The 57,671-nt window shown below is 32.8% G+C and carries 52 protein-coding genes (1 of these 52 running past the window's edge); 26 read left to right on the top strand and 26 right to left on the bottom strand.

What is annotated here, in order from left to right; all coding sequences use genetic code 11:
• Positions 1–1,007 carry the end of a cytochrome c biogenesis protein CcsA gene (gene ccsA, locus B8T70_RS07850; RefSeq protein ID WP_086894522.1) on the top strand. 2,251 nt of this gene lie to the left of the window's left edge, so only the last 1,007 of its 3,258 coding nucleotides appear in the window; its start codon lies off the left edge, out of view; it ends in the stop codon at positions 1,005–1,007.
• 545 nt (positions 1,008–1,552) lie between these two features.
• On the opposite strand, the gene arsB is transcribed toward ccsA, so the two are convergent.
• Genes arsB through B8T70_RS07830 form a run of 4 tightly spaced genes read right to left on the bottom strand, consistent with a single transcriptional unit; the run spans position 1,553 to position 4,100 of the window.
• Entirely contained in the window at positions 1,553–2,623 is a 1,071-nt protein-coding gene (gene arsB, locus B8T70_RS07845; protein WP_086894521.1) for an ACR3 family arsenite efflux transporter, read from the bottom strand.
• Between the two features lies 1 nt (position 2,624).
• The gene (locus tag B8T70_RS07840; RefSeq protein WP_207621521.1) at positions 2,625–3,245 is read right to left on the bottom strand and encodes a low molecular weight phosphatase family protein; all 621 of its coding nucleotides are present in this window, start codon (positions 3,243–3,245) and stop codon (positions 2,625–2,627) included.
• A gap of 18 nt (positions 3,246–3,263) precedes the next feature.
• Positions 3,264–3,749, bottom strand: a complete 486-nt coding sequence (locus tag B8T70_RS07835; RefSeq protein WP_039120050.1) for a DUF6428 family protein — start codon at positions 3,747–3,749, stop codon at positions 3,264–3,266.
• A gap of 18 nt (positions 3,750–3,767) precedes the next feature.
• Positions 3,768–4,100: a helix-turn-helix transcriptional regulator gene (locus tag B8T70_RS07830; RefSeq protein WP_086894530.1), complete on the bottom strand. Its 333-nt coding sequence runs from the start codon at positions 4,098–4,100 to the stop codon at positions 3,768–3,770.
• Positions 4,101–4,362: 262 nt separating this feature from the next.
• Between B8T70_RS07830 and B8T70_RS07825 the strand changes: the two genes are divergently transcribed.
• The gene (locus B8T70_RS07825; RefSeq protein ID WP_086894520.1) at positions 4,363–5,004 is read left to right on the top strand and encodes a hypothetical protein; all 642 of its coding nucleotides are present in this window, start codon (positions 4,363–4,365) and stop codon (positions 5,002–5,004) included.
• 220 nt (positions 5,005–5,224) lie between these two features.
• Here the strand turns inward: B8T70_RS07825 and B8T70_RS07820 are convergent, their stop codons facing one another.
• The 3 genes from B8T70_RS07820 to B8T70_RS07810 all read right to left on the bottom strand — a co-directional run bounded on the left by B8T70_RS07820 (position 5,225) and on the right by B8T70_RS07810 (position 7,032).
• Positions 5,225–5,611, bottom strand: coding sequence for a DoxX family protein (locus B8T70_RS07820; RefSeq protein ID WP_039114256.1), 387 nt, complete (start codon positions 5,609–5,611; stop codon positions 5,225–5,227).
• A gap of 102 nt (positions 5,612–5,713) precedes the next feature.
• Positions 5,714–6,502 carry an anti-sigma factor domain-containing protein gene (locus B8T70_RS07815; RefSeq protein ID WP_086894519.1) on the bottom strand — a complete coding sequence of 263 codons (789 nt, stop codon included), beginning with the start codon at positions 6,500–6,502 and terminating at the stop codon, positions 5,714–5,716.
• On the bottom strand, positions 6,502–7,032 hold the full coding sequence (locus B8T70_RS07810; RefSeq protein ID WP_039114254.1) for an RNA polymerase sigma factor: 531 nt from the start codon (positions 7,030–7,032) through the stop codon (positions 6,502–6,504). The genes B8T70_RS07815 and B8T70_RS07810 overlap by 1 nt, the downstream gene beginning before the upstream one ends.
• 582 nt (positions 7,033–7,614) lie before the next feature.
• Between B8T70_RS07810 and B8T70_RS07805 the strand changes: the two genes are divergently transcribed.
• Together B8T70_RS07805 and B8T70_RS07800 are read left to right on the top strand one after the other, a co-directional pair.
• Positions 7,615–9,828, top strand: a complete 2,214-nt coding sequence (locus B8T70_RS07805) for a TonB-dependent receptor plug domain-containing protein (RefSeq protein WP_086894518.1) — start codon at positions 7,615–7,617, stop codon at positions 9,826–9,828.
• Positions 9,829–9,973: 145 nt separating this feature from the next.
• Positions 9,974–10,561, top strand: coding sequence for a glutathione peroxidase (locus tag B8T70_RS07800; protein WP_086894517.1), 588 nt, complete (start codon positions 9,974–9,976; stop codon positions 10,559–10,561).
• Between the two features lie 69 nt (positions 10,562–10,630).
• On the opposite strand, the gene B8T70_RS07795 is transcribed toward B8T70_RS07800, so the two are convergent.
• Complete coding sequence (locus tag B8T70_RS07795; protein WP_086894516.1) at positions 10,631–11,773, bottom strand: multidrug effflux MFS transporter; 1,143 nt, start codon at positions 11,771–11,773, stop codon at positions 10,631–10,633.
• Positions 11,774–11,874: 101 nt separating this feature from the next.
• Between B8T70_RS07795 and B8T70_RS07790 the strand changes: the two genes are divergently transcribed.
• The 8 genes from B8T70_RS07790 (at position 11,875) to B8T70_RS07755 (ending at position 25,535) form a co-directional block, all read left to right on the top strand.
• Positions 11,875–12,642 carry a helix-turn-helix transcriptional regulator gene (locus tag B8T70_RS07790; RefSeq protein WP_086894515.1) on the top strand — a complete coding sequence of 256 codons (768 nt, stop codon included), beginning with the start codon at positions 11,875–11,877 and terminating at the stop codon, positions 12,640–12,642.
• A gap of 398 nt (positions 12,643–13,040) precedes the next feature.
• Positions 13,041–14,024, top strand: coding sequence for an AraC family transcriptional regulator (locus B8T70_RS07785; protein WP_086894514.1), 984 nt, complete (start codon positions 13,041–13,043; stop codon positions 14,022–14,024).
• Entirely contained in the window at positions 14,024–15,028 is a 1,005-nt protein-coding gene (locus B8T70_RS07780; protein WP_039114248.1) for a helix-turn-helix domain-containing protein, read from the top strand. The genes B8T70_RS07785 and B8T70_RS07780 overlap by 1 nt, the downstream gene beginning before the upstream one ends.
• 175 nt (positions 15,029–15,203) lie before the next feature.
• On the top strand, positions 15,204–16,127 hold the full coding sequence (locus B8T70_RS07775; protein ID WP_086894513.1) for a type IX secretion system membrane protein PorP/SprF: 924 nt from the start codon (positions 15,204–15,206) through the stop codon (positions 16,125–16,127).
• Between the two features lie 30 nt (positions 16,128–16,157).
• Complete coding sequence (locus tag B8T70_RS07770) at positions 16,158–18,101, top strand: OmpA family protein (RefSeq protein ID WP_086894512.1); 1,944 nt, start codon at positions 16,158–16,160, stop codon at positions 18,099–18,101.
• 35 nt (positions 18,102–18,136) lie between these two features.
• Positions 18,137–23,764 carry a gliding motility-associated C-terminal domain-containing protein gene (locus tag B8T70_RS07765; RefSeq protein ID WP_086894511.1) on the top strand — a complete coding sequence of 1,876 codons (5,628 nt, stop codon included), beginning with the start codon at positions 18,137–18,139 and terminating at the stop codon, positions 23,762–23,764.
• A gap of 161 nt (positions 23,765–23,925) precedes the next feature.
• On the top strand, positions 23,926–24,270 hold the full coding sequence (locus tag B8T70_RS07760) for a hypothetical protein (RefSeq protein WP_039120067.1): 345 nt from the start codon (positions 23,926–23,928) through the stop codon (positions 24,268–24,270).
• 29 nt (positions 24,271–24,299) lie between these two features.
• On the top strand, positions 24,300–25,535 hold the full coding sequence (locus tag B8T70_RS07755) for a PAS domain-containing sensor histidine kinase (RefSeq protein WP_052250177.1): 1,236 nt from the start codon (positions 24,300–24,302) through the stop codon (positions 25,533–25,535).
• Positions 25,536–26,264: 729 nt separating this feature from the next.
• Here the strand turns inward: B8T70_RS07755 and pip are convergent.
• The 3 genes from pip to B8T70_RS07740 are packed head-to-tail and all read right to left on the bottom strand — an operon-like array spanning position 26,265 to position 28,880.
• The gene (gene pip / locus B8T70_RS07750; RefSeq protein ID WP_086894510.1) at positions 26,265–27,182 is read right to left on the bottom strand and encodes a prolyl aminopeptidase; all 918 of its coding nucleotides are present in this window, start codon (positions 27,180–27,182) and stop codon (positions 26,265–26,267) included.
• 7 nt (positions 27,183–27,189) lie between these two features.
• Complete coding sequence (locus B8T70_RS07745; protein WP_086894509.1) at positions 27,190–27,687, bottom strand: GNAT family N-acetyltransferase; 498 nt, start codon at positions 27,685–27,687, stop codon at positions 27,190–27,192.
• Positions 27,688–27,710: 23 nt separating this feature from the next.
• Complete coding sequence (locus B8T70_RS07740) at positions 27,711–28,880, bottom strand: thioredoxin family protein (protein WP_086894508.1); 1,170 nt, start codon at positions 28,878–28,880, stop codon at positions 27,711–27,713.
• Between the two features lie 135 nt (positions 28,881–29,015).
• On the opposite strand from B8T70_RS07740, the gene menD reads away from it, so the two are divergent.
• The 9 genes from menD to B8T70_RS07695 all read left to right on the top strand — a co-directional run bounded on the left by menD (position 29,016) and on the right by B8T70_RS07695 (position 40,755).
• Complete coding sequence (menD, locus tag B8T70_RS07735) at positions 29,016–30,677, top strand: 2-succinyl-5-enolpyruvyl-6-hydroxy-3-cyclohexene-1-carboxylic-acid synthase (RefSeq protein WP_086894507.1); 1,662 nt, start codon at positions 29,016–29,018, stop codon at positions 30,675–30,677.
• A 102-nt stretch (positions 30,678–30,779) separates the two neighbouring features.
• On the top strand, positions 30,780–31,121 hold the full coding sequence (locus B8T70_RS07730; protein WP_086894506.1) for a DUF2853 family protein: 342 nt from the start codon (positions 30,780–30,782) through the stop codon (positions 31,119–31,121).
• 1,497 nt (positions 31,122–32,618) lie between these two features.
• Positions 32,619–33,752, top strand: a complete 1,134-nt coding sequence (locus B8T70_RS07725) for a triacylglycerol lipase (protein WP_123912084.1) — start codon at positions 32,619–32,621, stop codon at positions 33,750–33,752.
• A 313-nt stretch (positions 33,753–34,065) separates the two neighbouring features.
• Positions 34,066–34,920, top strand: coding sequence for a S1 RNA-binding domain-containing protein (locus B8T70_RS07720; protein ID WP_035625111.1), 855 nt, complete (start codon positions 34,066–34,068; stop codon positions 34,918–34,920).
• Between the two features lie 729 nt (positions 34,921–35,649).
• Positions 35,650–36,483, top strand: coding sequence for a 1,4-dihydroxy-2-naphthoyl-CoA synthase (locus tag B8T70_RS07715; RefSeq protein ID WP_035681238.1), 834 nt, complete (start codon positions 35,650–35,652; stop codon positions 36,481–36,483).
• A 103-nt stretch (positions 36,484–36,586) separates the two neighbouring features.
• Positions 36,587–37,549 (top strand): 1,4-dihydroxy-2-naphthoate octaprenyltransferase, encoded by a 963-nt coding sequence (gene menA / locus B8T70_RS07710; protein ID WP_039114236.1) that lies wholly within the window; start codon positions 36,587–36,589, stop codon positions 37,547–37,549.
• Positions 37,550–37,576: 27 nt separating this feature from the next.
• Complete coding sequence (locus tag B8T70_RS07705; RefSeq protein WP_086894505.1) at positions 37,577–38,254, top strand: metal-dependent hydrolase; 678 nt, start codon at positions 37,577–37,579, stop codon at positions 38,252–38,254.
• A gap of 152 nt (positions 38,255–38,406) precedes the next feature.
• Positions 38,407–39,609: a M48 family metallopeptidase gene (locus B8T70_RS07700; protein WP_086894504.1), complete on the top strand. Its 1,203-nt coding sequence runs from the start codon at positions 38,407–38,409 to the stop codon at positions 39,607–39,609.
• 102 nt (positions 39,610–39,711) lie between these two features.
• Complete coding sequence (locus B8T70_RS07695; protein ID WP_086894503.1) at positions 39,712–40,755, top strand: o-succinylbenzoate synthase; 1,044 nt, start codon at positions 39,712–39,714, stop codon at positions 40,753–40,755.
• 126 nt (positions 40,756–40,881) lie between these two features.
• Here B8T70_RS07695 and B8T70_RS07690 read toward each other — a convergent pair whose 3' ends face one another.
• The gene (locus B8T70_RS07690; protein ID WP_086894502.1) at positions 40,882–41,439 is read right to left on the bottom strand and encodes a hypothetical protein; all 558 of its coding nucleotides are present in this window, start codon (positions 41,437–41,439) and stop codon (positions 40,882–40,884) included.
• Positions 41,440–41,460: 21 nt separating this feature from the next.
• On the bottom strand, positions 41,461–42,381 hold the full coding sequence (locus B8T70_RS07685; RefSeq protein ID WP_086894501.1) for an OmpA family protein: 921 nt from the start codon (positions 42,379–42,381) through the stop codon (positions 41,461–41,463).
• Positions 42,382–42,605: 224 nt separating this feature from the next.
• On the opposite strand from B8T70_RS07685, the gene B8T70_RS07680 reads away from it, so the two are divergent.
• Complete coding sequence (locus B8T70_RS07680) at positions 42,606–43,082, top strand: CYTH domain-containing protein (RefSeq protein WP_207621522.1); 477 nt, start codon at positions 42,606–42,608, stop codon at positions 43,080–43,082.
• A gap of 5 nt (positions 43,083–43,087) precedes the next feature.
• The gene (locus tag B8T70_RS07675) at positions 43,088–44,059 is read left to right on the top strand and encodes a YpdA family putative bacillithiol disulfide reductase (protein WP_086894529.1); all 972 of its coding nucleotides are present in this window, start codon (positions 43,088–43,090) and stop codon (positions 44,057–44,059) included.
• A 201-nt stretch (positions 44,060–44,260) separates the two neighbouring features.
• Here B8T70_RS07675 and B8T70_RS07670 read toward each other — a convergent pair whose 3' ends face one another.
• Entirely contained in the window at positions 44,261–45,832 is a 1,572-nt protein-coding gene (locus B8T70_RS07670) for a YdiU family protein (RefSeq protein ID WP_086894500.1), read from the bottom strand.
• A gap of 35 nt (positions 45,833–45,867) precedes the next feature.
• The gene (msrA, locus tag B8T70_RS07665; protein WP_086894499.1) at positions 45,868–46,398 is read right to left on the bottom strand and encodes a peptide-methionine (S)-S-oxide reductase MsrA; all 531 of its coding nucleotides are present in this window, start codon (positions 46,396–46,398) and stop codon (positions 45,868–45,870) included.
• Between the two features lie 221 nt (positions 46,399–46,619).
• Here msrA and B8T70_RS07660 point away from each other — a divergent pair, with 221 nt between their 5' ends.
• Positions 46,620–48,107, top strand: a complete 1,488-nt coding sequence (locus tag B8T70_RS07660; protein ID WP_086894498.1) for an aminotransferase class V-fold PLP-dependent enzyme — start codon at positions 46,620–46,622, stop codon at positions 48,105–48,107.
• Positions 48,108–48,335: 228 nt separating this feature from the next.
• On the opposite strand, the gene B8T70_RS07655 is transcribed toward B8T70_RS07660, so the two are convergent.
• From B8T70_RS07655 to B8T70_RS07630, 6 genes are all read right to left on the bottom strand, one after another.
• Entirely contained in the window at positions 48,336–48,785 is a 450-nt protein-coding gene (locus tag B8T70_RS07655; RefSeq protein ID WP_086894497.1) for a DinB family protein, read from the bottom strand.
• Positions 48,785–49,255, bottom strand: coding sequence for a nuclear transport factor 2 family protein (locus B8T70_RS07650; protein ID WP_086894496.1), 471 nt, complete (start codon positions 49,253–49,255; stop codon positions 48,785–48,787). Before B8T70_RS07650 ends, B8T70_RS07655 begins: the two co-directional genes overlap by 1 nt.
• Positions 49,256–49,315: 60 nt before the next feature.
• Entirely contained in the window at positions 49,316–49,924 is a 609-nt protein-coding gene (locus tag B8T70_RS07645) for a hypothetical protein (protein ID WP_242667436.1), read from the bottom strand.
• A gap of 11 nt (positions 49,925–49,935) precedes the next feature.
• The gene (locus B8T70_RS07640) at positions 49,936–50,412 is read right to left on the bottom strand and encodes a hypothetical protein (RefSeq protein WP_039114224.1); all 477 of its coding nucleotides are present in this window, start codon (positions 50,410–50,412) and stop codon (positions 49,936–49,938) included.
• Between the two features lie 6 nt (positions 50,413–50,418).
• Positions 50,419–51,096, bottom strand: a complete 678-nt coding sequence (locus B8T70_RS07635) for a peptidoglycan DD-metalloendopeptidase family protein (RefSeq protein WP_086894495.1) — start codon at positions 51,094–51,096, stop codon at positions 50,419–50,421.
• A gap of 239 nt (positions 51,097–51,335) precedes the next feature.
• Entirely contained in the window at positions 51,336–52,001 is a 666-nt protein-coding gene (locus B8T70_RS07630; protein ID WP_039120090.1) for a spermidine synthase, read from the bottom strand.
• Positions 52,002–52,063: 62 nt separating this feature from the next.
• Here B8T70_RS07630 and B8T70_RS07625 point away from each other — a divergent pair, with 62 nt between their 5' ends.
• Positions 52,064–52,615: a 1-acyl-sn-glycerol-3-phosphate acyltransferase gene (locus B8T70_RS07625; RefSeq protein WP_039120091.1), complete on the top strand. Its 552-nt coding sequence runs from the start codon at positions 52,064–52,066 to the stop codon at positions 52,613–52,615.
• Positions 52,616–52,710: 95 nt separating this feature from the next.
• On the opposite strand, the gene B8T70_RS07620 is transcribed toward B8T70_RS07625, so the two are convergent.
• The 5 genes from B8T70_RS07620 to B8T70_RS07600 form a co-directional block, all read right to left on the bottom strand.
• Positions 52,711–53,313, bottom strand: a complete 603-nt coding sequence (locus B8T70_RS07620; RefSeq protein WP_039114220.1) for a PAS domain-containing protein — start codon at positions 53,311–53,313, stop codon at positions 52,711–52,713.
• A gap of 75 nt (positions 53,314–53,388) precedes the next feature.
• Positions 53,389–53,733: a hypothetical protein gene (locus B8T70_RS07615; protein WP_086894494.1), complete on the bottom strand. Its 345-nt coding sequence runs from the start codon at positions 53,731–53,733 to the stop codon at positions 53,389–53,391.
• Between the two features lie 73 nt (positions 53,734–53,806).
• Positions 53,807–54,664 (bottom strand): hypothetical protein, encoded by an 858-nt coding sequence (locus tag B8T70_RS07610; protein ID WP_039114307.1) that lies wholly within the window; start codon positions 54,662–54,664, stop codon positions 53,807–53,809.
• A 28-nt stretch (positions 54,665–54,692) separates the two neighbouring features.
• On the bottom strand, positions 54,693–55,292 hold the full coding sequence (locus B8T70_RS07605; protein ID WP_039114218.1) for a thioredoxin fold domain-containing protein: 600 nt from the start codon (positions 55,290–55,292) through the stop codon (positions 54,693–54,695).
• A 420-nt stretch (positions 55,293–55,712) separates the two neighbouring features.
• On the bottom strand, positions 55,713–56,189 hold the full coding sequence (locus tag B8T70_RS07600; protein ID WP_086894493.1) for a helix-turn-helix transcriptional regulator: 477 nt from the start codon (positions 56,187–56,189) through the stop codon (positions 55,713–55,715).
• Positions 56,190–56,501: 312 nt separating this feature from the next.
• Between B8T70_RS07600 and B8T70_RS07595 the strand changes: the two genes are divergently transcribed.
• Entirely contained in the window at positions 56,502–57,656 is a 1,155-nt protein-coding gene (locus B8T70_RS07595; protein WP_086894492.1) for a M14 metallopeptidase family protein, read from the top strand.
• Positions 57,657–57,671 lie beyond the last annotated feature (15 nt).

The raw sequence follows: 57,671 nt of genomic DNA, 5'->3' as shown, positions 1-57,671 counted from the left end.
TTAATGGGTTCCAGAAGAAGTTTGGAAGTAAAGTACGACCAAGCGAAGAGAAAATTACATCAGAGTTATTGTATAATAAATACGATGTGTTTAAAAAGCTTCCGTATTGGTATATTACAGCTTCAATCCTGATGCTTATTTTTACAATTCTGAATATCTTCTTCGAGAAAAAGTCATTAAGAATAACAGTTAATGTTTTCCATATAATTATTGGAGCCTTATTTGGGTTACATACACTAGGATTAATAGCACGTTGGTACATTTCGGGACACGCACCATGGAGTAATGCTTACGAGTCTATCATATATGTAGCTTGGGCAACAATGTTCTTCGGGTTGGCTTTTGACAGAAAATCTAAGCTTACCGTAGCATCATCAGCATTTGTAACAGCAATGATCCTAATGGCAGCATATATGAACTGGATTGACCCAGAAATAGCCAATTTACAGCCAGTTCTTAACTCATACTGGTTAATGATACACGTAGCAGTAATTGTTGCTAGTTACGGACCATTTGCATTAGGAATGATATTAGGATTTGTATCGTTGGTATTAATATTCTTTACCAATAAGAGCAATAAAGCCAAAATGGATTTAAACATTCAGGAAATTACCTATATCAACGAAATGGCATTAACAATCGGATTGATTATGCTAACCATAGGAAACTTCCTTGGAGGACAATGGGCCAATGAAAGTTGGGGACGTTACTGGGGATGGGATCCAAAAGAAACTTGGGCATTAATTAGTATCATGATTTACGCATTTGTAATTCACGCTCGTTTTGTACCAGCCTTACGCGGAAAATGGATATTTAACCTAATGAGTATGTTTGCGTTTATCTCAATCTTATTTACATATTACGGAGTAAACTTCCACTTAGTAGGATTACATTCATACGCAAGCGGAGAAGCACATTCACTAGACTGGATTTGGTATTCATTAGCAGCAATAACCTTAATAGGAGCCGTGACATACCCAAAATACCGCAAGTATTATAAAAAATAACAGATTATTAATTCACATAAAAAGGTTCAACTGCAAAGTTGAACCTTTTTTTATTTAGCATTTTTCTTAGTAACAGTACAGCTTTGCGAACTTTGCGTAAAAGCTTGCGTTCATTGCGGTAAAAAAAACTTAGAATCTTAGCCTCTTAGCTACTTAGTATCTTTATTCCTAAAATTAGAAGCTATTTCCTGCTTCCCGATAGTTATCGGGACACTATATCTTTTTATTTTTAAAGAAAAAATAAAAAGGATGCCGTTCCCATCAGGGCTAGGACATTCGTTTTCATGATAAAACAAGCAATACATATCTGCTCAATCTGCTAAATCTGCGTGCAAAAAACAACTACAAAGAGTATAAAGTTTAAGACACAAAGCTTTGCGTGCTTTGCGATTTTATAGAATTGTACTTGTAAAAAACTTTGCGCCCTTTGCGGTAAAAAAAAACAACCGCAAAGGGCGCAGAGTTTACGCAAAGGGCGCAAAGCATTATTGTGATCAAGAGTGTACACAAACTAAGCAACCTTTGGACCTTTGCAACTTAGAACCTCAGTACCTTTTTTTAAAGAACCTTTTCCTAAACCAAAAAGCAACATTAACCAAAGCAATCAAAGCAGGAACTTCGACTAATGGACCAATTACGCCAGCAAAAGCTTGTCCGCTATTGATTCCGAAAACCCCAATGGCAACAGCAATCGCAAGTTCAAAATTGTTTCCAGTAGCTGTAAATGCAATTGCAGTAGTTTTAGAATAATCGGCACCAAAATATTTCCCTGTAAAAAAGCTAAATACAAACATTATAACAAAATAAAGAACCAGCGGAATAGCAATTCGTATAACATCCATTGGGATTTGTACAATTAATTCTCCCTTTAGGCTAAACATGATTAATATGGTAAAAAGCAAAGCAATCAATGTAATAGGGGAAATTGCAGGCACATATTTATTCTCAAACCAGGTGATACCTTTTAGCTTAATAAGAATATAACGGCTACCAATACCAAGTGCAAAAGGAATCCCTAAATAAATACCAACGCTTTCGGCAATTTGACCAATGGATATGTTTACATTAAAACCCGTATATCCAAAATAAGGAGGTAAAACAGTAATAAAAAACCAAGCATAAATGCTATAAAGCAAAACCTGAAAAATACTATTTAGCGCAATTAAACCAGCGGCATATTCACGGTTTCCATCAGCAAGATCATTCCATACAACAACCATTGCAATACATCGGGCTAAACCTATTAAGATTAAGCCAATCATATATTCAGGATAACCATTTAAGAATAATAAAGCCAAACCAAACATTAAAAAAGGACCTACAACCCAGTTAAGAAAAAGAGAAGCACCCAATACACGAGTGTTTTTAAAAACTTCACCCATGAGTTCGTATTTCACTTTTGCTAGCGGAGGATACATCATAAGTATTAAACCAATTGCTAGCGGAATATTGGTAGTTCCGCTAGAGAAAGAATTGATAAAATCTCCGCTAGACGGAACAAAATAACCAATTGAAACCCCAGCTGCCATGGCAAGAAAAATCCAAAGCGTTAAAAAACGATCAAGAAAACCTAGCTTCTTTCTTTCGATAGTAGGGGCGCAAGTATTTGCAGACATATTATTTTTTTATTAGTGAGAAAACATAAAACATTTCGGTAGCAATTTGCAAACTGCGCTCCTGATATTTCTCAAGTTGTAAAGGTGTATTATCAAATGCTTTTGGGTCTTCATAAGTAATCGGAATTCGTTTCTCGGCACCAGCAATAAATGGACAATCACCATCGGCTTGAGAACATGTCATGATAGCCACAAATTTGCTATCGGGATTGAAACTAGCGTCAAATGATTTAGAAAATCCAATAATAGGATGTTCATTCGATGCAAATTTTATGGAATAAACCGGATTTTTCCCCTCAGAAATAGCTTCGATTTTAAAACCAGATTTTTCTAATGTTTTTACTACCATTGGATACAAAGCTGTGGCTTCAGTTCCTCCCGAATAACTAATAACATTTTTTATGTCAAAATGTGCCGCTGCAGTCTGCGCCCAAACTTGAGCCAGATGACTTCTTCTTGAATTATGAGTGCAAATAAAAACAAGCCTAATTTCTTGTAGCGTATTTACTCTATCTTGTATATAAAATATTAAAGGCAGCAAAGCATTCTTTCGTTCATTGGTAATAGATTTGAAATCAAAAGAACGAATTGTGTTTTCGATTTCTGGGAATAGTATGTTCATATTTAGGAGATTATGAGATTAGCAACAACTACCGCCTGGAGTACAAGAACTAGATTGATTTGATATATCCGAAAGATGAACTTTTGGTTTTTCAGATGGAATTCCGCATTGATCTTGAGCCAAGCAAGCCGTTTGTTTGTTTAGTAAAACAAAATCTTTACCGTTAAAACCTAAATCATATTTGCCAATAGTAGTATCTTGATATTCAACTTCAATTTCAAAATCTTCGATCCCGATAGCTATCGGGACTAAAACCTTTTCCGAAAGTTCGATGATATGAACCAGTTTTTGTGGTTTTAACCTATGTTCATAATCATTGGCATCCCAAAGCTGAAAATTTACAACTGTTTCCTTGCGAACAGTCCCGCCACAATCGATAAAATTCTTGGTTATTAAACCAACTTCAGTTACGTGAAAATATTCGGGTACAAAAGTCCCATTTGGAAGCTGAAAATTAATAGCTTCAACTGTTTTTAAGATGTTTTTAATTTCTGAAAGTTTCATAATTTTTATTTTTAATATTTAACAACATTCATTATTTCTTTTCTCCAAATGCGTTTCAACATGTTGGAAAAAAACTTTAATTTTTTCAAATCCCGATTCGTTAATGCAATAGCAAATAGCGTTTCCTTCGATATTACCTTTTATTAAACCAGCATTTTTAAGCTCTTTAAGATGCTGAGAAACCGTAGGCTGCGATAGGGGTAATTCGTTTACGATATCACCGCAAATACATGCATTTACTTTAAGTAAGTATTCTATAATGGCAATTCTTGCAGGGTGACCCAATGCTTTTGCCAGAATAGCAAGTTCGTTTTGGTTGTCTGTAAAGAAATCTGTTTTAGTTGCTCCCATTGTCATATTTTTATATTGCAATATTACGATATAGATTTTAAAAAATAAATAAAATTAAGAAGAATTTATTATAATTGGTTTGTATTGATGTGTGTAGACTTAAAAAGGTGAGTATGAAAAACAGCATTCTTTAAATCGATTTTAGGCGATAATAGTAGTTATTTTGGGGGAGAAATAAATTCTGAATTAAGTATTTTTGTTACAGATTTAAAAAGATCATTCATAGACTAAAAAATATATAGATATTATTAATTCAAAAAATATGATAAGACAAATTGCCGAAAAATTATTAGGGCGTTTATTAACAAACAATGACGGATTTGATGTAGAAACAATTGAAAATGCAGAAACGAAACTAGGACAATCAATACCAGCAATATTGAAAGAGTTTTATATTACCGTAGGTAAATTGGATATTTTTATGTCTTCATTTCAGCGATTTCTAAAACCTGAAGATTTGTTTTATGAAGATGAAAAATTAGTCTTTCTAGAAGAAAACCAGAACGTATGTTATTGGGGCGTTAGTACAGCAGATACTTTAGTTTATCAAACTCAAAGTATAGATAATGCGGTATGGTATTCAGAAGAAATATTGCTTTCAGATTTTTTACAAATGATAATGTACGGACAATGCGCAGAAGGTGGCTATCCGTTTTCGGGTGCAATTTATGACATGGATCAGGATGAGTTAACAGAATTTATAGAAGAGATAACCACTAAAGATTGGCAAAAAGTTGTAGATCATAATAACTGGATTATTTATGAAAATGACAGAAAGCTAATTTGGTATTTTACAGATGATAATGGGAACTTATCAGAAGATTATCCCTTATTTGTCTCAACTCCAACTAAAGAAGACTTTTTGAAGATGGAAGAAGAGTTCGGTTTTTCAGATTTAGATTGATTTTTTTATAAGGTACTGAGGTACCAAGAGACAAAGGTTCAAAGGTTGCATAGTTTGTGTAAAAAAATTAATCGCAAAGGGCACAAGGTTTTACGTAAAGTTCGCAAAGCTATTGTGATTATTTTATGTGCAAACTATGCAACCTTTGAACCTTTGCAAATCAAAACCTTAGCTCCTTTAAAAAACCTTTGAACCTTTGTCTCTTAGTACCTTTGAACCTTTATTTCTCAGAACCTCCAAAAAAACCTTTTGGAAACATAATTGCCAGTAAAACGCAAATCAGTAAAAAGTTATATTCCATTCCGTTTCTTCCGCCACCTACAACAAACCATCCTTCTTGAAAATGAACCAGAATAATCCCCATAATAAGAACTAAAATAGTAACGATTGCAGCAAAGTTGATGTATTTATTGATAAGCAAAAGTACAGCAGCTACAATGTGCGATAGTTTTATGGACCAGGCAAGAAATACACCAAAAGGAGCAAACCCAATTTGGTTTAAATAGAGATTCCCAAAATTATTAATGCCATTGTCGAATATTCCGAAAACGCTGTGTGTAAGTAAGATAATCGCAACTGCAACTCTTAAGATTAATGTACTGTTCATAAATTGGTTTAGTTATTGGTTAGTTTAGATTTTAAAAATAATAAAAAAACGCATATTAATTTGTTTTAATATGCGTTTTAAATTTTTATAATAAGTTGGTTTTTAAACCTTTCCTAAAGTATATAATTGATCCATTGTAGGACTTGGGCTTCCGCCTTCAGGTTCGAGTGTGATTCCAAAAGCTTCGGCATAACCAGTATTTTCTACCTTGAATATTTTTTGATTGTTAGAGTCAAATTCAGTCAACAAACCAATACTAGTAGGAGTAAGTACAGGACTTAATTTTAAAGCCCAAACCTGATATACTTTTCCTTTTGGAGGTTTTGGTAATCCAGCAGCATCAATATAAGTTACTTTAGTGTCTTTATTCCAATATGCTTTGGCAAAAGATTGTGGCGCAACTGCTTGTCCGCCCAGTGTAACTCCAGTGTTTTTTATATCCCTTACAATCGATAAGTTTTTCTCGGTGATTTTGCTTTCTTGGTCTAAGAGCGCATATTCACTTTTTAATTTATCTTTTTCACTACCTACAACTTCTATTGCTTGTTTAGTTTGGGTAAGTTGCACATACTGATAAGCAAAACCTAATAAGAAGAGTACAGCCGCTACCCAACCAACATATTGAGACCAAGTAGAAGCTGGTTTCATATCGACAACTTTGCCGTGTTTAAGTTCTAGTTTAGCTTTAATTTTTTCAAAATTAGCTACCGAATGAAAAGGAGAAAAACTTGAGGATAATGCTACTATTGCTTTTTCGATTGCAATAATCTCATCATTAATTTCGTCATGTTTTTTAGCCATTGCGGCCACTTCTATGCTTTCAGACTCTGTAAGTAATCCGTAAACATAAAGCTCTAAAATTCCTGATTCTATATATTCTTTTGTTTCCATTATAATTTCAAATAAATTCGTAAGTCGTTAATACAATTTCTGTTTTGCGTTTTTATAGTTCCCAAAGGCATCGCAAGCTCTTCTGAAGCTTCTTGTTGCGTATATCCTTTAAAGAATAATAAATCAATTATTGCAATACATTTAGGTTTTAGTTTTTTTACAAACTCATGAATACCAATAGTATCTATTTTATTGACGAGTTTGTTACTGTCGTCAAGTAGATGTACGAAATTATCTGAAGAAAGGTTTTTTTGACTGTTATTGAAATTTTTTGATCGGAGTTTATCAATTGATGTATTCCTGGCAATATTAAGGATCCAGGTATAAAATCGACCTTTACTTTCGTGGTAAGAATCGATGTTTTTCCAAATTTTAACAAATACTTCCTGAAGTACATCTTCGGCTTCTTCTCTATTTTTTATAAGAACATTAATTACAGCAAATAAACTTTTGGAATACATATCGTAGAGATGTGTAAAAGCTTTTTCGTCTTTCTTATAAATTAATACTAATAACTCTTCTTGACTCATATTCTATAGATTTTGGGTGAATAAACGCATGAACTTTAGTTTATAAATGGGGAATATTGTTAAAGTTGGTATAAATATAATTCAAAAATTTAAAGAAATTGTAATTTATTTCTAACAAGAAAAGGTTCTAAATGCATGAAAAATAAAATATTACATTTTTTTATTTTTTTAAAACCAAACTCAAACCAATCTCGTATATACAAAATAATGAAGGTCTGAATGGGGGATAATTTAGACTTAAATATTTGTTTTTAATCAGGGATAGGTTTCCATTCTAATGTATTTAGGATAGTAATGGTAAATATGGGGGATAATATTTTGCCATTTTCTACAGAGCAGACGAAGGAACGAATTTGGAAACCTTTTCCTAATTAAATTGCATTCTACTTCAAAATTCCAATCACCAAAAGTTAGATTTAACCACAAAAGGCTTAAAATTGAGTTATTAATATCGTTTAAAGTTTTAAATTAAAGTTCGACTTGGCGATGAGTTATAAAAAGAATATTTTTGCCAAAAAAAATGTAAGAATAATCAATTCAAAATCTTGCATGCAAAAATAATTCAGATTATAAAATTCCCCAATGAAAAAATATTTATTAATACTCCTGATGACCTTTGGGTTAAAAAGTTACAGTCAAATTTTAAAAGGTATTGTAGTTGATGTAAATGGAAACACTATTGAAAATGCCTATATTTTTAATGCAAAATCCGAAAGTCACGCACATACTAACGAAATTGGAAATTTTAGTATCGAGAAATCTACCATTGGAGATGTTTTAAAGGTTAGTGCTTTGGGATATAAAAAGACAACTTACACAATAACTGACTCGGATATCATAATTGCGCTAGAAGACGATAGTTTTAAATTAGATGAAGTTGTAATTCAGCCTAAAGTACTAGCAATGAATGTGATTTCGAAGATAGATTTGGAGGTAACTCCAGTAAACTCTTCGCAAGAAATTTTACGTAAAGTGCCTGGATTATTTATTGGACAGCATGCTGGAGGAGGAAAAGCCGAGCAAATGTTTTTAAGAGGGTTTGATATCGATCACGGAACCGATATTGCAATTACGGTTGACGGAATGCCTGTAAATATGGTTTCGCATGCACACGGACAAGGATACTCAGACTTGCATTTTGTGATTCCCGAAACGGTAGATAAAATAGATTTTGGTAAAGGAGCATATTATGCCAATAAAGGCGATTTTGCAACAACAGGATATGTTGATTTTAAAACCAAAGACAAACTAGAAAATAGTAGTATTGGTGTTGAAGTAGGACAGTTTAATACCTTTAGAACTGTTGGTTTATTTGACTTACTAGGAAAACAAAAAAAGCAAAGCGCTTATATTGCTACCGAATATATTATAACCGATGGCCCTTTTGATTCTCCTCAAAACTTTAATAGAGTAAATTTATTAGGGAAATATTCGGCGATACTTGATGATAATAGCAAAATATCGATTTTAGCCTCACGTTTTTCGAGCAAATGGGATGCATCAGGGCAAATTCCGCAACGATTGGTAGATCAAGGGATAATTTCGAGATTTGGATCTGTAGATGATACAGAAGGAGGAAACACATCTAGAACAAACTTTAATGCTTCTATTCATAAAATAATTGACGAAAATACATTCTTAAAAGCCAATGCTTTTTATACTAATTATGAGTTTGAATTGTATTCGAATTTTACTTTTTTCTTAAATGACCCAGTAAATGGCGATCAGATTAAGCAAAAAGAAAATAGAAATATTTATGGAATGAATGCTGAATTGAACAAGAAGGTTAAAACAGATAAATTAGATTTAGGATTTCAATGGGGAGTTGGATTTCGTAGTGACGCTACAACCGATTCTGAACTTTCGCATACACTAAACAGAAGAACCGTTTTAGAACAAATTAAGTTAGGAGATATCGATGAGTCTAATCTTTTTACTTATTTAAACTCAGAGATAAACATTGGGAAATTAATTATAAACCCAGCTGTAAGAATCGATTATTTTAAGTTTAATTATCAGGATAAGTTAACGACAGATTACAAAACACAATCAGAGAATAAAGTGAGAGTTTCGCCTAAGCTTAATTTTATTTATACTCAAAACAATAATTTGCAATATTATCTTAAATCAGGAGTTGGTTTTCACTCTAACGATACCAGGGTAGTAGTGGCTAATAAAGGAACAGATATTTTACCTATTTCTGTTGGAGCAGATTTAGGAACAATCTGGAAACCATTCCCTAATTTAATCGTAAACTCGGCTTTATGGTATTTATATTTACAACAAGAGTTTGTGTATGTTGGTGATGCAGGAATTGTTGAGCCAAGTGGAAAAACCAGACGTATGGGAGCAGATTTAGGGTTGCGTTACCAATTAAACCAATGGTTGTATTTTGATTTTGATGGAAATTATACCTATGCCCGTAGTATTGATGAACCTAAGGGAGAAAACTATATTCCGTTAGCACCAGATTTTACAACAACAGGAGGATTAAGTTTTCATAAATGGAACGGGTTTTCGGGAGGAATACGTTACCGTTACTTAAAGAATCGTCCTGCCAATGAGGATAATTCTATTGTTGCCGCAGGTTATTTTGTATGTGATATGAATGTGAATTATGATTATAAAAAATTCACTTTTGGAGTTTCAATCGATAATTTATTTAATACAGCATGGAATGAAACCCAGTTTGCAACGGAATCGAGATTAAAAAATGAGCCAGAAAGTGTCGAAGAAATACATTTTACGCCAGGAACTCCCTTTTTTATGAAAGGAAGAATTATATACAAATTTTAATAAAATAATTTAATTTGTTTATTAAAGAAGCCTAACGTTTATAGCGTTAGGCTTCTTTGGTTAATTAACAATTGTTCATCATAAAATAAAGTGAAGAACGAAATCAGGTAAATCAAATTTGATTAATTTTATAAAAAATTTAATTATGAAAAATATATTGTTTCTATTCTGTGGAGTTATGTTTTTATTTAGCTGTCAGAATCAAGCACAAAATAAAAAAAATAAAAACAGTAAAAGCGAAAATATCATGGAAAAACAAACCATTTATCAGTTTAAAGTAGAAGACTTATCAGGAAATCCGTTTGATTTTGCTTCTTTAAAAGGAAAAAAGATAATGATTGTAAATACAGCTTCAAAATGTGGATTAACACCACAATACAAGGATTTAGAAGCAATTTACAAAGAATATAAAGATAAAGGTTTTGTAATTGTTGGGTTTCCTGCAAATAACTTTGCATCACAAGAACCAGGTACAAATGAAGAAATTGGTGCTTTTTGCCAACAAAATTACGGTGTTACTTTTCCTATGATGGACAAAATCTCGGTAAAAGGAGATGATATGAACGAAGTATATAAGTTCTTAACTCAAAAATCTAAAAACGGAGTGCAAGATTCAGAAGTAGAGTGGAACTTTCAGAAATACCTAATCAACGAAAAAGGAGAATTAGTAAAAGTAATCTCTCCTAAAACATTGCCAACTGATCCAGAAATTATCAATTGGATTAAAAGCTAATTAGCGTTTAAAGAATAAATAAAAAGCGATTTTCATTATTGAGAATCGCTTTTTTTTATGGGTAAAAGTCTATTTATTTAAGTGATTTAGATTCTTATTTTTAATCGCAAACAAAATAGAAAGTAAGGATAATGTGATGAGTATTAAACCAAAATTTTGAACTAATCCAGAAATAGCCAACCCAATTCCTATTAGAACATAATACATTAGCCCAAATAAAGCACCTGCAGTACCTGCAACATCTCTGTATTTAATTAGAGCCTGACTTAATATATTTGGAATTGCCAGACCATATGCTACGATAATTAGCATCATAGGTATTAAAAAGTATAAACTTTGTTGTAATAATAGAACTCCTAAACTTCCTAAAGATGCAATTATTGTCGCAATTAGAATTAGACGATCAGCAGAAATGTTATTATGAATCAGTTTTTTATTTATCATACTACCTATAAAAGAGCTTATCGCTAAGATAATCCCACTATATCCAAACTGAGTTGAATTGTATCCTAATTTTTCAAAGATAAATGGAGCAAGCGAATAATAGCTAAATAACATTATGTTAAAGGCACTAACTAAAAAGGTGTTTAACCAAATAGATTTATCATTAAGTAACTTAATCAGGGTTGTTTTGAAGTTAAGCTTGTTTACTGAATCATTTTTTGTTTCAGGAAGAAATTTAAAGGACATCAAGCTCAATATAAAAGCTAGTAGCAGGAGAATTGAAAAAACTCCAATATGTCCATATTTTTCAGCAGCTATTCCTCCAGTTATAAGCCCAATGACAGGACTAATGGAAAGTGCGATTCCCACTATCGAAAATACTTTCCCAAGTTCTTTTTTATCATAAATATCTCTGAGGATAGTTTGTGTTACTACAGAACCAACTGCTGCTCCAAAAGCCGATATTATTCTGGCAATTAGGATTATATTAAAATTGCTGGCTAATATGGCAAGAATTGACCCAATTGTGTAGATGATTAAACCAGAAAGCATAGACTTCCGCCTTCCAATTTTATCAGATAGGATGCCCCAAAATACAACTCCAAGTGCAAAAGCGATAAAATATATTGATATGGTTTGGGACGCTTCTTTATTACTAACATCAAATTGCTCGACTATACTTGGTAGCGCAGGGCTATAAATTGTCTCTACAAATTGAGGAAACATTATTAAAACAATCAATATAGTTATAGTTGGTTTCTTTTTCATTGTGGTTCAATTGTAATTATTTTTTATTTTTAGCAAAAGTATCTTTATGATTTAGTATCTTATTAACGACATTAAGACTAAAAACATCAAAATAAGGACAAATGGCATTTATTTTAAAAGACAGTTATTTTAATCCTGATGATTTAGAGGTATCAGTTATTGGTATTGCATCAGATTTTACTAATCATGATTCGGGGTTGCATCAACATGAAAAGGCACAATTTTTATATGCTCCAAGTGGTTGTATTACAGTTATTAGTGAAAACAAAAAAAGTATTTTGCCTCCCACTATGGGAGTATGGCTTCCTGCAAATTTTCCACATAGGGTCATTACTCGAAATGTTGTGGCTTATCGCTCTATATATTTTGATACCGTTTTGTTTCCGGAAGTACCTGTAGGATTAACAATTTTGAATGTAAATAATTTATTAAAAGAGATAATAGAAAAAATCTCTTTTTGGGAATGGGATATGCCTTTTGATTTGCAAAAAAATGTATTATCGGTTTTTTGGGAAGAGTTTTATAGTGCAGCAAAAGAAAACCTAACATTAATAGTTCCTCAGGATTTAAGAATTAAACCATTTGTAGAACATTGGAATCTAGGAGAATCGTTACCACCTTTTTTAAAAAAATTAGCCATAGATGCTCTTGTAAGCGAAAAAACAGTAAGTCGTATCTTTTTAAAAGAGACTGGCATGTCATATCAGGAATGGAGGCAACAATGGCGGCTTCAAAAAGCAATTGAATTATTGGCAGAAGGTAAAAATGTTGGTGAAACGGCTTATGCTCTCGAATTTTCAAGTGATAGCGCTTTTATCGAATTCTTCAAAAAATATTTAAGAGCAACACCAATGAAGTATTTTCAATAACCTTAATTTAATAATTTCGGGTATCAATAAAGTTTATTCTTCATGAATAAGAGGTGTTGTATCAGGTCATTACTTTAAGAGCTCTTGTTTTAAGGGCTCTTTTTTTATTGTAATACTTGTATGAATAATTTTTATATTTACGTAGTGCATTTAAAAAATGTCTTAATCTGATATTTTTTAAACATATTGAGCCGAAAATATTGTTTCATTTTGCAGTCTGGTTTTTTAGAAATAGAAGATAAATAACCAGATTAAGTAGTATTGACTCTATCATTGCCCCGCGATAGTTGATTAATAAAATACAATCCATTAGATTTTTCATTTAAATATGGAGGTTTTTTGAAATTAAATTAACGCAAAACCAACTTTGTTTTGTAAAAGGCTTAAGTAAAAAATTCATGAAGAAAATCACACATCATTACGGGGTAGAGTTGGACTGGGTAGAGCCCCTGGCAAATCAACTTGAAGGAAAGGTTGATGGTAATTTTATTGTGGTACCAGATCATATTCATACAGGTTATAGGTATTTTTTAAGTTGTGACTTTGGAATCTCAGCACTTTATCTGGATGTTTTGTATCATTCAGACATTCATTACAGGCAAGAGAATAAAACAGATGATTTTATTGGTGTTTATTATAATCTTACCGAAGGAGAAGCTGTTTTTGTATCAAATGGTTTATCGAGTCCTATTGGCAGGTGGAATTATAATTTAGCTTTTGTAGACAGTAGCTTATATCATGATTACTTTGTTAAATCAGGTAGTCAGGTGCTTTCGCTTTGTATTTTTATAAAAAAAGAAGTGATAAAAGGGTATTTTAAAAACAACCCTTCTATAAAAGATCATGCAGATGATATTTTTAATCCAGAGCTTAATACAATAGTTAAATTAACAAGGATGACTAATGAAAGTTATAATCTTTTGATGAATTTAAAGGCTCAGAAGCCTGAGGATGGATCTTTTGAGCTACACTTAAGAGGTACGGTACAAAATCTTCTGGCAGAATATATAGAAAAAATGATTCTGGATGAGATTGTAGTCGACACTGTCAATGAGATTGATTTGGGGAGTATCATAAAATCACAAGCCTATTTAATCGAAAACTTAAATTACACCTTTCCAAGTATCAATTTCTTGGCACAAGAGGCAAATATGTCCGAATCAAAGTATAAAAGCCTATTCAAGAAGATTACAGGAATGACTCCTAATTCTTTTTTCTTAACCAATAAACTCTTAGAAGCCAAACGACTTTTACATGAAAAACAATTAACGATAGCTCAAGTTTCACATGAATTAAATTTTACCAACAATTCTTATTTTACTGCTAAGTTCAAGGAATTATTCGGAATGTCTCCAAAGGATTTTATTAAACAACTGCAATAATGATCGAAATTAGTCACACTTATACTTTAACATCAGTATGGCAAAAACAACTTGTAAAACAACTTATTGAGCAACTTGGAGCAGAGTTAATAGATGATAAATTCTTGCAGATGCCTAAAAAAGTTGGAGATGGAGGTTTTTACTATACCGAGGTTGTTCCTGGACTATCTGTTGTAATTTGGGATTTAATATTTAAAGAAACTATTCTTATAAGAAAACTTAAATCCGATGAGGCTTTATATATAATTCATTATGATTTTAGCGATGAGATGAATCTGATTCATATTCAGGGGATAAAACATAAAATAGGATATAAAGCAAATTTAGGTTTAGGAGTATTTGATAATGCTATCGATAAGGTTTTTCAACCTGTTGTGGGAGAAAGGGTTTTTGCGATGCGATTATTGGTTGCTAAGGATTTATTAAAATTTTCGGTTGTAAACGGAGCTATAAAAGATGTTAATAAGCGTAAAATAAAAAGCGGAAAAAACACACTTTTTTTTTATGATCATATAGATAGTGAAAGCAAGGTCATTATGCACGCTATTAAAAGTAAATCCTTTCTGGATCCTGCTTTTGAAATATATTTACGAGGAGTAGCGCTTAGATTACTGGCAACATTTATCGATCGGTATTCTAATCTTGCACCCATGCTTCATCATATACCAGAAAGAGAGGCGGAAATTTTGAATACTACCAAAGATTATTTGTTGGATAATTTATATACAGGGTTTGTTGGAGTTGAATTTTTGGCTGATATGGCAGGAATGTCAGTTTCAAAATATATGTCTTTGTTTAAAAAAATGTTTATTAGTCCCCCGAATAATTTCTTTGTAAGAGAAAAAATGATTCTAGCCAGTGAACTTCTTAAAAGTGGCAAGTTTGATTCATTGCTGGATATTTCTCAAGAACTAAATTATACCAAGCTAAGTTATTTTACTTCAAAATATGCTCAGCAATTTGGAAGAAAGCCTTCTGAAGATTTTGTTAAAGCCTCTTATTAAATCTTTTTATTCGACTCTGTTTTACTACTTCTTTTTATTTAATAAATAATTCGCATTTATTTGGTATTTAGATGCTTGTTGTTTGCTTAATATTCAAAGTATGTCTTATTCTGTTACTTTTTAAACATATTGTGTCAAAAAGTTTGTGTCATTTTGCATTCTAAATTATTTAGTAATGGGAAATAAAAGAATAAGGCTAATACTAGTAGCACTATTGGTATATAGTGCTGCTTGGGCGCAGCAAGATTCGCAATACACACAATACATGTACAATACAACAAGTATAAATCCTGCTTATGCGGGTTCACGTGGCGTAATGAGTATTTTTGGTTTGCATAGGAATCAGTGGGTTGGGTTAGATGGCGCTCCGCTTACCAATGTCCTATCTTTTAATACGCCTATTAACAATAGTAATGTTGGTTTAGGAATATCGGTTATCAATGATCAAATAGGACCAATGACTGAGAATGACATTGCGGCCGATTTCTCTTATACAATCAATACTTCGGTTAACTATAAATTATCTTTTGGGTTAAAAGCTACGGCAGGTTTACTTAATGTCGATTACACCAAACTAAATATTTATGATCCTTTAGATCCCAATTTTCAAGATAATATCGATAATAAGTTTTCTCCAAATATTGGAGCAGGAGTTTATTTACACTCAGATAAATTTTATGTTGGATTATCGATTCCTAAAATATTAGAGAATAGTTATTTTGATAAAAGTGCTTATAGTTATGTTGCCAAAGAGCGCATAAACTATTATTTAATGGCAGGATATGTTTTCGATTTAGACTACAATTTAAAATTCAAACCCTCCTTATTGACAAAAATGGTTGATGGAGCTCCTTTACAAGTAGATATATCGGCTAATTTTTTATTCGATGATAAATTCACCGCTGGAGTTGCTTATCGCTGGAGTGCAGCTTTAAGTGCAATGGTAGGTTTTCAGGTATCTGATGGTTTGTTGATTGGCTATGCTTATGATGCCGAAACAACCAGGTTGGCAAATTACAACTCAGGTTCACATGAGATTTTTCTACGGTTTGAGCTTTTTAAAAATTATACCAGAATCGTTTCTCCTCGATTCTTTTAAGATCCAATTTATTACAAAATAGAACTACATATGAAACTAAAATTACTATTTATATTTCTGTTCAGTATCAGTATCAGTATTGCTTTTGCTCAAAAGAGAGAAGTTAAAACAGCAGATAAAAACTATGATCAATTTGCTTATATCGATGCTATAAAGGTTTACGAAAATATAGCCGGAAAAGGATATAAATCGACGGACTTATTTCAGAAATTAGGAAATGCATATTATTTCAATGGTGAATTGGCCAAAGCCGAAAAATGGTACACAGCACTTTTTGATTTAAAAGAAACCGTACCAACAAAGTATTACTATCGTTATGCACAAAGTTTAAAAGCGATAGGAGATTATAAAAAAGCTGATGCAATACTGGATCAATTCAGCCTGAAATCTGGTCAGGATAGCAGAGCTCAATTGTATAATAAGCAAAAGGACTTTCTGGAAGTGATTAAGAAAAACTCAGGGAGATATACTGTAGAGAATGCAGGAATCAACTCGGAATACTCGGATTATGGAACTAGTTTTCTAGGTAATCAACTGGTTTTTACTTCGGCAAGAGATACAATGGGATTTATAAAGCGCAGAGATAAATGGACAAATCAATCGTTTACCAATTTATATACTGCAATTATTGATGATAATGGACATCTAAGTACTCCGAAACGATTTTCGGAAGTAATAACCACTCATGTAAACGAGTCAACTCCGGTATTTACCAAAGATGGGAAAACGATGTATTTTACCCGAAATAATTTCTTGGACGGGAAGAATCAAAAAAGCAAAGACAAAACGATTCTTTTAAAAATATACAGAGCAGTTTTAAAAGATAATAAATGGATTAATGTTGTCGAATTACCTTTTAACTCCAATGAATATAGTGTAGCACATCCTGCGCTTAGTCCAGATGAGAAAACACTTTACTTTGCTTCGAATATGCCCGAAACCAAAGGAGATTCGGATATATTTAAAGTAGCAATTAATGCTGATGGAAGTTTTGGAACCCCAGAAAATTTAGGAGATAAAATTAATACTGAAGGAAAAGAAACATTCCCTTTTATTTCGGAGGCAAATGAATTGTATTTTGCTTCAAATGGGCATCCTGGATTAGGCGGACTGGATATTTTTGTATCACCATTAGAAAAAAACAATACCTACCAAAGAGTATTTAATATTGGGGCACCAGTAAATAGCAGTAATGATGATTTTGCTTTTTGGATTAATTCACAATCCAAACAGGGATTTTTCTCGACAAATAGAGAAGGCACTCTGGGTTATGATGATATCTTCAAACTAAAAGAGAAACTTCCCTTAACCTATAATTGTGACCAAGAACTTGTAGGTATTATTACCGATGATGTTGCAGGAACGCCTTTGGCTAATGTACAAGTACAATTATTCGACTCGAAATTTAATTTATTAAAAGAGGTTTATTCCAATGATAAAGGAGTATATACTCATGAAGTTGTATGCGAAGAAAATTATTATGTACGTGTTTTACAGAAAGACTACGAAACAAAAGAAGTTAATGTTACGACTTCTCAAATTACAGGAAAAACACAACAAGATTTTGCTTTAAGTAAAAATGTAAAAACAATTACTACTGGAGATGATTTAGCAAAAGTTTTTGGGATCTCTAATATTCATTTCGAATTGGATAAATCAAATATTAATCCAATTGCAGAGCATGATCTAGCCAAGATTATAGCTGTTATGAATGAATACCCAATGATGAAAGTTGACATTCGTTCTCATACAGACAGCCGCGCAAGTATAGCTTACAACCAAAAGCTATCAGAAAAAAGAGCACAGGCTACGATGAAATACATGATTAAAAATGGGATTGATAAAAGCCGATTAACGGCAAAAGGATATGGAGAATCACAATTGATAAATGGTTGTAATGATGGCGTATCGTGTACAGAAGAGCAACATCTAGCCAATAGGCGTAGTGAGTTTATTATAAATATGGGTAAATAGAAATTATTTAGTTCAAAGAATTACAATATAAAAATATGAAGAATATAAAATTACTAATATTGCTTTTGGGTTTTCTGCCATTAGTAGGAGGAGCTCAAGTACTTGATTTTACGACAGTGAGTACACCAGCCTTTTGTGTAAACGATGGTTCGATTACAGTAACGGCGACTAATGCAGTTGGAAGAGTACAATATGAACTGGTAGATTATAAAGTAACCCGATCAGTAATTGGTACTCCCCAAGATGATCCTGTTTTTTTAAATTTGGCACCAGGTACTTATACTGTAGGAGTATATGATGACAACAATGCATCGACTCCAATAACCAAAGAGGTTATTGTACCAGATTATGGATCAGGAAGGACATTAACAATAAATAATATTTATTCTAACCGATTGGCTTATTGTGCTACGGATACAAATCCTGGGTCAAGATTAACAGTTGTTCCCAATGGAGGTGCTGTTCCTTATACAATAACAATATTAGATACTAATGATGTAATAGTAAGAGAAGAAATTTCATATAGTAGTTATAATTTTCAAGGTATGCCTGCTGGTACTTATAAAATAAGAGTAAAAGACAATTGCGGGACAATTGTAAACAGTAATAGTCCTTATGTTATTGCCCCAAATATTGTTTATAATTTTACTGTTACTACGCCTACATACTGGTATTGGGACAATAATGTTAAAGTTGCTCATGGTGGTGCAGGAACAATATGTGACCCTGTTACCGATGCTTATTATGATTTTAGTTATTCTGGTGGGATTCCTGTAATTACAGGTAATGATGTGTTTCCTATTTCGCAAGCACCAGGAATGACAAGAATGTATGCTGTAGAATATGATGGTGTAAAAACGCCTTATATGACTTATAATGAGCTTATAGCTTATAAGCAACCTTTGCCATTGGATATAAATGCGTGGAAATCTATGACTTTATGGGTTTCTATTTGCGGAATAGAAAAATCGACTATTTATAACCTGCCATCTCGTAAAAATGAATTTTTGCCTAAGCTTATCGCAAATGCGGGATTAACATTTTACTTAGCCGATGATAAAGCAAGTACGCTTTGTACCCCAACAGGTTTAGTCACATTATCAAGATTATCATTACTTTCGGGTTTTTGTGATCCACTTACTTTAACCATTACTGAAAAAAATGGAGTAGTACCTCCAAAACAATACACTATAACAGCAGCAAACCAAAATGATTTTGAAGCACAGTTAGCGATAGGAAATACTTATACTTTTAAACTTACAGATATTAATGGAAGTGAATTAAACAGACTTTCTTTTGTAAACGTAACAAGAGGGCAATGGATAAACATGAATTCAAGAACAGAAGTGTTTATAGATCCAGCTAATTTTCGTTACTATAATCAAGATGAATTACCGCTTGAATTGGCTAGTATGGCCGATTTTAAAAACTTTGGTAAGAGTCAGCTTGGTATTAAATTAGATTATTATATACCAATGCCTTATACTATAGCAGTTACAGGTCCCAATGGCTTTTATCTAGAGAAAACGGTTAACACGATGAGCTATAGTGGTACATTGATTAGTGATAATCTGGAAGTGGGCAATTATTCTGTTCATATTACTTCGGTAACAGGATGTTATGACAGGACTTTTACAACTACGTTAGATAGAGTAATAGATAATATTTCGGTTACTTCAACCATTACACCAGATCCTGTATCTTGTGATCGTTATATAAAAACATTTAATTATAAAATTAGTAATCAGGGATTATTAAGACCTTATCCCAGTACGAGTTTTGAATCTATGTTCAATGTTCCCCAAATAGGTTTTAAAGTAATTGATGGTCCAGCAGGTTATACTGAAACTAATGCAATAGTAAATAGTAGTTATAGTTGGCCAATGTCTTTCCGCGAAACTGTAACAGCAGCTTTTCGAGGCGATATTACAGGATTTTATAAAATAAACCTGGTCGATTATTATACTCCAACAAATGTGTATGGAGGACCTTGGGAACTTGATGTAAAATCAGAATTTCCTGTGTTTGACATGAATGGATCAGGAGGAGTAATTTGTACTGGATCTACAACGGGGACACTAAGTGTTGTGTTGAAAAATGCAACATCGCCAATGTATTACTTAAAAAAGTCTACAGATACCGATTATCCTGTTGTAGGGCAAAGTTCCTCTGATTTTCCTAATCTTACCGCAGGTGATTATATGGTAAAAGTAGAAACGGCTTGTTATCCAACAGCATTGGAAGCTTCTTTTAAAATGGATTATGTTAGTAATTTAGGGCATGTTATTACGGGAACCAATGTTTTATGTGATACAGATACATTGAATTTATCAGTTAAATCAATAGGTCCGATAACTAGTGCCGAATGGAGGCTGCCAGATGGAACTACTCAAACTTCTAATACTTTGGTACTTGATAATCCTCAATCTGGAGAATATTCGGTAAATATTATTACTCGTTCTGGATGTATTGTAACAGATAAGATAGAGGTAAAAGTTAAGAGAAGAGCTACTGCAACCGCTATTACAGGACTTAGTCAGACAATTTGCGAAGGAATGGGGGCTGATATGCTTGTTTTATCCAGCGTTGCTAATCCAGTATTTACTTGGTATAGTGATGCTGCCTTGACAGATGTAATTGCTACAGGCGAAAATTATGGCGTTACTCCAACTATTACAACAACATATTATGTTACCGTACAAGGAGATGATGTTTGTGAAAATTTACCCGGCACAGCCAAAGAGATAGTTATAACAGTAAAGCCAACACCAGCAATACCAACGGGAGATGCCGTGCAAAAATTTTGTACAGCCACTACAGTAGGTAACATTGTAACTAATGAAACAGGCGTAATTTGGTACACTGTAGCAACAGGAGGTATTGCAATACCAAACAATACATCTTTAATAAATGGAAGAACATATTATGGGGAGTTACAATCGGGTATTTGTGCTAGTCTCTCTCGATTAGCTGTAACAGTTACAATAAATCGATTAGCTGTTGCTGCCGATATTAGTATTCTCGACCAAACGATATGCCCAGGTATAGGTATTACGTTGCCTCCTTACACAACAATAAGTAATCCTATTTTTACTTGGTATGATGATGAAACGCTAACAAATCCAATAGGTACCTCGCCAATATGGTTAGAACCTCTTGTAACAACAACTTATTATATAACTGTAAAAGGAGATGGTGTTTGTGAAAATTTGCCGGGTACAGCTAAACCGTTTACTATTATTGTAAATCCACATCCTGACACACCTATTGGAGATACCAATCAATCCTTTTGTGAAGCAGCTACAGTTGCCGATTTAGTAGTATCGGGGATTAATGTCGAATGGTATGATAGTCCAGAGTTTGGTAGGTTTGTTACGCCGAATACTCCTTTGGTTAATGGAACAACTTATTACGCAGCTTCACATGTTTACCCACTTTGTGAAAGCGAAATTCGTCTTGCAGTAACGGCAACAATTTATCCTGCTTTGGTTGTAACGCCACCAGTTCCACAAATATCAGGCAATCAATGTATTTTTCCAGATATTAATTTTGATAGTAATGATCCCGGGACTTTATATGTTTGGAGTGTTGATGATTGGAGTATAGGTTTAGAAGATAATTGGATTTCAAGCCCTAATATACCCTCTTTTAAAGCAATTAATAGTGGAACAAAGCCAGTAACAGCAACAGTAACGGTCCATCCAATTGGGACTGTTTGCGGAACGGGGTCTTTTACATTTACCATTACTGTAAATCCAGATATAATCTTGACTAAACCAGTTGATAAAGAGATTTGTACCAATAATATAATTTCAGAAATTGTTTTTGATAGTAATATAGCAGGAACTACTTATAGTTGGACAAATGATAATCCTAGAATTGGTTTAGCTGCTGTTGGTACAGGAAATATACCTGCTTTTACAGCGATTAATACTAGTGATTCTACAGAAATTGCTACAATTACAGTAATACCTACAGCTGCTGGCTGCACAGGTATTCCAGTTGTATTTACTATTAAGGTAAATCCTGAAGGAGTAATAGATAAAATAGGAAACCAGAAAATTTGTGTAGGAGAAACAGCAGTATTAATAGCAAGTAGTTCTACTGTTATCAATCCAGTATTTACTTGGTACAGAGATGCAGCTTTGACAGATGTTTTAGGCGTTGGAGCTAGTTTTACTACTCCTGTATTAACAGCTGATAAAATTTATTATGTAACAGTTAAAGGTGATAATGCATGTGAAGCGAATGCTGGTATGCCAGTGATGGTAACTGTTAACGAAATACTACCTCCAACTGGAGATGTTACTCAGGAATTTTGTTTAGCATCTAACGCTGCAGTTTCAGATTTAGTTACTAATGAAAACAATGTCATTTGGTATGATGCTCCAATTGCAGGGAATATAATTCCGACAGGAACAGCATTAATAAATGGAACTATTTATTACGGATCCTTAACCGTTGGAACGTGTGAAAGTGCCACACGTTTAGCCGTAACGGCAATAATTAATGATGCAAAAGCACCAACAGGAGATGCTAACCAAGAATTCTGTTTAAATGAAAAAGCTACAGTTGGCGATTTAGTTACTAATGAAAATAATGTCATTTGGTATGATGCTCCAATTGCAGGGAATATAATTTCGACTAAAAGAGCATTAAATCATGGAGCAATTTATTATGGTTCGTTAAGAGTTGGAGCTTGTGAAAACGTAGTACGTTTAGCTGTAACAGCTATTATTAAAACCGATTTACCAGGAGAAACTATCGGTTGGAATACTACAGCATGTATAGGCGATGAGGTAACCTACAGAACAACAGCAGCGATGTCCGATTATAATTGGATTGTTGCAGGAGGTGTAATTAAGTCAGGAGGACAATTAAATGATGATTTCGTGACTGTTACATGGACAGCAGCAGGAAATGGTTCAATCGGAGTAGAGTTTATCAATGTTTCTAATTGTACCCCGATTGTTACGATACATTTTCCAGTAACAATAGCGGTTTGTTCAGATATAGCAATAGGAAAAGTGGTAAACAATCCAACACCAACAATTGGAGAAAACGTAATATTTACAATAACAACAACCAATATTGGAACAGGTGATTTTAAAAACGTAAGCATCGACGAAATGTTACCATCGGGGTATAGTTACGTAATGGCAACAACTACTTCAGGCAATTATAATAGTGTCAATGGTGTTTGGAATCTTCCAGTTTTAGCTGCGGGAACAACCGAAACATTAACGCTAACAGCCAAAGTACTGGATACAGGAGATTATCTTAATGTAGCTTATTTAAAGGATTCAACACCTACAGATCCTAATCCAGATAATAACCGTGCAGAAGCAGCAGTTGTTCCTACAGGTGTAGTGATCTATAATGCAGTTTCTGCCAATGGAGATGGATTAAATGATTATTTTAAAATAGAAGGGCTGCAGCATTATCCAGACAATACCGTAGAGATTTATAATCGCTGGGGAGTAAAGATTTATGAAGCTAATGGATACGGATTAAACAATAATGTATTCCGTGGTATATCTGAAGGAAGATCAACGGTTAAAAATGGAGATATCGTACCAGCTGGAACGTATTTTTATATTCTGCGTTATAAAACAAATACAGAATCAAGAATTGAAAAAAGCGGGTATTTATATATTAATTAAGCCCAGCAATAAGATTAGATTATAAAACAAAAATTGTTCAATAAATGATTTTGAACAGTTTTTGTTTCTCAATTTGTATTGATAAGGAATGATACAAATCAATACTATAAGAATATAATAACAGTTTTGGGTTTTGCTCAGAGCTAAATTATAAGGAAACGATGAAGAAAAAAAGAGGATTGGTATATGATAGTCAGAAATGTTTTTCGAGATTCTTAAAATATGAATTCAAAGAACATTTTGCATTCGATGTATATAAAAATTTTAAAAACTTCGATGGAGAAGTAGAAGAATATGCCGTAATGCTATTTGTGGTTTATTCGGATAAAGAGTTAATAGATTTAATGCAAATACATAGAAGAGGAGTTCCATTGATAGTTTCGACCCTAAATGAAGAAATGAAATTAAAACTAGAAAAAATAGAGGATATACTATTATTTGATCCAACCAAAGTTAAATCAGAAATGAGAGCCGAATTAAAGTTCTATCTAAATATAGTTGCATAAAAGGGGTTATAATAAAGTAAAAAACAAGTATGCCGTTAATCTTTGATAAAGTTAAATACAGAAATACTAATTTATATAAAATAAAGCTAGATAAGCTAAAAGCTATATACCTATTTATAGATAAGTTTTTATCTAAAAGAATCCCCAAAGCAATTGCTTTAAGAAAACAAAAAGCAAAATTTAAACTATCAGAAGAGCATTTTCAATTTGCATTAGAAGCGTCCTCCATAGGAGTTTGGGACTGGGATATAAGAACAAATACCGTTTTTTATTCGTCGCAATCAATGAAAATACTTGACTTAAAATTGACAGATACTTTTGATAACTCACAACGTTGGGATAAAATAGTCCATCCAGATGATTTAGAAAAATATTATGCAACCATTCAAAAACACTTTGATAAAAAAATACCCTTTTACGAAAATTACCATCGAATAATAACTTCAGATGGAGAGTATAAATGGATTCTGGACAAAGGTAAAGTTATAGAACGGGATATAAACGGGAGACCATTAAGAGTTATAGGAACGCATATTGATATCTCTTCCCAAAAAGAGAAAGAATTAGAATTAAAAAATAAGATAGAATTATACCGCAAGCAAAAACATCGCTTGTTGAATTTCTCATATATCGTTTCACATAATTTAAACACCCATATAAGTAATATTAAATTGCTTTTGGATATTAATGAATTAAAAGGAAATAAAAACGATATCGAAACTTTAATGAATCTGCGAACAGTTTCTAATGACTTAAACGACACATTAACCGATTTATCTCAGATAGTTAATATTCAGAATAACCTAAACATAGTGGTTAAGCCATTAGATATAAATTTTTATTTCATGAAAGTTTTGTCTTTAATTAATGGATACAATCATAAAAACAAAGTAGCTATAGAAAACAATATTCCCGTAGGAACTGTTGTTAATTTTAATCCGGCCTATTTAGAAAGTGTGTTGTTGAATTTTTTTACAAATGCAATTAGATATGCACATCCCAATCGTTTTCCGATAATTAAATTAAACTTCTTTATAGAAAACGAAAAAAAAACGCTGACCATAGCCGATAACGGTTTAGGAATTGATCTGGATAAATACGGGGATTTATTATTTGGAATGTATAAAACATTTCATAGACATAAAGACGGACAAGGATTAGGTTTATATATTGCAAAAAATCAAATCGAAGCTATGAAAGGGCAAGTAAGTGTAAGTAGTAAAGTAGGTGAAGGAGCAACTTTTAAAATTGTATTTAATGATTGATTCTTCAGAGATAAAAATATAAATGTAGTAAGATGAGTATTATTATAAAACCAATAGTAGATCACGAAAAATATATGGTAAATGAACATTTAGTCTATAGAGACAGGCTCTGGAACTGGTCCTGCAAAGATGATTTGTCAAACAAAGAACTTCAAGCTTTCAAACTCTATGAAAAATTGATTATAAAGAATTCAAGAATAAAAAAACATATTAAAGCAGTATATAACATCAATAATGTAAAAAATAGGTCCTAATTGAACAGTTTGATACTAATTCAAACGAACTCTTTTTAAATGAATGAATTAGTAAAAATTGGTGCAAAAAATTAACCGCAAAGACCACAATCCCGACGTTCAATGTTATTAAGTTAAGGGAAAATAGAGAAAAATGATTGATGATTTTTGATTAACGTCCCGAAGCGTCGGGATTGATTTCAGATGAATGAAACCTAAGAAAAATCGACAATCTTACTATTTACAAACACCGTACCTTCAATCTGAAATTTCTTAACTTAATGACATTGAGTGTCAGGACGAGAGAAAATCCGTTTTTATCTGTGTTTTCGCTTTAGCGAATCTGTGTCATCCGCGTTCCCTTATAGACAATTTTTGTCGAGAATACAATTAACCATGACTGGCTAAAAAAGAGCTTAACTTAATGATATTGCGCTTCGGGATATGCAAAGGTCACAAAGTTTATAATTAGTAAAAATTAGTGGCTAACTTCTTTTTAGTTGTTTAAAAATGTAATAATTCTATTTTCAATTGCAGGTTCGGTGTCAGAATGTCCCGCATTTTCAATATATAAAACAGAATTATTTAATTTTTCATGTAGTTCCTGAGCATATTCAATTGGGCAAATTACATCGTTTTCTCCATGAATTATAGTTATTGGTATACTATCTAGCTTATCCACATTTTTAGTAATATAGCCTTCTTCAATAAAACAATTATTACCAAGATAGTGTGCTTCTAATATTGAAAGAGAATGATAGGGAATTTGTTTTACAATAGCATCAATTTCCTTATCTGATAATTCTTGTTTAAAAATAGATATTTCGTAGAATGCCCATTCGTAACAATAGAATTCCTTGTTTTCGGCTGTTCCGTTTAACATCTGTGATAGATAATATTCAGATATTTTTTGTCTAGAGTTTACGGGGACATTATTTTCAAACCGATTCCATTCTTTTGGGTACTTATCTTTGATACCGCCATTAGTAAAATGGTCAATTGATTTTTTATCTCCCAGAAAAACAGCTCTAAGCAATAGACTTTTAGTTTTTTCAGGATTCTTAATGGCATATACAAGACTTAAAGTTGTTCCCCATGAACCTCCAAAAATGTTGATTTTATCAATATTCAGATGATTTAAAAGTGCATTGATATCATCAACTAAATGTTGAGTGTTATTTTCTTCTATACAGCCAAAAGGTTCACTTTTAGAAGAGCCCCTTTGGTCAAAAAAAATCACTTTATGTTTTTTAAAATCAAAGAAACGCTTGTCATTTTCAGAAAAACCAGCACCAGGCCCTCCGTGAACAAATAGGTACGGAATTCCATTTATATTTCCGCAAACCTCATAATATATTTTATGAAGTTTACTGACCTCAAGAAAACCTTTTTCGATAGTGTAGTTTTGTTCCAATAGATTTCTATTTAAGAATCAATTGCATGAAAACCAAATCCAGCCAATGGTCAAATTTATATCCAACTTCACGAATAGTTCCAGTTGCTACAAATCCGAACTTCTCATGAAAAGTAATACTTCCTGCATTGTCGGCATCAATTGCACCAATCATAACGTGATATCCCTGTTCCTTGGCAAGCCGAATTAATTCAGTCAATAATTTAGAACCAATACCTTTGCCAATAGTGTTTTCTGTAACGTACACAGAATGCTCTACGGTGTATTGATAGCCAATTTTTTCTCTAAACGGACCATAACTACCAAAACCAATAACTTCACCGTCTAGCTCGGCTACAATAACAGGCAGGTTTTTAGCATTCTTATCTTCAAACCATTTTTGCTGAACATCAATAGTCTGAATTTCATAGCTATAATTAGCCGTAGTATGTAAAATAGAATAGTTAACAATATCAAGAATTTTTTCTAAATCCTCAGAGGTGGCTTGTCGAAGTGTAGCAGACATATTGAGTTGTATTATTTGTAGTTTTATTTAAGTTCTGCTAGTAAAGCATCGGCATCTTTAGAGTCCCAATCCATTTCCTTGCAAATAGCTTTTGCTTTCTTAGCATATACCAAAGCCGATTTTTTGTCTTTAATTTTAATATAAAGGCGGGATAATAGTAAATTCCCATCATAAGAATCATTTAGTTCTAACGAACGTTTTACCCATTCTATTGATTTTTTAAGACTTTCGACATCAGTAATGTTTTTTAAGTATACTTCACCGATTTCTTTTAAGATACTCGGAGTATTCCACACATATTTTTGAGTTCCATCTAAAGTTGTTTTCTTATAATATCCCCAATTAGTGCTTCTTTCTGCAATGGTTAAATCATAAGAAAAAATAAGAGAATCAGTTTTTTGAAGCTTAATCGTCTTAGCAATTTCCCTTTGTTTGTAGTAATTAGTAGTATCCAGGCTTTCAGTATAAGGACGAAGTAATTCGGTAACGATATTAATTATTTTTTTTTCTACACGATCAGCAGAAGCAACAGTTCCGAACTCTTTTTGGTGTTGTAATACATATTGAAATTCATGCGATTGTATATCGCTCACACCATTGGCAATAATGCGCCAGTTCATTTCGGTAAGCAATTGAGCGTCTGATTGTGTGGCAAGATAAGTATGAGTAGCTTTAGATAAATCGACTCTTTCACGGCCTTTTCTTAACGTATTTAAATAAGCCAAACATTTATTAGCATTACTTGGATCAGCCATAAAAACAGACTCCAAATAAGGCAATTGCATTTTTGGATTTAAGGCATTTTTAATTTCGTTTAAAAATTCAGGAGTTTTTATTTCACCTTTCAAATTATATAAAACAGTTTCATTAGCATCAACAATCAAAAAACTAGGTAGTGATTTAGTGTCAAACTTCGTTTTTAGAGCAAGACCTTCTTCTTTATCAATATCTTTCCAGACACAAATATAATTATCCTTTAAAAAAGCCATTACCGTAGCGTCCTGAAAAGTGCTATTCTTCATTGCATTACAATGCGGACACCAAGTAGCATAAAGCATAATAAAAACAGGTTTATTTTCTTGTTTAGCCTTAACCAATGCATCTTTATAAGTAATATCATCGTGAACAAATTGTTTTTGAGCATTTCCGGTATGAATAAAAAGGATAAGTAAGGATAGATAAATAAAACGCATGATTCTACTGTTTTTAGTAAAGATAATAGTTACAAATATATTTCCTTTTTCTATAATTAGATGGTAATATATTGTTATTTATACCCTAAATCATTTCTGAACTTACTAACTTTGTACTTTATAATTTCCAAGAAAATGATTTACCCCAAAATACCTCTTGCTCAGAGTATCATTCAGATTTGTTTAGAAAAAGGAATCACCAACATAATTATATCTCCAGGATCACGAAATGCACCTTTAACCATAGGATTTGTTAATAATCCGGCTTTTCAGTGCTATAGTATAGCCGACGAAAGATGTGCTGCATTTTTTGCATTAGGAATCGCACAACAAACCGGGCAGCCAACAGCTTTAGTATGTACTTCGGGTTCAGCATTATTAAATTATTATCCCGCTTTTGCAGAAGCGTTTTATAGCCAGATTCCACTTATTGTAATCTCAGCAGACCGTCCGCAAAGCAAGATAGATATTGGCGATGGGCAAACCATTCGTCAGGAAAACGTGTATATAAATCATTCCATATACAATGCTAATTTACACGAAGATGTTTCGCTCGAAAACGATAAGAAAATAAACGAAGCAATAGATACAGCCAGAGCTCAAAAAGGACCAGTACATATTAATGCACCATTTGAAGAGCCATTGTATGAAACCGTTTCAGAACTTACCGTAAACCCAATAATAAACACTTACGTAAAAGAAAACCAGCCAGAAACAATTGGAGATTTAGCCGATATGGTTGCTGCTTGGAACAAATCGACTCGTAAGATGATACTTGTGGGAGTAAACGAGCCAGACACAATTAATAAAGAAATAATCGAAGGATTGGCTAATGATAAATCAGTAGTAGTTTTAACCGAAACAACGTCTAATTTACATCATCCGAGTTTTATTAATAGTATCGATACATTAATTACACCATTTACAGCAATCGATTTTGAAGATTTTCAGCCTGAAATTCTGATAACTTTTGGAGGAATGATCGTTTCTAAACGTATAAAGGCGTTTTTACGAAAGTACAAACCAAAACAACATTGGCATATAGATACATTAAGAGCTTATGATACATTTGGAGCTTTATCAAAGCATATAAAAACAAACCCAAATGATTTCTTTCAAGCCTTTTTATCACAAACAAAATCTATAGAGAGCGATTACTTCTCAAGAATTAATAAAATAAATGATTTAAGAAAAGTAAGAGCAAAGGAATATTTAAGTAAAATTCCGTTTTCGGACTTTAAAGTATTCGAAAAAGTAATAGAATCATTGCCTAAGGATAGTCAGTTACAAATAAGTAACAGTTCAGCCATTCGATATGCACAATTAATAGACATCGATTCATCTATTAGTGTATTCTGTAATCGTGGTACAAGTGGTATCGATGGTAGTACATCGACAGCCATAGGAGCTGCAGTTGGCAATTCTAAACCAGTAGTTTTTATTACAGGAGATATTAGTTTCTTGTACGATAGTAACGCTTTATGGAACAGTTATATCCCTAAAAAATTTAAGATTATAATCATAAATAATGGAGGAGGAGGAATCTTCCGTATTTTGCCAGGACATCAGGAACAACCAGTGTTTAATACCTTTTTTGAAACTTCACATCATTTAACCGCCGAGCATCTGGCAGGAATGTTTAAGATGAATTACATAAAAGCAGACAATGAAAGTTCGTTACAATCAGGACTAGAAACATTGTATAATGTAAATGAGGCACCAGCTATTTTAGAAATCTTTACACCAACAGTCGAAAACGATAAAATATTACTTCAGTTTTTCAAAGAGTTATTGTAAGTTTAATTTTCATAAAAATTACTTAAAATAAAGGCTTGTATAGAATAAATGCTTAAATTTGAGAATATAAACTAGTATTAATCAAATATTAAAATTTTATTTATGAGCGCAAGAGACGAATTAATTGTAAAGTATGCTGCTGACTTAAAAGATAAATGCGGCGTAACTCCGAATATGGATTTATTGACAAAAGTAACCATCGGTTGTGGGCCGTCAATATATAACGCAGATGCAGCTACAGTTGCAGGAACTCAAAAATCGGAATTAGATACTGTAAAGAATAATTTTTTAATCAAAAAATTAGGCTTGCCAGATGGTCCCGCTTTAGATGCAGGAATTGATGCAGTATTAGAAAAATACGGGCGCTCAAACAAGAATAAATACAGAGCAGTAGTATACTACTTATTAACGCTACACTTTAAAAAAGAAAGTGTTTATAAATAGTATTTAAACTTCCAAATATAGAAAGCTGTCCGTAAAGTAATTTCGGGCAGTTTTTTGTTTTTGGTTTGATTTTTCCTATATCTAGGTACTAAAAATCAATGATTATGCAGCCAGTTTTTAAACTACATTCGGTTTATCAGCAAGATTTTTTTCCATTGAATTTAAATGATCTGATCCCAGAGAATTATTTTATCCGATTAATAGATTAGTATTGTTGAACAGTTAGAAATTTCAGACATTATTTCATAGTTTAAAGGCGGGCGGGGGTAAAATTCAGCTATCATCCTAAAATGATATTGAAAATACTTTTTCACGGGTAGCATTACTTTTATGCGCATGAAAGAAGATCATTTGCGCAACGGACAATTAAAAACGGGTTATAATGTTCAGATTTTTACAGAAAATCTAATCATTACATATTCCTCAACCAACCATACTTCTACTGATTTTACCACACTAAATATTTTAGTCCTTTGCGTGGGCAATGTTTTAAAGCGCAGGTCAATAGTAGGATAGAAATAAAATACAATCTTAAGATAAAAGACTTAAATTCAATGTAATATGGGATTCAGAAAGTGTGTTGGCAAGGGGAAATTATAGTAAAAGATGTATTGAACCAGAACTGATTTTTGGAAACATCAAGTAAAACAAAGGATTTAAAAGATTTACACTTACCAAAACAGCCAAAGTAAATATTGAATTTGGTCTGATTGCTATTGCTCATAACTTTTCTAAAAGGGTAGCAAAAACCCGTTTGGGCAATTTCAACCTCATTTTTGACCTCGTAGAAGTCTTAGGCGAGTTTATAGAAGACTATTTTAGCCAAATTTAAATTTTCAAGAAACATTCTGTAAATCAAATGATATTTAAACCACAAGAGGTTGTCTTTTTAGACAACCTCTTTTTTATTATACAAATCGGAGTTATAATAAAAAAACAGAATCTTAAAATAAGCTTTAACAAGATCTTACGAATTAATTATAGTGCTTTTAAAGAATAATTTCGGAATGTCTAATATATAAAAATACGTAAAGGTTTTTTAATCAGATAAATAATTCACCTTATTTTAATATTCTTTTGCCTTTTAGAGGTTAAATAATTTTTTTTTAGTGCATATTTTTATTAAATAATTTTTGAACGCATACAGTAAATATTATGCAAACCATAAAATTTTGACATATTTTTTAACTCAGTTTAATATTATCCGTCGTAGGAAGTCTTTAGAAACTATTGCTACTATTATAGACAAATATTGATTGTGAATAAAGATCAAAAAATACATGCAATATATAAGAAGTGATGTTGAAAAAGATATTATTTAACTTTCCGATTGTACTTAAAACCATTATTATGAAAAAAAAGATTTATTTACCTGTAGCAGTATTTATTATTGCTATTGTTTTATTTACAGGTTGCAGTAAGAATGATTCTTCTGACGATAGTGAAAATCTCAATGTTAAACAAAATGATTATCCCATTGTACTCGTACATGGCTTTATGGGGTGGGGCAGAGATGAAATGAATGGATATCATTATTGGGGTGGCAAGGGCGATATCCAAGAGTATCTTAAGTCACAAGGTTATGAAACTTATACTGCATCTGTAGGTCCTTTATCCAGTAATTGGGACAGAGCTATTGAGCTTTATTATTATATCAAAGGAGGTCAGGTTGATTATGGTGCAGTACATTCGGCAAAATATGGGCATGCCCGATATGGTAAGTTTTACGAGGGATTGTATCCTAACTGGGATGGTAAAAGTAAAATACACTTGATAGGACATAGTATGGGAGGTCCTACTCCTCGCTTTCTGATCCAGTTATTAGAGAATGGAGATCCGCAAGAAATGGCTTTTGTGCCTAAAACAAATGATGAAGCGCCTACTTCGGATTTGTTTAAAGGTGGTAAAAAAGGCTGGGTAAACAGCTTTACTTCTATTTGCGGATGCCATAACGGTACTATCACCGCCGATGATGGTAATATATTACCATTTAGCCAACTAAAAGACTTTCTATACGAAGTGGCAGTAGTGGCAGGAGTATCAACTTCCGAAAACTTTTATGACTTCAATCTCCAACAATGGGGTATTGAAAAGAAACAAGGACAAAGTTTTGATGATTATTGGGAGCAGGTAATAAAAAGCAGGCTATGGACAACTACCGATAACAGTAGTTATGATTTGACTATTACTGCTTCTCGTGAACAAAATGCCTATTGCAGCATATCGCCAAATGTATATTATCAAACCTATACATTGGATGCCACAGTTCCAGGCTTAGGAAATAGCGACATAAGACTACCTCAGGAAAGTATGAATCCAATGCTAAAAATAACCGCAGCAAGAATGGGTATGACAGATAGGGATCTACCTTTGGGCTACATGGAATGGCGTTATAACGATGGGGCCATCCAAAAAGCCAGTGCTATGTATCCTATAGGTCAACCTTACCAAGACGCAAATACGGCTAAAAATGCTAGCGGGAGAAGTAAAGGTATATGGTATGTAAATCCAATTATTTCAGGTGGTCCGGACCATTTAAGTATAGTAATGCCAGATAAAACAATTTCTATTGATTACCTGAATGACTTTTATTTGAATATCGCAAAAACAGTGCGTCAATATCCTAAATAATAATGTGCATTTTGTTAAGAAGGTTTCAATTCAATAAGAAAAACGGAGGCAACTTTGTGTCTATGTTTTATTTTGGATCTCTTTTTATTACTAAAAGAGGAATTATACTTATAAAATAGCGGATGGAAATAGATTTTCGATCAAAATTTGTTACTCTATTTCAATTCGTAATTTTAAAATGTTAAAATTTTAAAAAGAGGTTGTTAAAAGACGACCTCTTTTAATAGAATAATTTTTATGCTTCTCATTTTCAAACTTCGTACCTTTGCGACTTAGAAACTTGCTTAAATAGCAATACAGAACTTTAAAGAAGATGATTGAAATAGGAAAATACAACACCCTAACTATATTACGTGATACCAAAGTAGGATTGTTTTTGGGTAACCCCGAGAAAGATCCAGAAGGAATCCACGACATACTATTACCAAACAAATATGTTCCAAACGAATTTGAAATAGGCGAAGAACTTATCGTTTTTGTTTATTTAGATCACGAAGAGCGTCCAGTTGCAACAACCCTAGAACCATATATTTTGCTGAACGAGTTTGCTCTTTTACGAGTAAATTACATTAACCAGATTGGTGCTTTTATGGATTGGGGAATGGAAAAAGACATTCTTGTTCCGTTTAAAGAACAAGCGCGCCCTATGGAAAAAGGAAAGCGTTATTTGGTTTATTTATACATGGACGAAAAAACCAATCGATTGGTAGCTTCAAGTAAAACGAACCAATTCTTAAGTAATGATAACCTAACGGTAGAAAAAGGCGAAGAAGTAGATTTAATCGTTTCGCATATTACCGAGATAGGAATCAATGTAATTATTAATGAAAAGCATAAAGGATTATTATACAAAGATGAGGTTTACGATGATGCCATTCGTACGGGAGACCGTATGCGAGGATATATCAAGAACATACGTCCTGATAATAAAATAGATGTTTCATTACAAGTGCAGGGATACCAAAGTATCGAACCAAATGCCGAGAAAATAATGGACGAATTAAGAGCAAGTCGTGGTTTTTTAAGACTTACAGACAATTCGCATCCAGAAGACATTAAAACGGTGCTTAAAATGAGTAAGAAAACATTTAAGAAAGCGATTGGAGCTCTATACAGAGAGAAACTAATCGAGATAAAAGAAGACGGTATTTACTTGGTAAAAGAGTAATACTAAGCTACTACAACAAAAAAGGCTAATCATTACGATTAGCCTTTTTCTTTTTATTCTAGTTTTATAAAAAAATTGTAATTAAAAAAAAACAAAAATAAAAATAAATCTACTTTCATCACGAAAAGTGAATAGAATCACATCTTATATAATACTGTACTTAATCTTGTTGCGTGTGACTTACTACTTCTTCAGATGGGTTTGTCTTGAATGGGATAACAATTTCTTACATGCTGAAATTGATTTCACGGCAGAACCTTTGGTTTATTTTTAATATTTTTAAAGATGATTAAACAATAATAAGTACCCATTTGTAGAGTAGTTTAATATATCTTTCTTGTTAACCGTAGGTGTTACTATCTCTTTTTTGCAATTTCGACAAATGCTAATCTCATTTGCTCTTTGTCTAAAGGTTTTAAATTTAAAACCATAGAAAAATGAGCGACAAATTTTTTAAATTTTCTCAAAAAATCATTTTTTAGGTTAATAAATCAGTGAAAGAAAATCAATCTTAAATGTGTACGAAAAATAATGTATCACATTGATTAATAGAAAGTAAAGATAAAAATAAAAAATAGAATACACTATAAAATGATTGCCGTTTTTAATTGAAAAACAATATTTAACATTTGATCAAATTTTTTTTAGAATAGACTTCATGATGATTGTATAGTCTAAAGTGTAAAAAATGATTTATTTTTACACTATAATTAATTAAAAATACATCTAATGGATTGGATTACTGCCAGAGAATTTGAAGATATAACCTATAAAAAATGTAATGGAGTTGCGAGAATAGCATTTAACAGACCTAATGTACGCAATGCTTTTCGCCCAAAAACAACATCCGAATTATACCAAGCATTTTACGATGCACAAGAAGATACCTCGATAGGAGTAGTTTTATTATCTGCCGAAGGACCTTCGACCAAAGACGGAGTATATTCTTTTTGTAGTGGTGGAGACCAAAACGCAAGAGGGCATCAAGGATATGTTGGAGAAGATGGACAACATCGTTTAAATATTCTAGAAGTACAACGATTAATTCGTTTTATGCCAAAAGTTGTCATAGCTGTAGTTCCAGGTTGGGCAGTAGGTGGCGGACATAGTTTACATGTAGTTTGCGATATGACATTAGCGAGTAAAGAACACGCTATTTTTAAGCAAACAGATGCCGATGTAACTAGTTTTGATGGCGGATATGGATCAGCTTACCTTGCCAAAATGGTAGGACAGAAAAAAGCACGTGAAATTTTCTTCTTAGGACGCAATTATTCAGCTCAGGAAGCAATGGATATGGGAATGGTAAACGCCGTTATTCCTCATGATGAACTAGAAGATACTGCTTACGAATGGGCGCAAGAGATATTACAAAAATCGCCAACATCTATAAAAATGCTAAAATTTGCTATGAACCTTACAGATGATGGTATGGTAGGGCAACAGGTTTTTGCTGGAGAAGCAACCCGTTTAGCGTATATGACCGAAGAGGCCAAAGAAGGAAGAAATGCCTTTTTAGAAAAAAGAAAGCCTAATTTTGGCGAAAATAAATGGTTGCCATAAACAAGTTTGCAGTATCGGTTTTCAGTTTCAGTTTTAACTGAAATTCTGTGACTGAGACTGAAAACTTTTTTATAACAAACTTTAAATTAAATAAAACATAAGAATGAAACATTGGATTGAAGCCGCTAGATTAAGAACATTACCCTTATCAGTTTCTGGGATTATCGTCGGTAGTATGTATGCTTTGGCAAATCCCACAGAAAACGTTTATACGCCTACAGAAGTTTTTAATTGGAAAATTTTTGGCTTTGCACTTTTAACAACGCTAGGATTGCAGGTATTATCCAATTTTGCCAACGATTATGGCGATGGAGTAAAAGGAACCGATAACGAAGACAGAATAGGGCCAAAACGTGCTATACAAAGCGGAGTAATAACGCCACAAGCCATGAAAAAGGCTATAATCATTACTTCATTGTTAACTTTATTATCGGCAGTTACATTGATTTATTTTGCCTTTGGCGAGACAAATTTTGTGTATTCAATCTTTTTCTTACTATTAGGGATTGCAGCAATTGTTTCGGCAATACGTTATACAGTAGGAAACTCAGCTTATGGATATAAAGGCTTTGGAGATATTTTTGTATTCGTATTCTTTGGTTTAGTAAGTACATTAGGCGTTAACTTTTTATACTCAAAAGAAATAGATCCGCTTTTAATCCTGCCAGCAGTAGCCATAGGATTATTAAGCGTAGGAGTTTTAAACCTAAACAACATGCGTGACGAAGCTTCAGATAGAAAATCGGGCAAAAACACAATTGTAGTAAAAATGGGTGGACAAGCTGCCAAAAAGTACCATTACTTCTTAATCATAACAGCAATGATTTCGGTAGTTGCATTTGCTATTTTAAGCGATTATAACTTTGATCAATACTTGTTTTTATTGGCTTACATACCATTAACCAAACATTTAATTGTTGTTTATAAAAACCAAGAACCTAAATTACTAGACCCAGAATTAAAAAGAGTAGCACTTAGCACATTTTTGCTTTCAGTATTATTGACTTTGTGCATGATATCATTAATTTCAGACATTATTGTAAACCTCTTCTTAGGAGGAAGATAATTTATTAAACTTTAAATTTGTATCAATATGAAAATTACATTTTACGGTCATGCATCATTAGGAATCGAAGTAGGAGGAAAGCACATTCTGGTAGATCCTTTTATCTCAGGTAATCCATTGGCATCACATATCGATATTAACACATTAAGAGCCGATTATATCTTGCTAACGCATGCGCATGGAGATCATATTCTGGATGCCGAAGCAATTGCAAAACGTACCGAAGCAGTAATCGTATCTAATGCCGAAATTGCGAGTTATTTTGCCCAAAGAGAGCTAAAAGCACATCAAATGAATCACGGAGGCAGCTGGCAATTTGACTTCGGAAAAGTAAAATATGTAAATGCCATACATTCAAGTTCATTTCCCGATGGTAGCTACGGAGGGAATCCAGGAGGATTTGTAATCGAAGGTGAACACAAAAATATCTATATCGCAGGAGATACAGCACTTACGATGGATATGAAATTAATCCCGATGCGTACCAAGCTAGATTTAGCGATTTTGCCAATCGGAAACAACTTTACAATGGATGTAGAAGATGCGATTATAGCATCAGATTTTATCGAATGTGATAAAATTCTAGGGTATCATTATGATACCTTCGGATATATCAAAATCAATCATGACGAAGCAATACGTAAGTTTTTTGATAAAGGAAAAGACCTAATGCTTATAGAAATTGGAGAATCTATTGAATTGTAAATAGCGTTATTCTAAGAGAAATTGAAGAATTAGGAGCTATCCCGATAGCTATCGGGACCCGCCATACGCTTTATCTTTTCCTGGCTAAAGAAACCAGGAAAAGGATATCGCTGCTGTCAGGGCTAAAAAAAAACACACATCCAGTCAAGAAAATGAAATCTAAAAAACTGATTTTAGTACTTTTATTAAGCTCGTTTTATTCAGCTTTTGCACAAAAAGAAGGATATTGGGACAAAGAACGATCCACTACAAAAGAAATAATCGTTTCAGCCCGCGACAGAATCATCATTCCAACCGAAGATTTACCATTAGGAACCACCGAAGTGATATATAGGATCACTCTGTTGGACGAAAACCAACAATTGGCAAGTAGCTTAGTCTCGGTATTAAAATCGATTCCAGATCCATCAGGAATTAGTCAGGGATCAGCCGGAGCAGTATTCCTAATGTCAAAAATATCAGGAGATGATAAGTGTAAATATGCCTTGTTTACTGATCAGGCAATTGCCAAAAGTTATGTACAAACAGGAAAAACCGATAAAGCCTGTTATGCACAAGAAGAACCAGTAAGCAAAGACGCAAAACGATTATCATTAGATAAAACCAGCTGTTTGCAACCAAATGTAAATACAATTTGGTTTGGATTCGAAAGCAAGAATTGGCTTTTAAAACAAAAAATAGTACTAGAAGTAGTGCCGTGGGTTGATGTAAAGCTAAGCCGTGGTTGGAATCAGGAGAATAAAAAAGAAATTATCAGCCAATGCAAGACCTCAAATCTGGCACAGAAAATGGCAAGTTCTGATGAATTTTGTGTTTGTATCCTCGAAAAAATCCAAAAGCAATACCGTTACACAGAGTTTGATAAACTATTGGCAATGGAAAAAATCAAAGCCTATAAAGATTATGGAAATACCTGTTATAACGATACCAGTATCTCTAAAAACATTTATAGCGATTTAAGAAATCAGGCTTCTAAATTAATTAAAAGTCAGAAATATGGTGAAGCGATAACATTGTTAAACACTGTAATTGCTGACAAAAAAGCTACAGCACTAGATTATAGCGCTATTGGATATTGTTATATAATAACCAAACAATACGAGAAAGCCATTAAGTTCCTAAAAGAAGGCGAAAAACTAGATGAAACAGAGTTGCAATTAAAACTTAACCTGGCACATGCTTATTTGGTAAGCGACGATTATAAAGACGCCAAAGCTATTTATAAAAAATACCAAACACAAAACGTTACTGATAGTTTAAGCTGGATTCAAAAAGTAAAACTTGATTTTGCAGCTTTTAAGAAAGCAAATTTACCTTCAGCAAACTTTGATAGAGTTTTAGACCTTTTTAATTAATAATTAATCCTATAAGTGATACAAGCAAATATAAATTGTATTTTCTAAATGCTTTATTATATGAACTTATATCACTAATATGTTTAAAAAAAGAAAATCATCTTGAAAGCCACTTACCACAAATATATTCTCAATTTTAAGCGCCCATCTGGAACTTCCAGAGGCGTAATGAACGAAAAAGAAACTTGGTTCATTGTTATTGAAGAAAATAATAAAAAGGGAATAGGCGAGTGCGGAATCCTCAGAGGACTAAGCGCAGACGATCGAGACGACTACGAAGAGAAATTGCAATGGAGTTGCGATAATATACATCTTGGCGAAAAAGCCCTTTGGGAAGCCTTATTAGAGTTCCCTTCAATACAATTTGGTATAGAAATGGCTTTCCGTTCATTGCACAGTAAAATGCCCTTTTTACTCTTTCCTTCACCTTTTACTACGGGAGAGAAATCTATTGCAATAAATGGGTTAGTCTGGATGGGAGAACCAGAGTTTATGAAACAGCAAATAGAAGAGAAGCTAGCCACAGGTTTTCGTTGTATAAAACTTAAAATTGGTGCTATCGATTTTGATAAAGAGTTGGAATTACTGGGTTTTATCCGCAGCCACTTTAGCCCAGAAGAAATAGAAATACGAGTAGATGCCAATGGAGCTTTTAGTTTAGAGACAGCTTTAAATAAGCTAATTCAGCTTAATGCATATAAGTTGCATAGTATCGAACAGCCAATAAAACCAGGCAATACACAGGTTATGGCTAGTTTATGTGAGACAACACCTTTTGCTATAGCACTAGATGAAGAATTGATTGGAGTTTTTTCTCTGCAGGAAAAAGAAAAATTACTGCAAAATATAAAACCACAGTATATTATTTTAAAACCAAGCTTTATAGGCGGTTTTCGAGGGACTCAGGAATGGATTGCATTGGCAGAGAAGTATAATATCGGTTGGTGGATAACATCGGCTCTGGAAAGCAATATAGGTCTTAATGCAATTGCACAATGGACTTTTTTGCAAAATAATACTATGCCACAAGGTTTAGGAACAGGAGCCTTGTATACCAATAATTTTGATTGTCCGCTAGAAGTTACACAAGGACAATTATGGTATAACCCAGATTTAAACTGGGAAATAGATATTGATAAGTTTTAATCTAGAAAAGGGCAACACTTTTATCTTTGTTAAAGTTGACAAAGATTTTCACCAATAGGTTGTCTTTAAAATTAGAAATAAAAAAAACTGGCATAAAGCCAGTTTTTAATTTTTAGAGAATAAAAATTATTCTTTTCCGCCATCTAAGACATCTTGCCAATCTTTTAATTCTTTCCATTTTCCTTCATAAGCCAACTTAGCTTGTCTTGCCCAGGTTCCAGGATTATGAATTGCATAGTTTTCACCAGCGTTATCTAGAATAGTTTGAGATTTTTCTGTTGGTGTTTCCGATAAAGCCAACCAGGTTTTGATTCCAGCCTGATGATACAGCTCTTCGATTTTAGGACCAATTCCTTCGATTATCTTCAAATCATCTTTCTTTATTTTTTTGCCAAATACAGTTGCTGCCAATGCAGCATCAAAAGCAATTTCTGGAATTGTAGTTTTACCCACAAATGATTGTGCAGATGCCGAAGCATTATTTAACTTAGCTGCTAAATCTGCTTCAAGCGAAGATATTTTGGCATTTAAGTTCTTAGTATTAGCTCTGCAAGCGTCTAAATCAGCTTGTAAAGAAAGCAAATCAGAATCGTTTCCTTTCGAAGCCATTTTTCCTATCAAGTAACCTAAAATTCCACAGATTAACCCAACTAAAGCTGGTATTAAGATACAAGGTATATTCATAATGTTATTTTTTTGGATTAATTATTTTATTGTAACTACAGTTCTACGATTATTTGCTTTACCATCGGCGGTTGTATTATCTCCTACAGGTTCATCTGGACCTTTTGATTGAGTTTCGATTTTACTACCATCAATGCCGTTTTTAGACAAATAGTTTTTAGTAAAGTCAGCACGTTTTTGGCTTAACACAACATTCGATTCACGGTTTCCAACATTATCAGAATGCCCAACAACCAATAATGCGCCATCATTTACATGAAGAATGTAATACGAGATGTCTTTAATTTTCTGACGATCGGCAGCATTTAGATTATTATTGGATTTATTGGTATTAAAATGAAGAACCAAAGGATCAGCATTTATTTTGGTTTTTAAAGCAGCAAAATCTTCACCATCTGTTTTTGTTGCAACCGAATCCGTCGAAGTATTAATTTCGAAAGAAACTGGACCTAATAGCGTATCTCCACTTGTTTTCCAGCTATCGATTATTTCACCATTAGTATTAAACTTTCCAGCCGATAGCCCTTTTGATACAAAATAATTTTTAACATCATTTGCCCTTGCAATACCAAGATTAGGGTACGTAGTGGTGTTCTTTTCATCGGTAGTCGCATATCCAGTTATGGTAACCTTTTGCTCTGGATTGGCATCTAAGAAAGTTTTCAGTTTTTCAATACCAATATTAACAGAGTCTTTAACTGGTGTAATCACCGAAGCACTATTCTTCAGGAACTTCAGATTGTCGCTACTGCGGTAGTCAATACCGGTACCATTAATTACAAAAGGAACAATCTCCGTGACCGTTTCTTTAATAACAACTACTTTTTCGATATCGTCTGCGGGTTCTTTCGTACAGCAATTGCAGCAAAATTTCAGATACAGGAATGTACCTAAGATAATTGTGACTACAATGCCTAAGAGATAAAGTGTTTTTTTAGACATAATTTTTATGAGTTAAAATTCTCTCAAATTTAACAAAAAAATAAATGCAAAACGTTACTAATCAGTTATTTTAATATTATTGTTAAAAATAACCTCTTTTTATGTTTAAGAATTTACTTACTTTTTAAAATTAACAATTAATTTGAATAATTGTAAGGAGAAAATCTTAATTCGCCAATTAATTAAAATGAGTAACTTGCTAACTGAATTTAGTTATGGATATGATGGTCGAAATAGAAAGAAAATTTTTAGTTAAAACAACCGATTTTAAAGAACAGGCTTTCGCCAAAAATCGAATTGCTCAGGGATATTTAAGCTCCGAACCAGAGCGAACAGTACGTATACGTATAAAAGGCACGAAAGGGTTTATTACTATAAAAGGAATAGGAAGTGATAGTGGAATGTCACGATTTGAGTGGGAAAATGAAATTCCGCTGGACGAAGCACAAGAATTATTGAAATTGTGCGAGAAAGGTAAAATTGAGAAAACACGATTCGAAATAAAATCAGGAAACCATGTTTTTGAAGTAGATGAGTTTTATGGAGAAAATGAGGGGTTGATAATTGCCGAAATCGAGCTTGAATCAGAAACAGACACGTTTGATAAACCAGATTGGTTAGGAGAAGAAGTAACCAGTGATCCAAGATATTATAATTCTTATTTAAGCAAGCATCCGTTCTCAGAATGGAATAAAGAATAATGTTTATGACAATTGAAGCATATGATTTGATTATAGTAGGAGGAGGACCAATAGGTTTAGCCTGCGCGATCGAAGCACAAAAGAAAAATTTAAAGTATTTAATTATAGAAAAAGGAGCAATTGTAAACAGTATTTTTAATTATCCGCTGTATATGACATTTTTTTCTACAGCCGAAAGACTAGAAATAGGAGATATACCTTTTAATTGCTTGGCTCCCAAGCCAGGCCGACAAGAAGCATTGGAGTATTATCGCAATATTCATCGTTATTTTGACTTCTCCATTCATTTATTCGAAAATGTGACCCAAGTTATCAAGCAAGAAAATTCGCTTTTTAAAATAACCACAAATAAGGCATTGTATGAAGCCAAGAATGTAATTATTGCAACAGGCTTTTATGATATTCCGATTTATATGAATGTAAAAGGCGAGGAGTTGCCACAAGTGCGCCATTATTACAAAGAGGCACATGAATATGCTTTTAGGAATGTTCTTGTTGTAGGCGCAAATAATTCATCTGTAGATGCAGCCTTAGAATGTTGGCGAAAAGGAGCTAATGTTACGATGGTAATTCGCAAAAGCGAAATAAACAATCGTGTAAAATATTGGGTTAAACCAGATATAGAGAACAGAATAGCCGAAGGAAGTATAAAAGCTTATTTTGAATCGAATATTACTGAAATCAGAGAGAATGAAGTTGAAATTGAAACTCCAAACGGAAAAGTAACTATCGAAAATGATTTTGTTTTGGCACTTACTGGTTATAAGCCAGATTTAACGTTTCTGGAAAAAATGGGAATTCAATTATCTGATGATGAAAGAAAAGTACCAATATACAATCCCGAAACAATGGAAACCAATGTTGCAGGATTGTTTTTGGCAGGTGTTGTGTGTGGCGGAATGGAAACTCATAAATGGTTTATTGAGAATTCCCGTGTTCATGCCAATATGATTGTAGATTGTATTACTTCGAAATAGAAAAATATTGCCATGATCCGAGCGCAATGTTATTAAGTTAAGCTTTTTGGGCTATAATTTTACTCGCAAAGCCGCAAAAGCGCAAAGTTTACACATTCTTTCTTTGCGTTTTTGCGACTTAGCGAGAGATTTAATTCGACAAAGCATTATAAATATTCCCTTTATTTAATGAAATTGCGCTCGGATTGTGACAAAAAATAGCTAAGAACTACAAGAAAGCATAGAACAGCCTACTTTGTCTCTTGCCCAATCTGGACGTTTGGCAAACCATTTTTCGTATTCTGGTTGTTCATCGTAAGGATTTTTAAGTAATAAATGTAATTCCTCTATTAGAGAATAATCACCTTCATCGGCAGCATCAATACTTAGTTGAGCCATGTAGTTACGCAATACATATTTAGGATTTACTTTGTTTTGGCTTGCAGCACGTTCTTCATCGGATGTTTTTTCAGTATTTAAACGCGTTAAATACACCGAGAACCATTCTAGCCAAGTATTTAAAATAGTACCTTTAATTTCTTTAGGTTTATAAAAAGCATCCTGAATGCAAGCAAATGCTTCTTCTGCAGATTGTTCTTTTTTGATTTTATTTAAATTTCTAAAAAAGATAGTCATATCTGTTTCAGATAATTGCAAGTTGGTTTCTAGATCTAAGATAATTTTATCATCAATTTCTTTTGATGTAGAAATTCCTAATTTGCTTAGCATCATTTCTTTATATTCTTCATCAAATGAATCAGAGAATGATTCTAATATACTCTCTAAACCTTCGGCTTCATTGATTAATGGGTATAATGCATTTGCTAATTGAAATAAATTCCATTTAGCAACATTTGCCTGATTGCCAAAACGGTACCTTTTATGTTGATTATCGGTAGTATTTGGTGTCCAATTCGGATCATAATCTTCTAACCAACCATAAGGTCCAAAATCTATTGTTAAGCCGTGAATCGACATATTATCGGTATTCATGACCCCATGTACAAAACCTACACGTTGCCAATCCAGAATCATCTTACGGGTTTTATCAGCTACAGCTTTAAAAAACTGGATATAAGACTTCTTAGGATCTTCCTCGGTTATCTCAGGATAATAATACTTGATAGTATAATCGGTAAGAGATTTAAGATTTTTAAGTTCATTACGTGCCGTTAGCATCTCAAAACTTCCAAAACGAATAAATGACGGTGCTACACGACATACAATTGCCCCTTTTTCATAAGCAGGATTACCATCATATAGTTTATCGCGCAATACTTCGTCACCAGATAACATTAAAGCAAGGGAACGAGTGGTAGGAACTCCTAAATAAAACATGGCTTCGCTACATAAATGTTCTCGTATAGAGGAACGTAAAACTGCTAAACCATCGGCAGTTCTCGAATAAGGTGTTTTTCCTGCTCCTTTAAGCTGTAAAGTATAAAACTGGTCATTGTGTTCAACTTCGGTTAAATTAATCGCTCTACCGTCTCCTAATTGTCCCGCCCAATTCCCGAATTGATGCCCTGCATAACACATAGCGTATGGATGCGTGGTTGGTAAAACTTCTTTACCCGAAAAAACATTCAGAAATGATTCTGATTGAATGTCTTTTGGCGAAAGCCCGATTAACTCAGCCACAGCTTCAGAAGCGTGAATTAACTTAGGTTCAGCAGGAATTCGTGGGTTAACATAAGAGAAACAAGTATTTAAAACCTGCCTTATTTCGTTAGTACTTAGTGGATCTTCAGGTAGTTCGGCAGTAAACCGATTATGTATATTTAATTTTTTCATTTTATTTAATTTCAATAACAGTAATACGTGCTTGTTTATGCCAGTTTATCGGCATACATTTTTCTTAGTTTTTGCACTTTAGGGTCGATTACCATTCGGCAATAACCAGCTTCCTGATTATTGTTGTAATAATTTTGGTGATCTTCCTCAGCTTCATAAAACACTTCAAAAGGTTTTAATTCAGTTACGATTGGATCAGCATAAAGAGGTTTTACAGCTTCAAAAACTTGCTCTGCAATTACTTTTTGTTCCTCATTATGGTATAAAATGATAGAGCGGTATTGTGTCCCTCTGTCAGCTCCTTGTTGGTTTAATGTCGTTGGGTCATGACTCGTCATAAAAATGGCAATTAAGTCATGGTATGAAATGATTTCGGGGTCGAAAGTGACCTGAATAACTTCGGCATGACCTGTTCTCCCAGTACAAACCTCGCGATAAGCTGGGTTTTTGATATGACCATCGGCATAGCCCGATTTTATTGATATTATCCCCTTTAGGCGTTGAATAACTGCTTCAATACACCAGAAACAGCCCCCTCCAAAAGTAGCTATAGATAAGTTTTTCATAATATATAATTTAAATAATTATTGTTCTTTGTTGATAATGAGTAACATATTTAAAATAGATACTCAAATTTAATTCTAATTTGTTGGTTTTGCTAAAAAGAAACCTGTTTAAGAGGTGTTTATTTAAAAATAACAGAAATTGTAGTACAGTTTTCACTTAAGTATTAACAAATTCACAATTATATAAAAAATATATACCTTTGTCATCAAATCAGTTTATAATGAATATCAAAAACAATACCACGGCTTTAGAAGCTTATTTCCAGGATTTTCGTAAAAATATCATTGGAATCGACCAGGAATTTACCTCTCCTTATGGTAAAAAACAGATAATTTATACCGATTGGACTGCCAGCGGACGATTATATAGACCGATTGAAGAGAAAATTATAAACCAATTTGGACCTTTTGTCGCAAATACGCATACTGAGACCACTGTGTCAGGTACTGCCATGACAAAAGCGTACCATCATGCCAGAAATATCATTAAGCGTCATGTTAATGCCAATCAGGATGATATTTTAATTACTGATGGAACAGGAATGACTGGTGTTGTTAATAAATTTCAGCGTATTTTGGGCTTGAAAATCCCTGAAAACCTAAAGGATTTTACAACTATACCAGCTGATAAAAAACCAGTTGTTTTTATATCTCACATGGAGCACCACTCAAATCAAACGAGTTGGTTAGAAACGATTGCCGATGTCGAAATTATTCCTGCTTGCGAAAAAGGACTTTTTAGCCTTGAAAGCTTAGAAATTTTATTAGATAAATATAAAGACCGAGCTTACAAAATAGCTTCGATCACTTCTTGTTCTAACGTAACAGGGATAAAAACACCATATTATGAAGCTGCTAAGTTAATGCACCAACATAATGGAGTTTGTTTTGTAGATTTTGCGTGTTCTGGACCGTATGTAAAAATAAATATGCACCCAGAAGATCCAGAAGCGTATTTGGATGCGATTTTCTTTTCTCCACACAAATTTTTAGGAGGCCCTGGAACATCGGGAGTTTTAGTTTTTAATAAAAAGTTATATAAAAACATGATTCCGGATTGTCCTGGAGGAGGAACAGTAAGCTGGACAAATCCTTGGGGTGAGCATAAATACATAGATAATATCGAAGACCGTGAAGATGGCGGAACTCCTGGCTTTTTGCAAGTTATAAAAACTGCTTTGGCAATTGAGCTAAAAGAACAAATGGGAGTAGATAACATGTTACAACGTGAGCATGAAATCGTAGATTATGTGTTTAATGAACTAAATGATATTCCGAATATTAAAATCTTAGCAGGACAACATCAGGAACGTTTAGGAGTAGTTTCGTTTTTTATCGAAGATTTACATTTTAACTTAGGTGTAAAAATATTAAATGACAGATTCGGAATCCAAACCAGAGGAGGTTGCAGTTGTGCAGGTACTTACGGACACTTTTTGTTACATGTTGACCAAGAAACGTCTAGTAAGCTGATTGACCAAATCACTATTGGAGATTTAATCCGTAAACCGGGATGGATAAGAATGTCGATACATCCTACTACTACCAATGAGGAGATTGCTTTTGTTTGCGAAAGCATCAAAGAATTAGCCAAAAATCATAAAGAATGGGCTTTGGATTACGAATACAATAAAGAAACCAATGAGTTTATACATGAAAATGTAACTTCATTCGAAGACGAATTAGTCGCAGGTTGGTTTGTATCATAAAACAAAAAAATAGCTTCAATCGAAGCTATTTTTTTTTGATATTTTTTACCATTAAGAAATTAAGAAAAATTAAGAAAAATTAAGAATGCTATTAGAAAGGCAAGTAGTGATTATTGAATCTCATAAAGTCGCCAAGTTGCAGTTTTTAAAGAATATTTTAAGAAATTTAAAATAACAGTAAAAGCTTAATTTTTCTTAATGGTTTAAATTATTTATCGATCAACCATTTTACGCGTCCAATAATCGGCGGTGATAGTTTATTTGTCCTAAATGATAGGCGAGGTGAGTGGTGAGATGTGTTAGGATAAAATCGGTAGAATTTTTACCTTCAAAAACAAATACAGGAAATTCATGTTCCAAATCTTCTTCGGATAAATTACTTAAAGCGGTATCAACAACACTAATTGTCTCTTCAATTTTAGCTATTAATTCTGCTTTTGGGATATTTTTTAGAGAAAACTCTAATTCTCGATGTCTGATATAACCAGAATTACCCAATGCAGCGCCTATATAAGTGTTTAAATTGCCAATTAAGTGCAAACATAGATTACCACCCGAATTTAGAATTTGTTCGCTTACGAGCCAGATTTTAGCTTCGTTTTGATAAGATTCTATTTCGAGTTTTAATTTATTAAGATCTCGGTTAAAAAGAGCTCTTAAGGTCTCGAGATGTGCCATTATTTCTTAGTTTGATAATTGTGAAGTGATAGTAAGGCTTGTTCTTGTATTTTTTTCTGAAAAAAACCTGTCCAGCCCAATAAGTATCCTGTAATACCAAATGCTTGTTTTGACCATTTCCAGACATCAAAGGTATCGGTATGTTTGATGATTAAGCCATCCTGAAACTGAAATTCGGCAGAAATACTATTGATTACCCTTCTGTTTGTTTTGCTAAAGTTATAAGTAGCAACCCAATGCGCTGAACCTACAAAATCATCGGCTTTTACATCCGAGAATTCTATTTTTATGTTTCCTTTGCTTTTTTTAAGTAGCATTTCCCACATTTTAGAAACCTGATTCTCTTTTAATAAACCAAAAGCAGGATCACGAAATTGTACTTTAGGATGGTAACATTCGCTCATTTTGGCTGCGTCGGCATTAGCAAATGCAGTATAAAATTTCGTAATTGTGGCTTCGTTTGCAGTCATTTTTAATCTAATTAGAATATAAATGTACAGAATTATTGACTATTTACTCCAAAAATAAGCTTATAAACCTTGAATTTCTGTTGCGGTATCAAAGCTTTTTTTAGTTTTGTCAAATTTGGTCGAAAAATAAGACTTCTTATTTACGGCAGTAAAATTACCAATTTGACTACTAAACTTATTTGCAGTCCCTGTTATATTGAATCTAATAGATTGTATATCAGTTTTTTTTAGTTTATTCATTTCAATAGCCGAAAGATTGTAATAATTTGCCGTTTTATTTTCGGCAGCTTCAGTATTTTTTTTATCAATACATACAATAATCGTATTGTCTACTAAGTAAATATAGGCAACGCCTGTAATTTGTAATTTAGGATCTGTTGTGGCAACACTAAGTTTTAAGAGACCTCCCGTTTCTGTTTTTGCAATTTGCACATTGGCTTCGCCAGATAAAGCATAATTTTCGCAGATAAAATCCCAAGATTGGGTAGCTGGATATGTTTTTCCTTTAAAATTAAGCGACTCCTGAGCATTAACCAAAATGGATAAGAAAAAAAAGGGTAAAATCAGTAGTGTTTTATAATTCATATGTAGATAGTATTTGTTTTTTAAAGGAATATGGAATTCGCATATCTTCATTGGTATTTGCGACCAATTTTCGGTAATGCTCATTTCATAAGGTTTTATTTTTCAATTAAATTTGACTCGAATGTTTCGTCCCAGTCCAACGATTTTATGGCAGAAATCAGATTGTCTTCGTTTACATACACGCGAAGTTCTTTATTGGCTACTTTTTTTTCATATAAAGCTCTGTATCTGTAGATGGTTTCGTGTTTGGTTTTGTAAACACCATCTAATTTAAGATCTTTAAATGCTCCGTACCATTGTCGGAATTTCTGGCATGTTTTTGTCAATCGTTCTTCTGTTGTATTTGCCATAACCGATGGCGTAACTTCAGTTTCGTTAAAAGGCTTAAATTTTGAGGTATTACAAGTCAATAAAACTCGTTTTCCTAAATCGTAGGCCTTTTTTTGTTGGCTATTATCTACTTCTGTAGGTAAAACTTTTGATATTTTTAAATCCTCTGTTTTGTTTCCTCCTGTTTTAGATTTGCAACCAATCAACAGAAGCAAACTTAGAATAAATAGTACTTTTTTCATCGTTCTTTATGTTATTTTTAATACTAAATTGGGATTTGGGCAGTTGTTAGCATAATAATCTGCGTCGATTTTACTGCAAACACCTGGATAATCGCCAAAATTATCTCCAATATTTTTTATAATCTGAAAGTGCAAGTGTGGTGCATAATCCCCATTTACATTTGATTCTCCTAAAGTGCCCAAAATTTGTTCTTGAATAAAAACATCTCCAACTTTAAGATTCTCTATACTTTCTAACGATAAATGCCCGTATAAAGTATAGAAAATATGATTTTCGATATCATGTTTCAGGATAATTGTAGGGCCATAATCACCCAAACCAATATTGTTTTTAAAACTATGCACTGTCCCGTTAAACGCTGCCAATACTGGAGTTGAGTCTTTTATCCATAAATCGACACCAATATGAATATTACGTTCTGGTGCAGCAGAATTATTGAAATTTTCACTTCGTTTGTATAGATTACGCTCCTCTAAATACCCGCCAAAAGCCACTTTTGCATTGGCATGAGCTAATAAATTATCGATATAATTCTCAAAATCGACAGCAGTTTGTGGCTTGTTGTTTGCTAAATCCTGATTTGTGATTGATAAATCCAAAGGCATATACTGAGCATAACCGATTGTAGCATCAATTACTTTTGCTGGAGCTAATTTTTTTAAAGTAGTTTCTAATGAGGGCATATATTTTACTTTTTTTAATATTCTATTTAATACTTTGTGGAAGGAACGCGGATTAAGCGGATTCGCTAAGGCGAAAACGCAGATTAAAAACGGATTTTTTTCGTACCGACGCTTTGGGATTAGTAAGGGATTGGGATTGTTTTTGAAAATCCGTTTTAAATCCGCGTCTTTACTTTTGTAAATCCGCTTAATCCGCGTTCCTTCGTAGACAATAAACAACTCGTTAAATAAATTTACCGCTAAGCTAGTTTTTCAATAATTATCAATTCATTGTGTTCTTCGATTCGAGGAAGCATTTTTACAGTATGTTGGTCATTGTTTATCTCCGAGATATATTTTTGGTTTCGCACATTATGCTTCTCATCCAGAATCATGGTATTGAAAAGTACAAAACCGCTATTTTTTAAAAGATCACAAACTCTATTACTGAAGAAACTTTCAAATAAAAAATTTGGCATCGTAGTGTCCTCAAAAACATCGATGATTATCAGGTCGTATTTTTTATTTGTTTTTAAAACAAATTCGAAAGCATCATCAATAATAACTTCGAGTTGTTTTATTTTATTTAGATTAAAATATTTATTGGCAACCTGAATCATTTCGGGATCAATTTCGACTCCGGTGATTTTACCTTTGTATTTTATTTCATCGACCAATGTTTTGATTACACTTCCTCCGGCAACACCAAGAAGTAAAATATGTTTCATTGGAGTTATCTTTTCGAAACCAATATTTTTTAAACCATATCTTAGAATGCGTTGCAAACTTCCGTAAGAGTAATTGGTATTTTCGGAATCTAGAACTAATTCTCCATTTGCCCAAGTAACTTCGATTGCTTTACTGCGGGCAGATTTTTTTTCAAATATTTTTATAGGAACCAGGTAACTGAATATTTTCTTAATCATTCGTATGCGTTTTTACCAAATTTAAGATTTAAATTATTTATTTTGCAGGTTAAAATAAAATAATGAAGAAACAATTATATAAATTCATCTTTCTGAAGTTGATGGGATGGAAAATTGTAGGGGTTGAAAATGCTGAGGTTAAAAAATGTGTATTAATGGTAATGCCACATACAAGTAACCATGATTTTTATTTAGGAATTTTTACCCGAGGTATTTCAGGATTAGAAATGAATTGGGTTGGAAAGAAGGAATTATTTAAATTTCCTTTTGGATATTATTTTAGAAGTGCAGGAGGAGAGCCGCTGGATCGTTCAGGAGGTTTGAACAAAGTCGATTCTATTGCAGCCATTTTTGATAGAAAAGAAACTTTTCGATTAGCAGTTGCTCCAGAAGGAACTCGCAAAAAAGTTTCTGAAATTAGAACAGGATTTTATTACATCGCCCTAAAAGCAAATGTGCCTATAGTTCCTGTAGCTTTTGATTGGGGTAAAAAAGAGGTTAATCTCGGAAAACCTTTTTATCCGACAGGAAATTATGAAGCTGATATGGAAGTTTTAAAACAACATTATAAAGGCGTAGTGGGGAAAATTCCAGAAAATGGATTTCAATTATAAAAAAATGCTCAGTGGCTTTCTTTTGGATATAAAAAAAACACAATTTTCTTTAGTGGTATCGGAAATTGTGTTTTTTATTTAAACGAGGTGCTCGTTTATTTTTTTTTGACGTCTTTTTTCTCAAAAAAGCCTTTAAAAAAGCCTTTTTTCACTTTTTCTTTATCGTCTTTTCCGGTAGCTACAAGATGATCTACATATTCCATGTACGTTTTGTTGCGTTCCTCCAGAAAACCTATTAAATATTCTTCAGAGGCTTTAACTCCGCTAGCTTCCTCAATATGTATTAACTTTTTATACAAAGGCTCTATAAACTTTACTATAATGGCTTCAGGAACAGATTTTCTTGTTCCAAAGAATCCCGCAATTTCTCCATCTGAATCGGCAATTATTTTAAAATCGGTAATTACCCAATAGTATCTACCAGTTTTAGACATGTTTTTGATAATAGCATGTATGTTCTTGCTTGCTCTAATATTATCCCACAAGAATTTAAAAATTACTTTAGGCATATCGGGGTGTCGTATAACATTGTGAGGTTGCCCAATTAGTTCAAACTCATCATAACCTGACACGTCTATAAAGGCTTCATTTGCATATAAAATTGTTCCTTTTGTATCTGTTTTACTTAGCAGTACTTTAGTTTTGTTCCAATCAACTTCTCTATCAGATGGAGTCGGGCGAGTAGTTCTTGTTTCCATAAATTTTTATTTTAAGTTAATATATGAGTTGGTTTTTTTTTTATAAAAGGTGTGATATTTTTTATAAAGTAGTGCTTAGTTAAATTCTTTTTCTAAAGTTGCTAATAGGTCATTTATTTTCTGGAAAACCGTGCCTAATTCATCTTCTAGCCAATCAGGCAGCGTATCATCATTTACCAATCTCAAATGTTGGATATTGCTTGCAATATGAATGATTTTCTTGTATTGAAAGTCGAGGTTTTTAACGGTTGCATTGGTGCTGTGTTTGCTTAATAATTTTTCAACTTCTTTGCCAAAACCAGTTTCAGATACTACCATATCCCTTGGATTTAGCGCGATGTTGTTTTTTAAAAAATCATCAAAAGATTTTTTCCAGGTAATCAGTGTTTTATTTGCTGATTGAAAATCATATTCTGCCATAAAATAGAGGTTAAGGTTACTAATTGATTTGGGGGGAAATAACAAATACGCCTAAAATTTGGAAATAAAAAGTTTAATTCGCCATATGGTTTGCCGATTTACCGTGGATATCATTGACCAAGCCATCTATTTTTTTTGTATTTTCTTTAATCATTTCAAAATAACCAAGGAGTTTCTCATTGTCGGTTTGCCCTTTAGAAACTTCGATTAAAGTGAGTACGGAGTGTACAGGTGATTTTAAATCTTGTGACGTTTTATAAATAAAACTATTAAATTCATTGTTTGCAGAGAGAGAACTATATTTTGCCGATGCCAATTTGATATTTTCCAATTCGTATTCATCAGAAATTTTAGAAATATGATTTTCACTATGTTCTTTAAAATAATAAGACCAATAGCCATTCATAAAAAATACAACAGCAGCAAGGACAACGTGAATGATAAAAGTTTCTATATCAAAATTAACTTGTGAAAAATATATTTGAGGACCATTAGCATCATTGTAAACAAAATTTTGCAAGTAAGCCAAAGCTCCATGATGAAGTACAACTAAAAGCGTAAGCGGAATTTGTAATTTCCAGTTCTGATAAATAATCAAAATCGTACTGGCGATGAATACTGTAAAATGCATTTCGAACAAACCATGCATTTGGTAAATATACTGCGCCATAAATATAGCCAGAACTACAGAGAGAACGTATTGGTAGAATTTAGATTTTTTGAGAAAAAATTTTGCAGAATAATAGGCGATGAGATTAAGTGCTCCAACACCAACTCCAATTTCCCATGTATCATATTTAAATGCCAAAGCTATTCCGAAGAGGAAATAGAACGCAAGAACATAGTTGATAATGGTGTCAGATTTTTGTGTCATCGTAGACATAAAATTGTGCAGGTAATCTCGTTCATTCAAACTTGCTTTTGTTTTCATAGTAATTAGAAATTGGTTAAGGTTAGATTTATTTAGTACATTTAGGTAATGAACATCCATAAGCTTTAAGAGCCAAAGCATCAAAAGAAGGTTTGTTGTTTTGGATTAATAAAGAATCAATTGCCATTTGTGCATAATTAGTATTTGCATCAGTGCAATATCTTGTCTTGTTATAATTTCCTCGATAATATAAATTTTGGGAAGCATCAATAAGAACCGCTTGAGGTGTAGAGAACACACCGCATTTTTCAGCAATATCATTATCAAAGAAAACAGGAACCTTAGAATCAAATTTGTCTTGAATTTCTTCTACTGTGAAATTTTTTACTTTGTTGAGAACTACGATATTGAAATTAATCTTATCTCCATATTTTTTTATTAATTCACTTACATGTGGCACGTTAAAACGGGAGCATGGACAATCGGGATTAAAAAAATGGATGAAAACAGGTTTATTTTTAGTAGTAAACTGTTTTCCAAGATTAATGTGAGATCCCATAGCAATATCGTGATGATTTTTTGGGACGGGTGTAGGTAAACTGTATTGGTATTCATTTTGCCAGAACAAAACTAAGATGGCACCGAAAAGAAATGAAAACCACACGGCAAGAAGGAATTTTTTCCTCATAAATTGGTTGTTTTTTTGGTTGAAAATATAGAATTAAACACTTGTTAATTATTTTCATTATAAAACACATTTAGCTAATATGAATAAAAATATCATATTTAAATACTATTTAAATAGATAATAATAAGATATTATTGTTAAAATATGTTTTTCTTAAGCCGTATCAATGTTACAAATAAAATCGATAAACAACAAATAAAATGGACAAATTGCGACAAAAAAAGCAATATGTAAGAATAGGATTAATTATAGGAAAATATCGTACAATTTTAGGTTAAACAAAAATTACTTTGTTTTAGAAGTGTCTTTTGTAAACAAGTCTTGATTTTGCAGTAATAGTTTGAGAGTAAGACAGAAGAGAGGTAGTGTAGAGGATGTTTTTTCCTGTCTTACAAAAATCGAAAAGGGCTCGCTTATTTTTTAAGGAGTGTAAATTTTAAAAGTTCCATTTTTATAAAAAAGCACAATTTTTTCTATTTCTTCGGAAGAAGAAGAATTAGGAATTACGTTTTTTATTTCAGGAGTATTTTTTTCAATTGGTTTTTTCTCCGTTGGATTTTCTATTTCTAAGAATAGGTCTTCGGGGATAAAGCTTTTAGTTGGAAAAATAGGAGCGATGGGTTTTTCAATTTCTTGTGGAATTGAATTTGTAACCACTTCGATATTTTCACTTTTAGGAAAAGTACCTTTTCCGTTCAAGACCCAATACAAATCTACATCGGGAAAAATCTCAATAATTTTTAATATAAAATCTAAGCTAGGTTTGTTTCTGCCAGAAAGTAGGTGAGACATACTAGAGCGTTGCACCCCAATTTTGTCTGCGAAAGAAGAAGCATTTAAACCATAATAATCGAGTATGGTTTCCAATCTTTTTATAAAATCCTCGATGTTTACCATTGTAAATTGTTTTTTAAATTAAGATGGTTTACAAATGTAACTAAAATATACCGAAGCACCAATTATACAATTGTAAATTGCCTAATTCTAGCTATTTTACTGATTATATGACTTCATGTAATGTTATATAAGTTGTTAGTATTTAGTGTTGTAAGTGTGTTTTTGTAAATAGGTAACAAATGTCACCAAAACCAAGGGAAATGGAGGTTATTTCGAGAAAATAAGCGTTTACAAATGTAGATTATGGTAAAATTTAATTGTTTACAATTGTAAAAATAAAGATGTTTACTTTTGTAAACCAAACAATACGACATGAATTTAGAAGAATTATTTAGCTTACATAAAGAACAAAGTATTCAAGGAAGGTATCTTACACTAGATGCTATTACTCCCTTATTAGACAAATTAAATACTAATAATCAAGTTAAGATTGTTGGTAAATCGGTTTTGGATCAACCTATATATAGTTACGAAATTGGGTCTGGTAAAACACGAATTTACCTTTGGTCGCAAATGCATGGAAACGAAAGCACGACCACAAAAGCCTTATTTGACTTTATTAATGTCTTAAATAGCGGTTCGGATTTTGCAAATAAAATGCTAGAAACCTTTACTTTTTATTCCATTCCTATACTAAACCCCGATGGTGCGAAGTTATATACCCGAGAAAACGCTAACAAAGTCGACTTAAATCGTGATTCACAACAGTTAACTCAGCCAGAGAGTAAGGTATTAAGAGCTGCTTTTGAAGCGTTTAAACCTCATTATTGTTATAACCTGCATGATCAGCGTACTATTTTTGGCGCAGGAGACACAGGAAAGCCTGCTACGGTTTCGTTTCTGGCACCTGCATATAATGAAGAGAGAGAGATAAATGAGTCCCGTACAAAGGCTATAGATCTGATTGTTGCTATGAATGATGTTCTGCAGCAGTATATCCCTGGGCAAGTAGGGCGTTTTGATGATTCTTTTAATATTAATTGCATAGGAGATACGTTCCAATATCTGGGAGTGCCTACAATTTTATTTGAGGCGGGGCATTATCCGAATGATTATGAAAGAGAAGTTACTAGGAAGTATATATTTTTCGCCTTAATTACTGGATTTAAAGCACTAAGCGAAAACGATATAGTTGTCAATGGAATTAATAAATATTTGAATATTTCACAAAATAAAGTCGTTTTTTATGATTTTATGTATAAAAACATCAAAATAAATTATGATGGTATTGAAATAATCACGAATTTTGCCGCACAATACAAAGAAGAATTGATTGAAAATAAAATTTGTTTCACTGCTTACATTACCGAAGTTGGTGAATTAGAAAATTATTACGGTCATTTTGAATATGATGCTAAAGGGGCAACATATACTGATGATTTTAGTAATATTCCGAAAACAAGTCAGAAAGCAGATTTTTATTTAGATAAAAACATAAAATTTGTTAATGGATTGATAAAAAGTTAGTTTTTTTGTCATTTT

It is taken from the genome of Flavobacterium sp. AJR (assembly GCF_002156885.1).
In the GTDB taxonomy this organism is placed as follows: Bacteria; Bacteroidota; Bacteroidia; order Flavobacteriales; family Flavobacteriaceae; genus Flavobacterium.
The sequence above is the reverse complement of the archived record's forward strand: the minus strand, read 5'-3'. Positions and strand labels throughout refer to the sequence as shown.

What these genes read in the sequence shown, in the direction of transcription:
- arsB (WP_086894521.1), bottom strand. Translation starts at nt 2,623, where the DNA reads ATGTCTGCAAATACTTGCGCCCCTACTATCGAAAGAAAGAAGCTAGGT.
- B8T70_RS07840 (WP_207621521.1), bottom strand. Translation starts at nt 3,245, where the DNA reads ATGAACATACTATTCCCAGAAATCGAAAACACAATTCGTTCTTTTGAT.
- B8T70_RS07835 (WP_039120050.1), bottom strand. Translation starts at nt 3,749, where the DNA reads ATGAAACTTTCAGAAATTAAAAACATCTTAAAAACAGTTGAAGCTATT.
- B8T70_RS07830 (WP_086894530.1), bottom strand. Translation starts at nt 4,100, where the DNA reads ATGGGAGCAACTAAAACAGATTTCTTTACAGACAACCAAAACGAACTT.
- B8T70_RS07825 (WP_086894520.1), top strand. Translation starts at nt 4,363, where the DNA reads ATGATAAGACAAATTGCCGAAAAATTATTAGGGCGTTTATTAACAAAC.
- B8T70_RS07820 (WP_039114256.1), bottom strand. Translation starts at nt 5,611, where the DNA reads ATGAACAGTACATTAATCTTAAGAGTTGCAGTTGCGATTATCTTACTT.
- B8T70_RS07815 (WP_086894519.1), bottom strand. Translation starts at nt 6,502, where the DNA reads ATGGAAACAAAAGAATATATAGAATCAGGAATTTTAGAGCTTTATGTT.
- B8T70_RS07810 (WP_039114254.1), bottom strand. Translation starts at nt 7,032, where the DNA reads ATGAGTCAAGAAGAGTTATTAGTATTAATTTATAAGAAAGACGAAAAA.
- B8T70_RS07805 (WP_086894518.1), top strand. Translation starts at nt 7,615, where the DNA reads ATGAAAAAATATTTATTAATACTCCTGATGACCTTTGGGTTAAAAAGT.
- B8T70_RS07800 (WP_086894517.1), top strand. Translation starts at nt 9,974, where the DNA reads ATGAAAAATATATTGTTTCTATTCTGTGGAGTTATGTTTTTATTTAGC.
- B8T70_RS07795 (WP_086894516.1), bottom strand. Translation starts at nt 11,773, where the DNA reads ATGAAAAAGAAACCAACTATAACTATATTGATTGTTTTAATAATGTTT.
- B8T70_RS07790 (WP_086894515.1), top strand. Translation starts at nt 11,875, where the DNA reads ATGGCATTTATTTTAAAAGACAGTTATTTTAATCCTGATGATTTAGAG.
- B8T70_RS07785 (WP_086894514.1), top strand. Translation starts at nt 13,041, where the DNA reads ATGAAGAAAATCACACATCATTACGGGGTAGAGTTGGACTGGGTAGAG.
- B8T70_RS07780 (WP_039114248.1), top strand. Translation starts at nt 14,024, where the DNA reads ATGATCGAAATTAGTCACACTTATACTTTAACATCAGTATGGCAAAAA.
- B8T70_RS07775 (WP_086894513.1), top strand. Translation starts at nt 15,204, where the DNA reads ATGGGAAATAAAAGAATAAGGCTAATACTAGTAGCACTATTGGTATAT.
- B8T70_RS07770 (WP_086894512.1), top strand. Translation starts at nt 16,158, where the DNA reads ATGAAACTAAAATTACTATTTATATTTCTGTTCAGTATCAGTATCAGT.
- B8T70_RS07765 (WP_086894511.1), top strand. Translation starts at nt 18,137, where the DNA reads ATGAAGAATATAAAATTACTAATATTGCTTTTGGGTTTTCTGCCATTA.
- B8T70_RS07760 (WP_039120067.1), top strand. Translation starts at nt 23,926, where the DNA reads ATGAAGAAAAAAAGAGGATTGGTATATGATAGTCAGAAATGTTTTTCG.
- B8T70_RS07755 (WP_052250177.1), top strand. Translation starts at nt 24,300, where the DNA reads ATGCCGTTAATCTTTGATAAAGTTAAATACAGAAATACTAATTTATAT.
- B8T70_RS07745 (WP_086894509.1), bottom strand. Translation starts at nt 27,687, where the DNA reads ATGTCTGCTACACTTCGACAAGCCACCTCTGAGGATTTAGAAAAAATT.
- B8T70_RS07740 (WP_086894508.1), bottom strand. Translation starts at nt 28,880, where the DNA reads ATGCGTTTTATTTATCTATCCTTACTTATCCTTTTTATTCATACCGGA.
- menD (WP_086894507.1), top strand. Translation starts at nt 29,016, where the DNA reads ATGATTTACCCCAAAATACCTCTTGCTCAGAGTATCATTCAGATTTGT.
- B8T70_RS07730 (WP_086894506.1), top strand. Translation starts at nt 30,780, where the DNA reads ATGAGCGCAAGAGACGAATTAATTGTAAAGTATGCTGCTGACTTAAAA.
- B8T70_RS07725 (WP_123912084.1), top strand. Translation starts at nt 32,619, where the DNA reads ATGGGGTGGGGCAGAGATGAAATGAATGGATATCATTATTGGGGTGGC.
- B8T70_RS07720 (WP_035625111.1), top strand. Translation starts at nt 34,066, where the DNA reads ATGATTGAAATAGGAAAATACAACACCCTAACTATATTACGTGATACC.
- B8T70_RS07715 (WP_035681238.1), top strand. Translation starts at nt 35,650, where the DNA reads ATGGATTGGATTACTGCCAGAGAATTTGAAGATATAACCTATAAAAAA.
- menA (WP_039114236.1), top strand. Translation starts at nt 36,587, where the DNA reads ATGAAACATTGGATTGAAGCCGCTAGATTAAGAACATTACCCTTATCA.
- B8T70_RS07705 (WP_086894505.1), top strand. Translation starts at nt 37,577, where the DNA reads ATGAAAATTACATTTTACGGTCATGCATCATTAGGAATCGAAGTAGGA.
- B8T70_RS07700 (WP_086894504.1), top strand. Translation starts at nt 38,407, where the DNA reads ATGAAATCTAAAAAACTGATTTTAGTACTTTTATTAAGCTCGTTTTAT.
- B8T70_RS07690 (WP_086894502.1), bottom strand. Translation starts at nt 41,439, where the DNA reads ATGAATATACCTTGTATCTTAATACCAGCTTTAGTTGGGTTAATCTGT.
- B8T70_RS07685 (WP_086894501.1), bottom strand. Translation starts at nt 42,381, where the DNA reads ATGTCTAAAAAAACACTTTATCTCTTAGGCATTGTAGTCACAATTATC.
- B8T70_RS07680 (WP_207621522.1), top strand. Translation starts at nt 42,606, where the DNA reads ATGGTCGAAATAGAAAGAAAATTTTTAGTTAAAACAACCGATTTTAAA.
- B8T70_RS07675 (WP_086894529.1), top strand. Translation starts at nt 43,088, where the DNA reads ATGACAATTGAAGCATATGATTTGATTATAGTAGGAGGAGGACCAATA.
- B8T70_RS07670 (WP_086894500.1), bottom strand. Translation starts at nt 45,832, where the DNA reads ATGAAAAAATTAAATATACATAATCGGTTTACTGCCGAACTACCTGAA.
- msrA (WP_086894499.1), bottom strand. Translation starts at nt 46,398, where the DNA reads ATGAAAAACTTATCTATAGCTACTTTTGGAGGGGGCTGTTTCTGGTGT.
- B8T70_RS07660 (WP_086894498.1), top strand. Translation starts at nt 46,620, where the DNA reads ATGAATATCAAAAACAATACCACGGCTTTAGAAGCTTATTTCCAGGAT.
- B8T70_RS07655 (WP_086894497.1), bottom strand. Translation starts at nt 48,785, where the DNA reads ATGGCACATCTCGAGACCTTAAGAGCTCTTTTTAACCGAGATCTTAAT.
- B8T70_RS07650 (WP_086894496.1), bottom strand. Translation starts at nt 49,255, where the DNA reads ATGACTGCAAACGAAGCCACAATTACGAAATTTTATACTGCATTTGCT.
- B8T70_RS07645 (WP_242667436.1), bottom strand. Translation starts at nt 49,924, where the DNA reads ATGAGCATTACCGAAAATTGGTCGCAAATACCAATGAAGATATGCGAA.
- B8T70_RS07640 (WP_039114224.1), bottom strand. Translation starts at nt 50,412, where the DNA reads ATGAAAAAAGTACTATTTATTCTAAGTTTGCTTCTGTTGATTGGTTGC.
- B8T70_RS07635 (WP_086894495.1), bottom strand. Translation starts at nt 51,096, where the DNA reads ATGCCCTCATTAGAAACTACTTTAAAAAAATTAGCTCCAGCAAAAGTA.
- B8T70_RS07630 (WP_039120090.1), bottom strand. Translation starts at nt 52,001, where the DNA reads ATGATTAAGAAAATATTCAGTTACCTGGTTCCTATAAAAATATTTGAA.
- B8T70_RS07625 (WP_039120091.1), top strand. Translation starts at nt 52,064, where the DNA reads ATGAAGAAACAATTATATAAATTCATCTTTCTGAAGTTGATGGGATGG.
- B8T70_RS07620 (WP_039114220.1), bottom strand. Translation starts at nt 53,313, where the DNA reads ATGGAAACAAGAACTACTCGCCCGACTCCATCTGATAGAGAAGTTGAT.
- B8T70_RS07615 (WP_086894494.1), bottom strand. Translation starts at nt 53,733, where the DNA reads ATGGCAGAATATGATTTTCAATCAGCAAATAAAACACTGATTACCTGG.
- B8T70_RS07610 (WP_039114307.1), bottom strand. Translation starts at nt 54,664, where the DNA reads ATGAAAACAAAAGCAAGTTTGAATGAACGAGATTACCTGCACAATTTT.
- B8T70_RS07605 (WP_039114218.1), bottom strand. Translation starts at nt 55,292, where the DNA reads ATGAGGAAAAAATTCCTTCTTGCCGTGTGGTTTTCATTTCTTTTCGGT.
- B8T70_RS07600 (WP_086894493.1), bottom strand. Translation starts at nt 56,189, where the DNA reads ATGGTAAACATCGAGGATTTTATAAAAAGATTGGAAACCATACTCGAT.
- B8T70_RS07595 (WP_086894492.1), top strand. Translation starts at nt 56,502, where the DNA reads ATGAATTTAGAAGAATTATTTAGCTTACATAAAGAACAAAGTATTCAA.